This is a genomic window from Rahnella laticis, from assembly GCF_015644585.1.
Classification (GTDB): Bacteria; Pseudomonadota; Gammaproteobacteria; order Enterobacterales; family Enterobacteriaceae; genus Rahnella; species Rahnella laticis.
In genome coordinates this window covers 1-56,285 of the sequence record NZ_JADOBI010000016.1, presented here as the reverse complement: position 1 = coordinate 56,285, position 56,285 = coordinate 1, and the positions used below count along the sequence as shown (strand labels likewise).

The following is a 56,285-nucleotide window of genomic DNA, read 5'->3' as shown; positions in this document are numbered from 1 at the left end:
TCATGGCCTTAAACAAGGTCACTGCCCCTGTATCAGCGTTGAGGAATCAGGGCAGAGTGGTAGAATGTCAGCCACTTTTTGTTAATTGATAGCGACGTTATTCAGCGTTGCGTTATTAAGGTTGCACCCAGATGAAAATCAAAACCCGTTTTGCCCCAAGCCCGACCGGCTACCTGCACGTCGGTGGCGCCCGTACCGCGCTCTATTCCTGGCTCTTTGCCCGCAACCTTGGCGGTGAGTTTGTGCTGCGTATCGAAGACACCGATCTCGAACGTTCCACTCAGGAAGCGATCGACGCGATTATGGATGGCATGAACTGGCTGAATCTGGACTGGGATGAAGGCCCGTATTTCCAGACCAAACGCTTTGACCGTTATAACGCGGTGATTGATGAAATGCTGGAAAACGGCACGGCGTATAAATGCTATTGCTCTAAAGAGCGTCTGGAAGCGCTGCGTGAACATCAGATGGCCAATAATGAGAAGCCGCGTTATGACGGTCGTTGCCGCGACAGTCACGAACATCACGCCGCTGATGAGCCTTGCGTGGTGCGTTTCCGTAACCCGCAGGAAGGTTCTGTTATTTTCGACGACCAGATCCGCGGCCCGATCGAGTTCAGCAACGACGAGCTTGATGATCTGATTATCCGCCGTACCGACGGTTCTCCGACTTACAACTTCTGCGTGGTGGTAGATGACTGGGATATGGAAATCACCCACGTAATCCGTGGCGAAGACCATATCAATAACACCCCGCGTCAGATCAACATCCTGAAAGCGCTGGGTGCACCGGTACCGGTTTACGCGCACGTTTCCATGATTCTGGGTGACGACGGCAAGAAACTGTCCAAACGTCATGGTGCGGTCGGCGTGATGCAATACCGCGATGACGGTTATCTGCCGGAAGCGCTGCTGAACTATCTGGTGCGTCTGGGCTGGTCCCATGGCGATCAGGAAATCTTCAGCCGCGACGAAATGAAAGCGCTGTTCTCTCTGGAAAACGTCAGCAAATCTGCGAGTGCGTTCAACACAGAGAAACTGCAATGGCTGAATCATCACTACATCAATACGATGGATCCGCATTACGTCGCGACGCATCTGCTGTGGCACGTTGAGCAGGCTGGTATCGAAACCCGTAACGGCCCGCAGCTGTTTGAAATCGTGACCTTGCTGGGCGAACGTTGCAAAACCCTGAAAGAAATGGCGGAGTCCTGCCGTTACTTCTATGAAGATTTCGCAGAATTCGATGCCGATGCGGCGAAGAAACACCTGCGTCCTGTGGCTCGTCAGCCGCTGGAAGTGGTTCGCGCGAAACTGGCTGCGATTACTGACTGGACGGCTGAAAATATTCACCATGCGATTCAGGGCACGGCGGATGAACTGGAAGTCGGGATGGGTAAAGTCGGGATGCCACTGCGCGTTGCTGTTACCGGTGCCGGTCAGTCTCCGGGCGTTGACGTCACGGTTCACGCTATCGGCCAGAGCCGCGTGCTGGCGCGTATCGATATGGCGTTAGCCTTTATCGCTGCGCGTGAAACCCAGCAGCAGTAAGTTTTCTATTGATTCACTCAGCAGGGTGATGAACTAAAAAAAGCCAGCGCGGGAAACCGGCTGGCTTTTTTAATGCGTAAAAAACGTCAGGGCGAATTAACGTTGTTCAGTCGCAGGTGCTGCAACGGTAGGGCGGTAGGCCAGGAAATACATCAGACCCACGAAGCCCGCGCCGCCGACCGCGTTGCCGAGGAATACGGCCGCGAAGTTCGGGAAGTACTGTGACCAGCTCAGCGCACCGGCAAAGATTGCCGCAGGCACGATGAACATGTTTGCAACGACGTGCTGGAAGCCGATAGCCACGAACGCCATCACCGGGAACCACATCCCGATCACTTTGCCGCCGACTTCTTTACTGGCGAAGGCCAGCCAGATTGCCAGACACACCAGCCAGTTGCAGCCGATACCGGAAATGAAGGCGTGCATAAAGTCTGCATTCACTTTTGCGGTGGCGGTGGCGACGGTTTTGCTCAGGAACGCGCCTTCGGTCAGACCGAGAACGTGACCGAAGAAATAGGCCACGGCCAGGCTGCCCAGCAGGTTAGCGAGGGTGACCCAGAACCAGTTGCGCAGAACGGCGTAAAGGCTGATCTGACGCGCAAACCAGGCGATCGGCAAGGTCATCATGTTACCGGTCAGCAGTTCTCCCCCTGCTAAAACGGTCAGAATGATACCCACCGGGAATACGGCAGCGCCCAGCAAGTTACTGAATGAACCCCAGGATGCAGGTAACGTCCCTATTACGTGCAGATCCAGCAGGAAACCGGTGGCAATGAAGGCGCCAGCCAGGAAGCCCAAAATTAACAAATTCAACACGGAGGCATGGCTTTTATTAACGCCCGCCGTGACAGCGATGGATGCGATTTCTTTAGGTGAATACAAGGACATGAGATAGCTCGAATGGTGTAAGTTATGATTATTGCGCGAGCAGTCTATTCTGAGATTTCTCTCAAAACAAGACGATTTTCATAGTCTGCTAACATTCCATTAATCATTCAGACATAGATGTTAAGAAAATGCTTATGCAGATCAAAAAGCTAGTCGGAATGCGGGCTGGCGGGCAAATTGTAAAACAATGCATCCTGCGGGAAATTTCCGTAAGAGCAGGGCTTTTTTCCCTGTGAAATGCGAGATTTGGCGGCTTTTTCAGCGCTTGATTCCAGAAACGGATTTAGCCGTTGACAGGCCAGACTGCGTTTCATATTATGCGCCCCGTTCACTCGTTTTTACGGGTCTGAATTGGGGGTATAGCTCAGCTGGGAGAGCGCTTGCATGGCATGCAAGAGGTCAGCGGTTCGATCCCGCTTATCTCCACCAACTTTCTTACCAGAGTCAGTTGGTTTGTTCCTCAAAAGGGAACACAAGAAGTACAATGTGGACGACCTCGTGTGGGGGTATAGCTCAGCTGGGAGAGCGCTTGCATGGCATGCAAGAGGTCAGCGGTTCGATCCCGCTTATCTCCACCAAATATTAAAGAAACCCGCTTCGGCGGGTTTTTTGCTTTCTGTTCTATCCCTTTCGGTTCTATCCCTTTCGGTCCTGCCCCTTTTTGTTCCCTGAATTGCAGACATAAAAAAAGGCGCCGGAGCGCCTTTCTTTGTCGTTCTGTTGCTGCTTGCTTACGCCAGTACCAGACCCGCGATAGAAGCTGACAACACGCTGACCAGCGTTGAGCCGTACAGCAGTTTCAGGCCGAAGCGTGAAACCACGTTGCCCTGGTGTTCGTTCAGGCCTTTGATAGCACCGGCAACGATACCGATAGACGAGAAGTTCGCGAAAGACACCAGGAACACGGACAAGATGCCCACGCCGCGTGGTGACAGTTCGGTCGCGACTTTTTGCAGATCCAGCATCGCAACGAATTCATTGGAAACCAGTTTGGTTGCCATGATGCTGCCGACCTGCAAGGCTTCGTGGCTTGGCACGCCCATCATCCATGCGAATGGATAGAAGACATAACCCAGCACGCCCTGGAAGGTGATACCGAACACCACGTCGAACAGCGCATTCAGGCAGGAAATCAGTGCGATGAAACCAATCAACATGGCTGCAACGATGATCGCAACTTTGAAACCGGCCAGGATGTATTCACCCAGCATTTCAAAGAAGCTCTGACCCTGATGCGTGTTACCGATTTGCAGGTCTTCTTCTGAATCAACTTTATAAGGATTGATTAACGACAGCACGATGAAGGTACTGAACATGTTGAGTACCAGCGCAGCAACAACGAAGCGTGGTTCCAGCATGGTCATGTACGCACCCACAATCGACATAGAAACGGTCGACATAGCTGTGGCTGCCATGGTGTACATACGTTTTTCAGACATTTTGCTCAGAATATCTTTATACGCGATAAAGTTTTCTGACTGACCCAAAATCAGGGAGCTGATGGCGTTGAAAGATTCCAGTTTTCCCATGCCATTAATTTTCGACAAGACCGTACCGATGATACGGATGACGAAAGGCAGTACGCGAATGTGTTGTAAAATACCGATCAATGCGGAAATAAACACGATCGGACACAAGACTTTCAAGAAGAAGAACGCTAATCCTTTATCGCTCATGCCTCCAAATACGAAGCCGGTCCCTTCCGCAGCGAATCCTAATAATTTCTCAAACAAGTCTGAGAAGCCTTTCACAAAACCTAAACCGATAGAAGAGTTCAGGAAGAAATAGGCTAATAAGACTTCGATGACCAACAGCTGAACAATGAAACGTAAACGGATATTCTTCCGGTCACGGCTCACCAGTAAAGCGAGTGCAGCGACAACGGCCAACGCTAATACAAAGTGCAATATTCGGGACATGGGTGCTCCAAATTAGAGGCAGGCTATATTTCGACGGACATTCTATGTAACGCGTACATTTAAAACGTGAAGTCGCTTGCAAATATAGAAATTACAGACACGAATTGCAACAAATCGAGGCCTATCACACAAAAAATCAAGATGTTAATAAAACTAAGCACAGTTAGCATTCTTGTGCTAGTTTTATCATGTGCCGTAATGCGTTCTGAATCTGGCCAGTAAATGTCTGTTTTAGGAAAAAGCGTTCTGTAAGTCTTTCTGAAAGCTCACAGAATGATTAACCACTCAGTTCACACTTTGCCGCTTACGCTACTGCCTATCAGAGTAATTACTCAGATCATTCTAAATGCACTTGATAATCATTATCAATTAGCTATGATTTATGTAAGCGTAACAAACGTAAGGGTTAACTGACTATGCTGAACAGCCGGGCCGAATCTTCAGGCCGCGCAGCCAGAAAGATGAAGCTTTCACTGATGGGACCGGCGTTTATTGCCGCCATCGGTTACATCGATCCGGGCAACTTTGCGACTAACATTCAGGCCGGTGCCTCGTATGGTTACCAGTTGCTGTGGGTGGTGGTCTGGGCCAACGTCATGGCGATGTTGATCCAGCTCTTGTCTGCCAAACTGGGTATCGCCACCGGAAAAAACCTCGCCGAACACATCCGTGACCGTTTCCCGCGTCCTGCCGTCTGGGCTTACTGGGTGCAGGCAGAAATCATCGCGATGGCGACCGATCTCGCCGAATTTATCGGTGCGGCGATCGGCTTCAAATTACTTCTCGGGGTTACGCTGCTTCAGGGCGCCGTGCTCACCGGGATTGCCACCTTTATTATCCTCGGGCTGCAAAAACGCGGGCAAAAACCGCTGGAGCTGGTTATCGCCGGTTTGCTGCTGTTCGTGGCCGCCGCCTATATCGTTGAGCTGTTCTTCTCGCAGCCAAGCATGGTGGCGCTGGGCAAAGGCATGCTGATCCCTGCGCTGCCCACCAGCGATTCCGTCTATCTGGCCGCCGGTGTGCTGGGCGCAACCATCATGCCGCACGTCATTTATCTTCACTCTTCGCTGACTCAGCGCGGCGGTAAGGCATCGAAAGAACAGCGCTATTCCGCGACAAAACTCGATGTCGGTATCGCAATGACTATCGCCGGTTTTGTTAATCTGGCGATGATGGCGACCGCCGCCGCCGCGTTCCATTTCAGCGGACACAGCGGGATCAGTGAACTCGATGAAGCTTATCTGACGCTGCAACCGCTGCTCGGCCACGCCGCCGCGACGACATTTGGCCTGAGCCTGGTCGCCGCCGGTTTATCTTCCACCGTGGTCGGTACACTGGCTGGTCAGGTGGTGATGCAGGGCTTTGTGAAATTCTACATTCCGCTGTGGGTGCGCCGTACAGTCACCATGATGCCGTCTTTTATCGTGATTCTGATGGGGCTGGATGCCACACGAATTCTGGTCATGAGCCAGGTGCTGCTGAGCTTCGGGATTGCGCTGGCGCTGTTGCCGCTGCTGGCGTTTACCGGTAACCGCAGCCTGATGGGCGAAATGGTGAATACCAAAACCGTGCAGTGGGCGGGGCGCATCATTGTGCTGATTGTCGTCAGCCTCAACCTTTATCTGCTGGTCGGTATGCTGAAATAATTTCCGGCTGAAAGATTCAGGCTATAAAAAACGGGACAGTTTGCGCTGTCCCGTTTTTGTTTCTGCTATTCGCTGAATCAGTGATGATGGCCGTCATGCCCGCGATCGTGCCCGTGTCCGCGGTCATGGCCGCGACCTCTGTCCGGACCCCGCCCGTGGTCATAATGCGGACGTCCGTGGTCGCCATGGTAATAACGCGGCGGCGGCATCGGACGACGTGGCGGATGGCGATGATTCCACCAGCCCTGATCGCGCCAGCGGTAGCCGTCCCAGTAATCCCCGCGCGGGCCACGATGACCGTAATTATGGCCACGGTAACTGTTCCACCAGCTCGGGTTGCGCCAGTCGTACCCATCCCAGTAATAACCGCGACGGTCACGGTCGCCAATGCTGATGGAAAGACCGGGTGTATTGAGGCTGAAGTTGCTGGCCTGTACAGCAGGCGCGGCGGCAGGCAGCAAAGCGAACAGCAATGTTCCGAGAAGTATTGGCTTAATCATAGACGGCCCCAGATTCCTTATAATTTATGCTGACAGTTATAGGGGGAAGAGGGAGCGGGTTCTATTGCTTACAATCCTGTTTTGATTGATTTACGCGCCTTAACGGAAACCTTACGGATCCTCCATAAAGGCGCGTTTATTAAGCTGATGGGTAACCGTTTACACTAGAATTGCTTCGATGGCTGCCAGTTCTTCCGGGCTGAAATGACGGTTAGCAATCATGCCAACCGCATCATCAATTTGCCCGGTTTTGCTGGCGCCAATCAGCACGGACGTCACGCGGTCGCCGCGCAGCACCCAGGCCAGCGCCATCTGGGAAAGTTTCTGCCCGCGCGCCTGCGCAATGTCATTCAGCTTACGCACTTTCGCCAGTTTCTCTTCCGTCAGCTGGTCGGCGGTCAGGAATTTACTGTCGCTGGCCGCGCGGGAATCTTCAGGAATGCCCGCCAGATAACGGTCCGTCAGCACGCCGCCCGCCAGTGGCGAGAAGGCAATCGAACCCACGCCGTTATCCGCCAGCGTATCGAGCAAATCGGCTTCCACCCAGCGTTCGAACATTGAGTATTTTGGCTGATGGATCAGGCACGGCGTACCGAGCTGTTTGAGGATATCAAACGCTTCTTTGGCGCGGTCTGCCGGATAATTGGATAAGCCGACGTACAGTGCTTTGCCCTGACGCACGATCAAATCCAGCGCCGCCATGGTTTCTTCCAGCGGCGTGTCCGGATCCGGGCGGTGATGATAGAAGATATCCACGTAATCCAGCCCCATACGCCTCAGGCTTTGATTCAGGCTGGCAACCAGATATTTTTTCGAACCCCAGTCGCCGTAAGGGCCGTCCCACATTGTGTAACCGGCTTTGGAAGAGATGATCAGCTCGTCGCGATACGGCAGCAAATCTTCCTGCAAAATACGGCCAAAATGCTGTTCGGCAGAACCCGGAGGCGGGCCGTAGTTATTGGCAAGGTCAAAGTGGGTGATCCCGTGGTCGAAAGCATGGCGGATAAGCTTCCGGCCATTCTCAAAATGGGCGTTATCCCCGAAATTGTGCCAGAGGCCAAGGGAAACGACAGGGAGTCTTAGCCCGCTCTGGCCACAGCGGCGGTATTCCATTTTCTCGTAACGGTTGGGACTCGCTAAATACGGCATAGAGACCTTTCTTTTAAATTGTATGAATCATGTAAGAATGAGGTAAAAAGCCCTTTTAGTGTATGCGCTTTCACAAGCATTTCCAGATATTCAGATCACATCCGGAACAATCCTTATTTCCTGTTTACGTAGCGCTTGTTTGCATGAATAAAGGCGCAGCGGCGTAATTCCCGAATTTTTTATCTATTACCGTAACTGCTGAACAAAGACGCCTGCGTGATCTCAGTGCAATGCTGTAACTCTGCGTTTCCACATCCTATTTCGAATAATAAATATCCTATTCCCCTGTTTGGAGTAATACTTAGTCTAGTGGGATTAACTGTTTACTCTATTTTTAACAGAGGATCGTCATGGATAATATCTATACCGTAGGTGACTATCTCTTAGACCGCTTATCATTTAGCGGGATCTCCGAACTGTTTGGCGTGCCGGGGGATTACAACCTGAAATTCCTCGACAGCGTGATTAATCATCAGCAAATCACCTGGGTCGGCTGTACTAATGAACTTAACGCCGCGTATGGCGCAGACGGATATGCGCGTACCAAGGGTATCGGCGCGCTGCTGACGACTTTTGGCGTGGGCGAACTGAGCGCACTCAATGGCGTTGCGGGCAGTTTTGCCGAATATGTTCCGGTGATCCACATTGTCGGGTCACCGGCGCTGGCCTCGCAGCGCAAAGGCGAACTGATGCACCACACGCTGGGCGACGGCAATTTCGGCCACTTCATGCGGATGTCGCAACCGGTGAGCGTCGCGCAAGCCGCGCTGACGCCGGAAAATGCGCTGTCTGAAATCGACCGCGTGATTGAAGAAGTGATCTACCACTCGCGTCCGGGCTATATTTTGCTGCCCAGCGACGTCGCTGCGTTGCCGGTCAGCACCAGAGCCCACGCGCTCCCGGCGCGTCAGCCGCCATTTTCGCCATCTTCCCTGGAAGCTTTTGTTGCCGCCGCTGAAACTCAGTTGCGCGATGCAAGACGCGTTTCGCTGCTCGCGGATTTCCTTGCCGACCGCTTTGACGTCAAAGCCGCGCTGGAAGAGTGGATGGAAGAAGTGCCGCTGCCGCACGCCACCTTGCTGATGGGCAAAGGACTGTTTAACGAGCAGCAAACGAATTTCGCCGGAACCTATTCCGGCGCAGGCAGCGCGGCGTCAACCCGCGAGGCCATTGAAGGCGCGGATGTGGTGATTAACGTCGGGGTGAAATTTACCGACACGATCACCGCCGGATTTACCCAGCAACTCCCCGACGGCAAATGCATTGATCTCCAGCCATTTTCTGCCCGCGTGGGCGATCAGATTTTCCACCAGTTACCGATAGCTAAAACCGTCAGCGTCCTGCATCGTCTGACCGCGGAACTGGCTTCCGGCTGGCAACCCTACCCGGTGAAACGCACGGCGCTGCCTGCCTCGCACGAAGGACATTTCGGGCAATACGAATTCTGGCAGCAGATTCAGGATTTTCTGCAACCGGGCGATATTCTGGTCGCCGAGCAGGGCACCGCATGTTTCGGCGCGGCGGCGCTGAACCTGCCGGAAGATTGCCAGTTTGTGGTCCAGCCGTTGTGGGGCTCGATTGGTTTCACGCTGCCCGCCGCGTTTGGCGTACAGATTGCGGCTCCCGCGCGCCGCGTGGTGTTGCTCATCGGCGACGGTTCTGCACAACTGACCCTGCAGGGGCTGGGCGCGGCGATCCGCTATGGTTTGCCGCCGGTGATTTTCGTCATTAATAATGACGGCTACACGGTTGAGCGGGCGATCCACGGCGAAACGCAGCGCTACAACGACATCGCGCAGTGGAACTGGACGCAGTTCCCGTCGGCATTTGGCGGCAAAGATGTTTTCACCGCGCGGGCCGATTCTCCGCAGGCGCTGAAAGAGGCGATAGAGAAAGCCGGTGCGCATCGCCAGATGGCCTGGATTGAAGTGGTTCTGCCGAAAATGGACATCCCCGAACTGTTAAGTTCGGTGACAAAATCGCTGGCGAAACGTAACTCAGGGCAATAAATCGTCGTCCGTTTCCGGCGGGTCAATCAGCTGGTCGATGAACCAGCTTCCCGCCGGGCCGGGCTGATTATTTTTACTCCACACCGCATCCACGGAAATCTTCTTCGGCCAGCCGCGCAACGGCAGTGTCACCAGTTTGTCATGCCCGAACTGTTTCACCAGCCAGTGCGGCAGCGTCGCCCAGCCAAATCCCTGTTCCGCCATTTCCAAAAGCATCAGATAACTGGGCGCTGACCACACCTGACCCTGCGCGCGCGGCATTTCGCGACGGCTGTATGGCTGCAAACACAGCTCGCGAAACGTGTGTAACTGCTCGGGTTGCAGGCTCTCCATTTTCGCCAGCGGGTGTTCACGGCTGCAAAAAATCGACATATCCGTCTGCTCGGGCAGACGCGCCGCGCCGATATCCGGCGGATAACTCGCCTGCGCTTCCACCATGCCGATATGCGCGCGACCTGACTGCAACAGCTCAATGACGTCCTGATCTTCGGCAATCTGACATTCAAATTCGATATCCGGATAACGCTGCTCAAACCGGCGCAGCAGCGCTTCGTGATGGGTCGGCTGATAGGTATCGGAAAGCACAAACGTCAGGCGGGTTTCCGGCTGCGTGGATAACCGCACGGCCAGCTCATCAAGGCGCTCGCTGGCGGCCAGAATGGCCTGAACGTGGCTCAGAACGCGCTGTCCGGCGGGCGTCAGCACCGGATGGCGGCTCTGCCGGTCGAACAGCGTCACGCCTAAATCCACTTCCAGATTGGCAATCGCCGTGCTGACCGTCGACTGGCTTTTGCGCAATTTGCGCGCGGCGGCGGAGAAAGATCCGGCGTCAGCCGCCTCCACAAACGCCGTCAGGGCTTCCGGTGAATAGCGCATAAGCAACTCTCCTGTGATTTTAATCCATCTATTTTATCGATACTTACTATCTTTTATCCATCTCATTTAGTGATGATAATGCCCGCCTGTGACAACCGTCACCCATTAATTATCAGGAATCAGGCAGGTTTTTATGTCTAAGCAAACACGCAATTCATCTCAGAAAACATTGGGCGAGCGCATCTTTCATGCCGTCGGCTTCGAGACGCTGGCCGTCCTGATCTCCGCCCCGGTCGCCGCATGGGCGCTGAATAAACCGATCTGGGAAATGGGCGCGCTGGCTATCATGTTGTCGACGACGGCGATGGTGTGGAACATTATTTACAACACCTTCTTCGACAAATTCTGGCCGGTGACCCGCGTGGTGCGAACGCTGAAAATCCGTATTGCTCACGCGCTGGGTTTCGAGGGCGGGTTCATTCTGATTGGCCTGCCGATTGCCGCGCTGTGGCTGGGTATCGGCCTGCTCGACGCGTTTATGCTGGAAATCGGGTTCTTCCTGTTCTTCCTGCCGTACACCGTGGCGTATAACTGGCTGTACGACACGCTGCGCCAGCGCTGGATGCAGCGCCGCGAAATGGTTCAGGATTGCCCGACCAGGCATTAATTCCCGCTGGCCTTCGCCCGAAAAAAGCCCGCAGACATTTTCTTTGTTTGCGGGCTTTTTGTCGGTTATGGTTTTGTCACGCAGACAAAAGGGAAGAAGAAATGAAAACGTTAGGGCTGATTGGCGGCATGAGTTGGGAATCCACCGTGCCGTATTACCGGATGATTAACGAACACGTGAAACAACAGCTAGGTGGATTACACTCGGCCAAACTGTTTCTCTACAGCGTCGATTTCTACGAAATTGAAAAGCTGCAAATGGCAGGTGACTGGCAGCAGGCGGGCGAACTTCTTGGCAACGCGGCCCACTCGCTGGCGCGCGCCGGGGCTGATGTCATTGTGGTCTGCACGAATACGATGCACAAAGTGGCCGGGGATATTGAGCGGATTGGCGGCCTGCCGTTGCTGCACATTGCTGATGCCACCGCCGGAAAAATCAAAGCGCAGGGGCTGAAGAAAATTGGCCTGCTGGGCACGCGTTTCACCATGGAACAGGATTTTTACCGCGGGCGCTTACAGGAACAGCATCAGATTGATGTCGTGACGCCGGACGCCGGTGACCGCGAAATCATCCATCGGATTATCTACGAAGAGCTCTGTCTGGGGATTATCCGGGACGAATCACGCGGGGAATACCGGCGGATTATTGCCAGCCTCGAACAGCAGGGCGTCGAAGGTATTATTTTCGGTTGCACCGAAATCACCCTGCTGGTCGGCGCTGAAGACGCGGGCGTTCCCGTTTTCGACACCACCGCCATTCACGCGCTGGCAGCGGCCGAGTTCGCCCTGAAAGACCATTAATCAGCGTCTGAATCTTGACGGCGTAATGACTGTTTCGCCACCAGCATCAGTGGCTTACCGGCCAGCATCAGCCAGGCCGGTAACATCACGATACACAGCAGCGGCAGCAATTTAAGCCCCGGTACCACGGCGGCAGCCATAAACAGGCTGAGCCAGCCATCGCGCGTGACCACCAAAACCATGCCCATCACGGCGCAGGAAACTGTGACCGCCGCCGGCACATCCGGGGCGTACTGATGCAACATCAGGCCCAGTGAAACCCCGACGAACACTGCCGGGAAAATACGCCCGCCACGAAAACCACAGGCCGCAGCGACCACTAACGCCGCCAGCTTGGTAAGCGTGATCGCCAGCAGCGGCCCCATCTCAAACAGCTGATTTGAATGCGCCAGCTCCTTCATCTCATCGAGCCCTTTGAACAGCGTGATTTCTCCGCCAATCAGCGCCAGCAGCCCGAGCACAAACCCGCCGAGACCCAGCCGCAGCACAGGATTCTGAATACTGTTAAACAACCGGTGCATATGCGGGAAAAGCCAGACGGCGAGCATCCCCAGCGCAATCGCAATTAACACCACCACCGAACCGCTGAAAATATCAATCAGCCGCGAGCTGTCATAAGGCGGAATGGTCAGCGAGAAGTCAGGCTGGAAAAACTGATCGGTGGTAATCGCCCCCGCACCCGCGGCGAGCAGCGGCGCGAAAAGCCGGTCCCACAGCGGCACATCTTTATTGGTGCCCAGCGTTTGCGAGAAAATCAGCGCGGCGGCGATCGGCGTACCAAACAACGCACCGATGGTGCCGGCGGCAGCCAGAATCACCCAGTCGGTGGTCGGTACTTTCGGCATAAACCGCGCGCCAAACGCGGCGGCCAGCGCAATGTTAATCACGGTAATCGGATATTCAGGGCCGAGACTGACGCCCCCGGCCAGCCCCAGCATTAAGGCTAACGCCAGACCGGTCAGTGAACTGACTGCAACCGGCGCGCCAATCAGCGATTCGGTCGCCGGATCTGGCCCCGCGTGGCCCGGCATATATTTAATTAATGCGCCCACGCCGATCCCGGTCAGCGTCAGCATAAACAGCGTCCAGCTGGCGGACTGAGTATTCACATTTAAAACCGCGGGAATGTTTTGCCAAAGCAAAGTTTGTAACGCACCGGCAAGCATCATAATGGCGACCAGAATCAGGCTCGACAGCACGCCGATAATGATCGCAGGCAACGCAAAGGCCAGCATGAGTCTGGCGCGGGGATGAAACATGCAAGTATTTCCTTATTTTATAGTTTTGTTTGCCCTAATAGCTTAGATGAAACTCAGCAAGGTCTGTTTACCGGCGGTCGACATTATTTTGTGTGACATGCCGCATAAATGTGCGTTGGTTCAAAACTGCGTTGCAGCGTATAGCAATTACCGCTATTTTGCCCACACGAATCTGTAAGCTTTGCCCCGCTGGCAGGCTTTCGCCGGTCGTTAAGTGATGTGCAGCTTACATCAGCGCGGCCGGCAGCGTACTCTTTAGCACAGCAGCTTTTGCGCGGGTGCGCAGCATAACGAATTTACTTTTGTGGAGAATAACATGACCAAATACTCCCTGGTGGGCGATGTCGGGGGCACCAACTGCCGCCTGGCGCTTTGCGCTTTGGACAGCGGTGAGATTTCTCAGTCGAAGACCTTCTCCGGGCTGGAATATGACAGCCTCGAAGCCACGGTTCGTGAGTATCTTTCGCAGCAGCAACAGGAAGTTGAGGATGCATGTATCGCGATTGCCTGCCCGATTACCGGAGACTGGGTTGCGATGACAAACCACACCTGGGCCTTCTCCATTGCGGAAATGAAGAAAAGCCTCGGGTTGAAACATCTGGAAGTGATTAACGATTTCACCGCCGTTTCCATGGCGATCCCAATGCTCAAAGAAGCGGATTTGCTACAGTTTGGCGGCAAAAAAGCGCAGGACGGAAAACCGGCGGTGATTTACGGCGCGGGCACTGGTCTGGGGGTTGCGCATCTGATCCACGCCAACAAACAGTGGATGAGTTTGCCGGGCGAGGGCGGTCATGTTGATTTCGCACCAAACAGCGAAGAAGAAGACATTATTCTGGAACAGCTGCGCACCGAAATGGGCCACGTTTCTGCGGAACGCATTTTGTCAGGGCCGGGGCTGGTGAATCTGTACCGCGCCATTGTGAAATCCGATAACCGCGTGCCGGAAAACTTCAAACCTAAAGATGTCACCGAGCTGGCGCTGTCAGACGAAAACGTCGACTGCCGCCGCGCGCTGTCATTATTCTGCGTCATCATGGGCCGTTTTGGCGGCAATCTGGCGCTGAACATGGGGACGTTTGGCGGGGTATATATCGCGGGCGGGATTGTGCCGCGCTTCCTGGAGTTCTTCAAAGCCTCTGGTTTCCGTGCGGCGTTTGAAGATAAAGGGCGTTTCAAAGATTATCTGATGGATATTCCGGTGTTTCTGATCACCCACGATCAGCCGGGATTACTGGGCGCAGGTGCCTATCTGCGTCAGTCGATTGGTTTGACGATTTAATGCTATCCAGGCTCTCCCTTGTGAAGGGAGAGCCTGGATAATCGTTATTTCTTTTCTGTTATTAATTCCCGCGATAAGTCGAGAAACCGTAAGGACTGACAAGCAGAGGAATGTGATAGTGAGGCACTGAGCCATCCGCTTTAAAAATAACAGGGATCTCCGGGAAAAAAGAAGCGGTATGATGCTTTTCAAACCATTCTCCGGTTTTAAACGTCACCCTATAATTGCCTTTTTCCATCACATTTTCATTGGGATACAGTGCAGGAATTCTTCCCTGTTCATTAGTTACCCCGCTGCTTAGCTGCACCCATTTGTTACCTTCCTGCTTCTCGAGCGATACGCTTACGCCTTCAGATGGCAGGCCGTTTTGCAGGTTTAAAACATGGACGCTGAGAGGATTTGCTGCTAAAGCAGATGTCAGACACAGGGCATTGATAATACCGGCGAGTAATAATTTCTTTTTAAACATATGTTCGTCCTTTTGAACTCAAGGTTATTTGTTAATAACGCAGAATATTTTGCAGAGTTATATTTTTTGTTTTCCTCATCACAGACATGAGAAAGTACAAAATATCCTCTGCCTTGACGAAACAAAGTCTACTTTTTACTGACTAACCCCAAGATGACGGGTTGATGACATTTTTGTAATAATTCAGATTCAGAGAGTGACAGAGCACTTCCTCCGCCTCAAAAATGCCCTGTCCTGCATCAGAACCGCATTAACTGCCTGAATTCCTTCACCTTGCTCCGGCTGACCGGCACTTCGAAATCCAGATCGCTTAACCGCAAAATGTAGGTGTTGTTAAACCACGGCACAATCTCGCGGATTTTCGACAAATTCACGCAATACGAACGGTGGCAGCGGAAAAAATGCTCCTCCGGCAGGCGGTTGCACAGTTCCGTGATATTCATCGGCATGGTGAATTCTTCTTTGCGGGTATACACCTGCGTCACCTTTTCCTGCGCGGCTGCGTAATAAATATCGTTAATGTCCGTCACGATAATGCGCTCATCTTTGATGAGATTAATGCTGTGGCTGACGCGCGGCGCGTTACTCGGCGCGGGCGCGGAAGCTTCCTGCTTATCCTGGCTGTCGCGCTGGAAATGCGATTCGAGTTTTTGCAGCATCGTGACGATGCGGGATTCGTGATAAGGCTTGAGAATGTAGTCAAACGCTTCGATTTCAAAGGCTTCCGCGGCGTGTTCTTTGTAGGCTGTGATAAACACAATGTAAGGTTTATGCGCAAACTTACTGATATTTTGCGCCAGCAAAACACCGTCGAGCGAAGGAATGCTGATATCGAGGAAAATCGCATCGACTTCATGGGTTTGCAGATATTTCAGCACATCCAGCCCGTCATCGAATATCGCTTCAATTTTGATGTTGCTGTGCGTGTTAATCAGATAACTCAGTTCTTCCTGAGCCGGTATTTCATCTTCGACGATAATGGCTTTCATGGAATATTCCCCGATGCATTCGCCCGAAACGCGGGCGGCAGGTTAAATGCTTCAAAAAAATGATAATTAGCGAACAGTGACTGCACGGTTCTTCCGCTTCAGGCTATTTTGCTCTCAGGGGCATTTGCCACAGGGGAAGAGGCCCTGGTAATTAAAAATGAAATATCTGTCCCCGGTTCAAGGCGGCGGATTGTCAGCCCCTGACCGTACAACAACGAAACGCGGTGATGCACATTCAGCAGGCCGATTTTATTGCCCGGCATTTCGTTGCGCTCAACGCGGTCAATGGTTTCCTGATTGATGCCGTGGCCGGTGTCTTTCACTGAAACCTTCACGCCGTCGGGCTGATGTTTTACTGAAATCACCACCACACCTTTCCCGCTGCACTTCTGGATCCCGTGGACGATAGCATTCTCCACCAGCGGCTGGATCAGCAGGCTGGGGATTTTCACCGAAATATCGTCGTCAATGTCATAAATCACCGTCAGCTTGCTGCCAAACCGCGCCTGCTCGATGGCGATGTAATCCTGCACCTGATGCAGTTCCTTGCGCAGATCAATCAGCTCATCATTCAGTTCCAGGTTATAACGCAAATAGCGGGAAAGATTGATGATCAGCTGCCGCGCGACGTCAGGGCGGGCGCGTATTGAAGACGAAATGGCATTCAGCGCATTAAACAGAAAGTGCGGGTTAATTTTACTTTGCAGGGCGCGCATTTCAGCTTTATTCGCCATTTCACGCAGCTGCTCGGTGCGCGAAACTTCCATCTGCGTCGACATAATTTGCGACAGCCCGATCGCCATGACTTTCAGCGAATAGGTTATGCGGTGCGGATCGCAATAATAGATTTTCAGGGAACCGGTCACTTCGCCTTTTTCCCACAGCGGGATAATAATCAGCGAGTGAATTTGTGGCGTGCGGTGCATCTCATCGTTATTTTTGACGGTAATCTGGCCGCTTTCCAGCGTGGCCTTGGTCATCTCGCTGAGCGCTTCGTGGCCGATATTGTATTCTTCCGCGCCCGTGCCGACGTAGGCAAGAATATTTCTGGTATCGGTAATGGCGACGGCATCGGCGTCGATATCATCGCGGATAATCCGGCAGATGCTGTCTAACGATTCAGCATTGATATTCCTGAAGTAGGGCAGCGTTTTATTGGCAATATCCAGCGCCAGCCGCGCCTGCCGGGCGGCAATCACCTCTTTTTCATCCTCGACGCTTTGCACCAAAATCACGATAAGACCAATCGAGCTGGCACCAAGGATCAGCGGCGCGGCGATATTCATCACGATATCCAGCCCGAGTGAAAACGGGCGGGCCATCAGCAAAATCAGGATCATCGTCAGCGTTTCGCACAGCATGCCGGCCAGAATACCGACTTTCCAGTGCAGCGCTTTTTTGACTTTTTTATTGATATAGCCAGAAAGAAAACCGGCGGTAATACTGGTGATCAGACACGGAATGGACGTCGGCCCGTGAATGTCGATAAGAAAACGGTGAGTACCCGAAATCACGCCGGTAATAATACCGACCCACGGGCCGAACAGAATGCCGCCGGACATGATGGCGATGGTCCGCACGTTAATCAGCGAGCCTTCAACGTTAATCCCCGAAAGTGTGCCGAAAATCGCAAACAGCGAGAAAATCGCGGTCACCGCCGCCAGTTCCAGCGCCGTATGGTTATCATTTTCTTTGTGCAGCAATTTACGGAACAGCGGGGTACGCGTGAGGAAGAACAGACAGATGAGCATCAGCGCCGCACGGTCAAAGACCGCCAGCAGCATATCAAACATGTGAGGCATGGTGATTTCTCTGCACAGTAATACATATCTGTGCCAAATGGATTCAACCGTTATTATAAATAAAAGGTCAGAGATTCACCACCAAAGGACGGAATGCGGTCCGGTTCAGGTCCAGAATGCTAACTAAAAATGGAGAACAGCCAGAAATGATCTCGTTATCAACGCCGCGGCTTATCATGCAGCCAATCCAGACTGACGACTGGGCGTTCTTTTTGCGGTTGTACCAGACGCCGGAAGTCATGCGTTTTATCGGCGATATCGAAACGCCCGCGCAGGTTCACAGCCGTTTTGAGCAGCGTCTTGGCAACTGGGATCGCTACTGCGATTTCTGGCTCTGCCTGCTGATCCGCGAAAAAGAAACCGGCGCGGCGGTGGGGCTGACCGGATTTTTCCCCGACTGGCGTCCGTATCAGCAGGCGGAAGTGGGCTTTATTCTGGCACCGGAACATCAGCGCAAAGGCTATGCGGTCGAGTCATTACGCGAAGTATTAAATTTTGCTTTCGACCAGTGCGGATTCCACCGTTTGCAGGCCAACGTGCTGGAAGGTAACGACGCATCGCGACGGGTGCTGGAGAAATGCGGTTTTCAGTATGAAGGCAGGCTGCGTGACAGCTACCGCATTGGCGACGACTGGAAAAACGACTGGCTGCTGGGGCTGCTTGCCAGCGATACGCGCGCTGAGTGATAAATCCCCGTAGTTAAAAAAATGTTGCTCAATCTCTCGACAGATTTTTTCCTCTGCGATATGTTCGTTGAAGGCCGCAACGCGGCCAGCGTCGCTCGGACGGTCCGGGCGCTTACGTATCCCAGAGGAAATTATGGCTGATTCCAGTTCACCCCGTCGTTTTTCACGTATTGATCGTCTTCCCCCTTATGTTTTCAACATTACTGCTGAGCTGAAAATGGCCGCACGCCATCGTGGCGAGGACATCATCGATTTCAGTATGGGGAATCCTGACGGCCCGACACCGCCACACATCGTGGAAAAACTGGTGCAGGTTGCGCAGCGTGAAGACACGCACGGTTACTCGACATCCCGCGGCATTCCGCGTCTTCGCCGGGCGATTTCCCGCTGGTATGCCGACCGCTATCAGGTTGAAATCGATCCGGAAAGCGAAGCTATCGTTACCATCGGGTCGAAAGAAGGGCTGGCGCATCTGATGCTGGCAACGCTCGATCACGGTGATACCGTTCTGGTGCCAAACCCAAGTTATCCGATCCACATCTACGGTGCAGTGATTGCCGGTGCGCAGGTGCGCTCCGTGCCGCTGGCGGAAGGTGTGGATTTCTTTGCCGAGCTGGAAAAAGCCATTCGCGAAACCATTCCGCGTCCGAAAATGATGATCCTTGGTTTCCCGTCGAACCCGACGGCGCAATGCGTGGAACTTGATTTCTTCGAGCGCGTGGTGGCGCTGGCAAAACAGTACAACGTACTGGTGATCCACGATCTGGCGTATGCCGATATCGTGTATGACGGCTGGAAAGCGCCGTCGATCATGCAGGTGCCGGGCGCAAAAGATATCGCGGTGGAATTCTTCACGCTGTCCAAAAGCTACAACATGGCGGGTTGGCGTATCGGCTTTATGGTCGGCAATCCTGAGCTGGTCAGCGCGCTGGCGCGAATCAAGAGTTATCACGATTACGGCACATTTACCCCGTTGCAGGTGGCGGCGATTGCGGCGCTGGAAGGCGATCAGCAGTGCGTGAAAGACATTGCCGAACAATATCGTCAGCGCCGAAACGTGCTGGTGCGCGGGCTGCACGAGGCGGGTTGGATGGTGGAAAATCCGAAAGCGTCGATGTACGTCTGGGCGAAAATCCCGCCTGTGTATGCCCATCTAGGCTCGCTGGAATTCGCCAAACGCCTGCTGGCGGATGCGAAAGTCTGCGTGTCGCCGGGCATTGGTTTCGGTGATTACGGCGATACCCATGTGCGTTTCGCCTTAATCGAAAATCAGGATCGCATCCGTCAGGCGGTGCGCGGCATTAAAGCGATGTTCCGCGCCGATGGCCTGCTGACACCGAAAAAAGCCGGTAACGAACCGGCCGCTGAATCGGAATAGTTTTTAAAAGTACTGAAAACCAAAAGCATAAAAGCCAGTCATCTGAGGTGACTGGCTTTTTTTATTCACGGGTTTTTATTCACGACTCTTTGTTTAACGGATGTCAGCAGGTGAACAGCCAAACCGCTCGCGAAAACGCAGGGAAAACCGCGAACTGGCGCGATAGCCGCACGCATCGGCGATTTGTGACAGGCTCCAGCGCGTGGTTTGCAGCAGGGTCATGGCGTGATGCATGCGGATATCCTGCAACAATGTCCGGAAGCTGATTTGCTCTTCCACCAGCCGCCGCCGCAGCGTGGCTTCACTCATAGCCAGTTGCTGGCTGGCGCTGGCGGCGGTCCAGGCAAATTCCGGCGCGGAAGCCAGCAGCGTGGTCAGCCGGGTGCCCAGCGGTTCACCGGCGCGCGGCATGAATAAAATTCCGCGCTCCGCCAGCGCGATCAGTACGCCGGTCAGACGGTTTTGCTGCACCGCCGTGCTGGCCGGATTTTTCAGACCGTGCAGACAATAATCCAGCGTTTCCTGTAATTCATCGTCCGGCGGTACGATCTGAAAGCCGTTAAGCGGCGTAAGCGGCGCCAGAAGCGGGGCATTATCGCGGTAAAACCCGGCGATCAGCGCAGGCGAAAATCCGAGAAACAGCGACGAGAAAATCCCGCTTTCCGCACTGACGGTTTTGCTGACGTGCGCCTGCGTATGTTGCGAAATCACCATCAGATGCGGCGTGTTCCCCAGCTTCACCGGCGCGTCGTGCTCATGACTCAGCGTCAGTTGCCCGGAATTCACCCGCAGCAGCGATGGCTCGAAAAACCGGAAACTGGACACCTGATGCGGCTGTTGCAGATAAGGCAGCGCCAGCGAAAAAAGCCGGTCGTGGATGACCGGCAGTTGGTTTGGCAGAAGATTCCCTGCATTGCTGCGACCTTCAGAGGGCATAGTATCTCCTGCCGCCGGGCTTTACTTCACGTCCGGATTTAAGGTGTAAGTACCGGTCAGGCTGGCCTGCGCCAGAACGTGGCCTTCAATGGCGGCCAGCACATCCGGGCCGTAGAATTTATCCTGCAATTCCAGTGAAGGAATATCCAGCGCATACAGCGTAAACACGTAGTCGTGCGCAATTTCATCATTCCACGGCGGGCAGGCACCGTCGTAACCGTAATAATCGCCGCCCATATTTTCGTCGTCGCCAAACCACGCGGTATAACCGTTGATGCCATGACGGATTCCGGCTTCAGCGGGCAACGCCGGTTTACCTTTTGGCGTTACGCTGTCGCTGTGGCTGCCTTCGGCAATCTCACGGGTATCAGCAGGAATATTCACCAGCAGCCAGTGGAACAGATCGATACGCGGCAATGATGCGGAAACCACTTTGCCTTCCTGATTCACGTCGTCCGGACGGCTCGGCACATGCGGATCCACACAAACCAGCGCAAACGAACGGGTGTTTTCCGGTACGTCGCTCCAGGCTAAATGCGGGTTACGGTTGGAGGAAAGCGCCAGGTGGTTTTGTGCATCCTGAACGGCAAATGCCAGTTCGCCCGGCATCGGTGCGCCGTTCTCAAAATTCTGACTGATCAATTTCATTGGAAAATCCTCTGCATGTCATTGGACTGGGGTATGGAGAGATTCTATCGCGATGTGCTTCCGGCAGAATGACATATCCCGTCAGATTATTCACTTTTCCCGTCATAATGACCGGAAGGGTGAGTCCTGCGGTCTTCATAAAGTCTGCGTATTTATTTCCTATACTCATTTTTCGTGCTGATGGTTCCCTGATACTTATCTCCGGACAGGAAACGATTTATGAAAACCCGTTACTCGCTTTCCCAGATAAGCCTGCACTGGGCGACGTTACTGATGATTATTCTGACCTACGCCGCCATGCTGACCCGTGATTATTTCCCTGAGGATAATCAGCCGCTGGTGCGATTGCTGCATTTCAACTTCGGGATTTGTGTCTGGCTTCTCATGTGGGTGCGCATTTTTCTGCGCACGCGAAATACCACACCGGCCATCACGCCGCCGCTGCCGCGATGGCAGATTGCGACGTCCCACGCCGTTCACGGTGTTTTGTATCTGCTGTTTCTTTCGCTGCCGGTACTCGGCGTGCTGACGCTGGAATTTGGCGGGCGCGACTGGGTTTTATTTGGCTGGCAGGTGCCGCAGTTTATCTCGCCGGATCCTTCCGCGCGCCGCACGGTGCGCACGGCCCATGAATTCCTGGCGAACTGCGGGTATTACCTGATTGGCTTACACGCGGTGGCGGCGATTTATCATCACTATTTTCGTAAAGACGATACCTTTACACGGATGTTGCCGGGGAAATAGTCCGGGGGAATTCAGAGGCGGGAAGCTTCTCCGGCAGGGCGTCTGCCGGAGAAGAAATCAATCAGTCGTTATCGCTGTTGTAGTGGATCACCCGACGCTTGCCGTCGATCTGCACGTCTGCCCATTTCCGTTGTACAGGCCTGACCTCACCGTTGCGCAGCGCCTGAATCAGGGTGTCTTTATCCTTCCCTTCATACAGATAAAGCTCTCCGGTTTGTGCCCATTTGCCGGCCTGACGGGCGAAAATCCGGCAGTTGATGGACGGCGCATCAAACGTATTACAGAAGAAAATTTCTTTCTGCTTATCGTTGTTCAGATCCAGCGTATTGATGATGCACGCGCCTTCCAGGCTCAGACAATCGCGCAGCGTACTGCGGTAATTCTCCAGCTCTGGCAGGCTTTTCCACCAGGAGTCATCCGGCTGCGATGCGCCTTTGGCCAGCAGGATCTGTTTTTTCGCGTCTTCAATGCGGTAGTTTTTCGCGGCGTTCTCAGCCTCTTTAACGCTGTAAGCCCCCCAGCGGGAAGTTTGCGCCAGCATGTTTTTCAATGACGCCTGTAAACGCGGATCGCTGGTGAACGCCGGATTCTCCCGGAGCTTCTCCAGCGCCTCATTCCCCCGGCGACCAGTGTCGAAACGCAGCAGATTCAGCGAGAGATCTTTAGCCTGCGTTTTCCCGCTGTCCAGCCGCGCAATCTGGTTATTCACGCTGATGCGGTAAGGATCCAGCAGCGGACTGTTACAGGCAATCACCAGCAAAACCACCAGCAGCGACAGCGGTTTGTTGAACTGCGTAATGCGCGGCAGCCAGTCCGGGCGCTTATCGATAACGGAAAAACTGTAGCAAACCGACGCAATCAGCGTGACGACAATAATCTGCATCGCCCAGATCCGCGACGGCGTCCAGCCGTACTGCGAGACGCGCAGACCGGTGGCATACAGCGCCAGCGCGGCATACACCGGCAGCAGCAAAATCGCGGCGTTGACCATCAGGCGGATGGCGCGCGGATACGGCTTCACCGGACTGTCCGTTTCCCGCACCACATTCACCAGGATCAGCACGCTCAGCGCCATGGTGGTCAGCAGACTTGCTGCCGACCACGCCTGAGACAGCGCGTTCAGGCCGGTAAACGGCAGCGCAAACAGGAAAATCAGCGCGATAAACGCCACCAGCGGCAACAGACCTTTCAGGATAAAACGGATGATGTTGCGCGTCGTGTTCATCAGCGAAGGCTGGGTGCGGCAGGTGACAATACTGATGCCCAGCAGCACGCCGTAAAGCAGCCAGCCGACCAGCGGCGTATCGTAAAACAGCTGGTGGAAGTACTCGATGCCAATCAGCCGGAACAGCGCCGCCCACAGCGCGACCACCGCAACGGCCAGCAGCATCAGCAGCACGGTTAGCATCACGCACAGGATATTCTGGCTGTAACAGACCGCCATATGGATGTAGCGGTAGCGCGTCTCCGGCGGGAAAGCCTGAACCTGAAGCCACGGCAAAATAAAGAACGTCAGCAACCCCAGTGACAGCTGGAACGGAACAAGAATGCTGTCCGTCATATTTCCAAAAATATTACTTTTTGCCCACGCCGCCAGCCCGGCCAGCAGCAGGGTGAAGACGACAATACTTGCCCAGAACCGGCCGTCTTTCAGCCGCGTGACCGACAGCGAAATCAGTACCGGTAATACCAGTGCCATAGTTTGCCCGTAGATATTATGCGTAAGGCGAATTAGCGCAGGTGTTTCCGGGGCAGAGAAAAAGAAATACAGCAGCAGGCCCTGCAACAGGCATATCGCCATGATAAAAGCACGTGCGGGCGAAGGAACAGGGGGCATTGCGCTGCCTGCCCGGTTGAACTGAGGCATCCGTGACTCTCCAAAGTGTAAGAGGACATGATCAGAAAATTCTTGCCAGTGTAGAGAATTCCGCGGCTGAGTGCAGAAAACTCTTCTCCGGACGGTGCCGGCAATTTTGTGAGCTTCACCGCATAACTGGCAAAATCAGCGGCAGTCACTAGGCTTAAATATTGGATGGAGAATTTCGAGGTGAAAATGGCTGAACACGAACTGAAAGAAAAACGCATTGAAATCGTTAAGAATTTCTACGCCAAACTGGATCAGGCTGATGCTTCATTGTTAGATCTCTTTGCCGAAGACGTCGTGCTGTTCTTCCCGAAATTTGGTACCGCCCAGGGTAAATCGTCATTGGGAGAACTGGGTAAACGCTTTGCGCTGGAGATAGACAAAATTCAGCATATTCAGGATGCTTTCGCCTTTCTGAGTGATGGCGACACGATTGTGCTGGAAGGACAGATGCGCGGCGTGATGCAAAACGGCGACCGCTGGCCGACGTCCGAAGCGGGGCGCCATCATTTCTGCACGGTGTTTGTGTTCGAGGATTTGCTGATAAAACGGGTCAGTATTTATCTGGATCCGGATTTTAATCTTGAGGACAAAAAGCGCGTCAGCAATTACCGGCAGACAGTGAAAGCTGAAGCATCTTAAAAAAAGAAGGGAAGTGGCTTCAACCAACCACTTCCCTTCGCCAACCACCGACATCAGGAATCGGTAGGGACAACGCTGTTTTTGTAGCGTTGCAGGATCGGAGAATTGATATCCGAAGGATTCTGCAACTGCCACAGATTGCGGTCGATACCGTCATTCACCAGATAAATCACACCCGACTCAATGGCCGACATCAGGCACAGCATCACCGGTTCGTTGGTGGTGTAACCGAGTTCGCCTTCCAGCAGGCGCTGGTAATCGATAAAGCGGAACACCCCGGCCTGCACTTCATACGACAGAATCGTTTTGCTGGTATTTACCGATGACAACACTTCCCCGGTATTGACGTCGACCGCACGCAGGTTCACCGCAATCTGATCCAGCTGATATTGCGTGCTGGCGCCGATACCGAAATAACGTGCCCCGATCCCGCCTGATTTCACATTGCTTTCATAGCCAATGATCGAGCCTTCAATCAGGATATTCGCGGCCACCAGAGAGGACAGCGGGCGCTGGTTATTGATAGCGACGCTGCCGTTATCCTGTGCAGCACGGATAATTTTGCGTTCATTGAGCAGGTTTTGCAGGCCCTGACGTTCCAGAGGAATAAACCATTTCGAATCTTTCAATGCGGAAACCAGCATCGCCGTGGCGCTCTGCGGCACCGCCGTCGAGAAGTTACTCGCGGGATATGGTTTGAACTGGCCCGTTTCATCCTGAATATTGTAAACCGAGACAAAAATTCGCCCTTGTGGTGACGGGAGATGTGTCAGATCCGTATAACTTTGTGCTCTCGGCAATAACGTGGGTTTGGCGGCTTCTTTCGGTGCTGCTGTGAGGCACCCGCTCAGCACAAAAACTGCGATGAGTAATAAATAGCTGCGCATGATGTTGTTCCTGTTTTTATTGGTCATCGGAATCAGTTAGTCGTTGCAGACAAACCCTGAACCTGAATAGTGGAAATTTTGCCGGTTTTGCGGTCGGTGACATTCATCACCAGCTGCCCGTCGGTATTCTGGATATCCACAATAAAGTCCTGTGTCACCAGCCGCCCCGGTTTCCCCTGATTCACGTTACCCATCAGACTGCCCAGTAATTGCGACTGGATAGATGCGGTAAAGTTATCCAGCGCTGAAGTACTGGACGTGCCGAAATCATACGCATCGGGGTCTTTATACGAGTTTTGCGCCTGCGCCTCATTGAGCAGAAACGCGCCATTATTCGGGTTGCCGCCGAAATTCGGGTTGATGAACTGGAAAACCATATTGCCGCCCCAGGACAACGGGGACGCTGTCAGCAATGCCAGCAGCATCACCGAACGCGGGACAGAGACTGGAATATTCACGATGCTCTCCTTAAAAGAGGCTGTGCATTAAAATTCGTCATGGGCAAGATCCCCGGTACCAAGTAGTGCTTTGTCTAGCTGCCGCCGTGATAAGGCTTCCGTGACCCCGGCAATGGCGGTATCGATGTCCTTATTAAAATTGCGACGGTTCGGAAACAGCAGAGTCTGATACAAGGTGTCCTGACCTATTTTTATGGTGATCCAACTGCCCCAGCGGGCGCTGGGTCTTTCTGAAATAGTGATCGTTTCCGGGTAGTTCTGATCCCAGCGGTCGGTAAAACCACGGTAAAAATCGTGGCCCACCGACGTCACCGTGCGGTCGGTAATCAACCCCGGATCCCGTACATCAGCGGCCTGGACATGCACGCAGGTAGCACAAAGCAGCGCCAGCCAGAGCCAGAACGATTTCATACAAGGAGTCATGATGTCAGCGCTTGAGATTGTCGTTAGCCCAGGAAGCCGCCTGAGTACGGTTCTTGACGGAAATTTTCCTAAATAAATTATAAAGATGCGTTTTGACGGTGTTCTCGCTGATAAACAGCAGACGTGCGATTTCCGTGTTCGACGCGCCGACACGTAACTTATTCAGGATCTCTTTTTCACGGTGGGTCAGGCCGGTGTCTTCACTGTGAAGATGGCGGAAAGCGCCGGACTGATTGATCAGATAGCTGGCGAACCCCTGAGAGAAATAGCATTCCCCGCGGATCACGCTTCTGATACCTTCCACCAGATGCTCTTCATCGGTCGAAAGATAAAAAACGGCGCTGATCCGTGGCCAGGTTTCGATTTCACGGAAATGATAATTATCGGGCGTATTCAGCAGCAGTAACTTCACGCTGCTGTGATACCGGTTAATGGCGGACTGCCAGGATTCAATGGTCCGGCGGTCCGCCTCCATCATATCGAAGAGAATTAACGTCTCCTGAAGATACTGATCCTCCAGAGACTTATGAATATTGTGCAACCGGGTATTAACGTAAAGTTGTTGTTTTAATTGCTGCAATAAAGCACTGGCTTGTAATGATGGTTTGGTCACTAATAAAAGAATATTATTATTGATTGCTGCTTCATTACTCATAATGAAACCCTGCCCTGATTTATTATCGCCACAGCCGGCCAATACCTGATAATTAAAACAGGCAGGAAATAGACTGTGATTTTATTTTGCTAAATCTATAGCTGTATGTTTGCTGTGTATATCTGAAAACTGCAAATATACGCAACCTGAGGCACATAATATTTCAGGTCGTTTTATGTGCGGTACAGACTCAATTTAGCTTTTGGTTTCCCTTACGCAAGGCTTATTTATGTTTCAAAATGTAACTCGAAATGTATAAAATTTTCCTAATGTATTGCGTTAATTTACCCGCGCCCAGCTTAAAGGGAATTTAAGTAAGGCGCTTACATAATCTTAACGTTCACCCTTGTTAAGACTGCGAATTTAAGGATTACTTAACGCAAATATCCTTCCGGAAACAGCAATGGTCTGCATGATTCATCGTAAATAAAGCCAACATCAGCCTCTCATACATTCGATTTAGCTTAGGTGAGGCTTCACTAAAGCCCTTTTACAGGCAGAGAAAACGGTATGACGCACGGTGAGAAGGGGCAGGCCGGCAATGTTAAGGGGTGGAAATGTGCGAAAGATCTCCTTTATGGCCGAATGCGTGTCAGTATTTTATTAAGAATAGTTGCATTTGTGTGATTATTTGAACGGCTATTTTTTAGCACTTTAGGATTAATGCTATGGGGTAGATTAGCCACGCTGACCTTTTACTGAAATATTCTGGTCAATCCGCATGAGAAGTGCATCCTCATACTTTTTGATGAAGCTGATAATTAAAATACGACGTGCGGGTGAGTTTCTTATTCGGATGAAACTCCATAATCAATTCGTCAGCAGCAATAAAACCGGCGAGCTAATTATCCGGCGTCGGGTTTAAAAAGGTGACGAAATGAAGAAGACATTACTGACCCTGGCGTTACTTTCCATATCCTGGGTCGTTCACGCACAACAATCTGACATGGGTTACTCAGATTTAAATTCTGACAGTCCGGATCAGTATTTTGCTGGCGCGAGAAATTCATCAGGGAATTCATCAACGATTTACCAGAACGGTAACAGTAATGCGGCCTATACGAATCAGACGGGTTCCGGCAGTTCAAGCGTTATTCGTCAGATAGGTACAGAAAATACCGCAGTGGTAAATCAGAGAGGTAATGGGAATAACGCTGATATTTCCCAAAGCGGCAGCGATAATTTTGCCTACATATCGCAAAGCGGCGGCGGGGATGCATCCATTACGCAACAAAATTTTGGCAATACGGCTTACATTCTGCAAAAAGGCCGGAGTGTGACGGAAATTCGCCAGAATGGTACGAACCAGAGCAGCGGTGTCGTACAAAACTCGTCAGGAATGGCGATTAGAGTGACACAGCATTAACAAACATACGTTCTTATGACATGACATCCGATATTAAACCAATGGGGTAGCATCATGAAACTTTGGAAAATTGTGGCAGTCTCCGCTTTAGTCGTCAGTGGCAGTGCATTTGCAGGTAATAGCCACGGTGGTGGTAATGATCATGGCAATCCACCTCCGTCAAATCCACCGTCAACGGTGCCGACATTCACGGCCACCCAGTGGAATTCTGAAATTCAGATTTACCAACAGGGGACGTCTAACCTGGCAAATGCCACTCAGGCTGGTGCGCAAAAATCTCTGACCAGTATTGACCAGAATGGTTACAGAAATACTGCCAGCACCAATCAGACCGGCGACGGTAGCCTGCTCAGCGTCGTGCAGAAAGGTGATTACAACACCACCAATGCATCTCAGAGCGCTAACGCCAGTAAAATTCTGGTTTCCCAGAATGGTTCAGGCAACTACGCTCAGGCTTCACAAGGTGCTAACGGCACTTTGACCAGCATTACCCAGGTCGGTACGGGTAACCTGGCTTACGCCAACCAGAACTGATCGTCTCCTCTCTCTTTCACGGGGGAGGTGCTATAAAAACAGGGCACGAGCCCTGTTTTTTTTTCGACTGGATCCAGAGGATAAATGTCATGCACTTACTTCTGATTGCCGCCGTGATGTCCAACCAGCTCTGGTTCGACACCCATAATGACGCCCAAACCTACACCGTAACGCCGATGGTCAGCCTCACTAAAGCCTGCGCCTGTCAGGTGGCTGTGTCCGTTTCGCAGGAAAGCACCGCCGGAACCAGCACCAGCCGCCAGAGCCAGAACATGAATCTCTCCGCCAGCCAGGCGCAGCCGCTCGGGCAAATGCGTTTTGCCGTCAGACCCGGCGGGAAAACGCAAATCATGATTACGGTTACGGATGGCGATAAACTGCGGCTGGAAAAACAGCTGACGCTGCCCAATGACGCATAGCCGTTAACGTATAAAGCAGACGGTGTTTAAACGGGTCAGACCGCCAGACTGTCGTAGCCTTTGCGGCGATAATTGAGGGCGGAAATGCCCCAGAACACCACAAAAATTGCCACGGCGGCATACCCGACGCTGCCCATATTGTCATTGAGTTCTCCGACAACGCGCCAGAATGCGCCGTGCAAATCCAGCTTGTCCGCCATCAGCCCGAGCGCTTCCAGGCCGCCGATAAACAGGGCGATAAATACGCTGGTGGCCGTAATGGTCATATTGTAATAGAGCTTGCGAACCGGTTTATCAAACGCCCAGCCGTACGCGCCCACCATGACAAAATTGTCGAGCGAGTCGATGAGCGCCATGCCGCTGGCGAACAGTGCCGGAAAAATCAAAATACTCCAGACGGACATGCCGGAAGACGCGCCCGCCACGGAAATGCCCAGCAGACCGATTTCCGTGGCGGTATCAAACCCCAGCCCGAACAAAAATCCGACCAGATACATCTGCCAGCTTTTATTCACCAGATTAAACGCGAAACTGAAAATCCGGCTCATGATGCCGCCCTGAACCTGATTCAGCTCTTCTTTATCCGTGAAAGTCTGCCCCTGTTTTACTTTCTGAAAACGGCGATATACGTCCCGCAGAATCAGCGCATTCAGCAGCGCCATCATCAGTAAAAACAGTGCAGAAACCAGCGTGCCGATGGTGCTGCCATAATCATGCAGCCAGCCGATTTTATTGCCGAAAACCAGTGATGTGGCGGCGATCGCCACGCAGGCCAGCACCACAATGCTGGAATGCCCGAGTGAGAAAAATGCCCCGACCGCCACCGGCCGCTGACCCTGCTGCATCAGCTTGCGGGTCACGTTATCGATAGCCGCGATGTGATCCGCATCGACCGCGTGCCGCAGGCCATAGCCGTAAGCCAGCAACGCCGCCGCCATCAGTGCCGCATGATGGCGAAACACCAGAAATGCCCAGGCCCAGGCCAGTAAATTAATAGCCACCAGACCGGTTAAAAGCCAGGAAGCGCGGCGATGTGTGTGGAAAATGTCACGGCTAATCATGGGGATCCTTATTGTTTTGATAAAGAAGTTGCAACAGAAGCTGAAACAGAAGCAGAAATAAAAGAAGAGAACTGAAGGCGCGCACAGGCGACCACGGCCTGACCCAGCGCCAGCCCGCCGTCACCGGCCGGAATGTTTTGCGGCATCAGCACCCGCAAGGGCGACAGATGATGGTGCAAACGCTGGCGCAGCAGGCGGTTATGCAAAACACCGCCGCCGAGCGCGACGGTACGGATACCGGTGCGGGCACAATGAAAACGGGCGAGGGCGGCAAAACCCTGCGCCAGTGCGTCATGAAAAGCGAAAGCCCGTGCGGCAGGCGGAGCCTGCCATCCGAGCCACTGCCGCCAGAAAGTGGCTAAATCCAGAAAAACGCCACCGGATGTATGGCACAGCGGGAGCGTAACCGGATGCGAAATGCCTTCCGCGCGGTGAGCCAGCGCTTCAAGCCGGCAGGCGGCTTCGCCTTCCCAGCTCAGTTGCGCCGGTGCGCAGCCGAGGGCGGCTGCGACGGCATCAAACAGTCGCCCGCAGGAAGACGCCAGCGGCGAATTCACTCCGGCGGCGATGGCTTTCGACAGCGGCAGCCACGGATGTTCATCCAGCACGCGCGCTTCGGGCAGCGGCTGCCAGCCGGGCACGAAAGCCTGCCATTGCGCCAGCAAATTGCGCCAAGGTTCACGCGCCGCGCGGTCGCCGCCGGGCAGCGCTACGGCGGGTAACCCCCCTAAATGTTCGCAATGCAGATAATCCACCTGCAAACATTCACCGCCCCACAGCGCGCCGGTTTTGCCTGCCGGAATGCCGTAACCCAACCCGTCCAGCGCCAGCCCGATGACTTTGCCACCGTCCAGCGGCCAGCCGTTTTCTGCCAGACACGCCGCGAGATGCGCGTGATGGTGAAATACGTCAACGACCCGTAATCCGTGGCTTTCGGCCTGAACGTGGCTGACATATGCAGGATGCGCATCGCGGGCAATCGCCACCGGCGTGCATTCATAAAGCTGCTGGAAATGCTCAATGGCCTGCTGTTGCTGGCGGGCAATATCGCCGTCAGCCAGCGATCCGAAATGCGCGCTGAGAATGGCCTGATTGCCGCGTACCAGACAAAACGTATTTTTGAGGTCGCCGCCCAGCGCCAGCACCGGCGGCTGGGTGTTGAAACCGGCGGGCAGCGGCAGCGCGTCCGGCACAAAGCCCCGCGCACGGCGCAGAACTTCGGTGCCCTGCGGTGTCAGGCGAACCAGCGAATCGTCGGCGCGCTGAACGATGTCGCGGTTATGCAACAGAAAGACGTCGGCAATTTTGCCGAGCTGACGAAGTGCATCGTCATTATTTAAAACCGGCGCTCGCCCCGCCGCATTCCCCGACGTCATCACCAGCGGCGTGCCGCAGGCCTGCATCAGCAAATGATGCAACGGCGTAAACGGCAGCATCAGCCCGACTTCATCCAGCTCCGGTGCAACCGCTGCGCACAAAGGCGACGTGGCGCTTTTTGCCGTCAGCACAATCGGCGCGGCAGGCGAACTCAGCAGTTCGCGCAACGCAAACTGCGGGCTGTCGTCACCGCATTGCGTCAGCCAGCTCATATCCGGCAGCATTACCGCCAGCGGTTTTGACGGGCGGTTTTTGCGTTCCCGCAGCCGCATAACTGCATTCTGTTGTGTGGCATCGCATGCCAGATGGAAACCGCCCAGCCCTTTGATCGCAACAATTTCACCTGCCTGCAACGCGGCCACGGCGTAGCTGAGCGCCGCATTTCCCTGCGCCAGCGTTTTGCCGTTTTGCCGCGTGGCGCGCACTTGTGGCCCGCAGTCCGGGCAGGCGACCGGTTGTGCGTGAAAGCGCCGGTCGGCCGGGTTTTGATATTCCTGCAAACATGCCGGGCACAGCATGAATTCCGCCATGCTGGTGGAAGGGCGGTCATAAGGCATGGCGCGGATAATGGTGAACCTCGGGCCGCAATGCGTACAGTTGGTAAAGGCATAGTCGAAACGGCGGTCGCCGCGACAGGTGATTTCCTTCAGACATTCCGGACAGGTCGCCGCGTCGGGGACCACCTGGGTACTCATCTGCTGGCGTCGGCTGTTTGTGATGGAGAAATTGGGCGGGGGAGTTTGCCAGTCGAAACGACCCACGCTGACGCTGTCAATGCGCGCCAGTGGCGGACATTCGCGTTTTACCTGAGCGATAAACGCGTCGATATCTACCGGCTGAAAAAGTCTGATTTCCACGCCCGCGCTGTCATTACACACTTCGCCGCGAAGCTGCATCCGGTCCGCCAGTTGCCAGATAAAAGGCCGGAAACCGACGCCCTGAACCTTGCCGCAGATACGGATCACGTGAGAATCAAACATACAGCCTCATGAAATTTTGGGTGATTTGGGTGTGCTCCTCCCCCTTCGAAGGGGGAGGAGCAAAAAAACTAAACTTCCACCACCGGGATTACATCCTCAACGGCACTGCGCAGGCGCGCCTTCATGTCGCTGTAGGTTTGCTGTGCGTAGTTTTCCGCCCAGCGCTGGTCGGCAATCTGCTGAACGTTAACGGCGCAATACTTGGTTTCCGGCGTTTTGGAGACCGGATCCAGATTATCCTGCGTCAGTTCGTTACAGGCACCAATCCACCACTGATAGGTCATGTACACCGCGCCGATATTGATACGTTCATTGAAGTTGGCGCGTGAAATGACTTTGCCACGGCGCGAGGCGACCCAGACCAGTTGCTGGTCGCGGATGCCGAGCGCTTCGGCGTCCTGCGGGTGCATCTGCACAAAGCCCGGTTCGTCGGCCAGCGTTTGCAGCGCGGCGCAGTTGCCGGTCATTGAGCGGCAGGAATAGTGGCCGACTTCGCGGACGGTACACAGCACCAGCGGATAACTGTCATCCGGCACTTCTGCCGGTGCGCGCCACGGTGCGGCAAACAGCTGGCCTTTGCCGGTTGGTGTATCAAAGCGATTATCGGCGTAAAGGTACTGCGTCCCCGGGCTTTCGAGGGTGGTACAAGGCCACTGAACGTGCCCGAGTTCGCCCATTTTTTCGTAAGTTGCGCCATAGAACAGCGGGCACAGCTCACGCATTTCGTCCCAGATTTCCTGGTTATCGTTGTAATGCATCGGATAACCGAGTTCTGTCGCCAGCAGGCTGATGATTTCCCAGTCGCGTTTAACGTTGTACTTCGGTTCGATGGCTTTCTCAAAACGCTGGAAGCCGCGGTCGGCACAAGAGAACACGCCGCCGTGTTCACCCCATGACGTGGCAGGCAGAATCACGTCGGCCTGTTCCGCCGTTTTGGTCATGAAGATGTCCTGCACAACGACAAATTCCAGCGCCTCGAAGCCTTTGCGCACCAGACCCAAATCGGCCTCAGTCTGCAACGGATCTTCGCCCATGATGTAGTAGGCTTTCACGTGGCCTTCAATCGCCAGATGCGGGATTTCGGTGATGCGGTGGCCGACTTCAGCGTCCATCTGGTTAACGTCAATGCCCCACGCATCGGCGAATTTCGCACGAACTTTTGCGTCGCTGACGGCCTGATAGCCGGGGAATTCATTCGGCAGAACGCCCATATCGCAGGCACCTTGCACATTATTCTGTCCGCGAACCGGCCCGACACCGACGTTGGCGCGGCCCAGATTACCGGTCAGCAGCGCCAGTCCGGCCAGCCCTTTCACCACGTCTACGGCCTGACCAAACTGAGTGACGCCCATGCCCCACATGATGGTGGCAGAAGGGGCGGCGGCGTAAGTGCGCATCGCCTGACGGATTTGCTGTGCAGAAACGCCGGTCTGTTCGGCGACCGCTTCCGGTGAATAATCGGCAACGTTTTTGCGGTATTCCTCGAAGCCTTCGGTGTATTTCGCCACGTAGTCGTGGTCATACAGGTTTTCTTCGATCAGCACATGGGCGAATGCATTCACCAGCGCCATGTTGCAGCCATTTTTGATTTGCAGATGCTGATCGGCAATGCGCGCGGTTTCGATGCGGCGCGGGTCACAGACAATAATCTGTGCGCCTTTTTCTTTGGCTTTGATCACGCGACGCGCGACGATCGGGTGCGAGTCCGCGCAGTTATAGCCGATCACCAGCAGGCATTTTGAATTCTCGATATCGCCGATGGAGTTACTCATCGCGCCGTTACCGAGCGTCGCCTGCAAACCGGCGACGGACGGACCGTGACACACGCGGGCGCAGCAGTCGACGTTGTTGGTGCCGATGACCGCACGGGCAAATTTCTGCATCACATAGTTGGTTTCGTTGCCGGTACCGCGGGAAGAACCGGTGTGCATGATGGCGCGCGGGCCATGTTTTTGTTTGATTTCTTGCAGGCGCTGCGCGGTATAGCGAATGGCTTCATCCCAGCTGACGGCTTCAAATTTTCCGCCTTTCTGACGGCGGATCATTGGCTGCGTCAGGCGCGGGGTCAGCAGTTTGGTATCGTTCAGGAAATCCCAGCCGTAATAGCCTTTCAGACAGAGTTCGCCCTGGTTGGTGACGCCGTTGGCGGCTTCGGCGCGAATGATTTTTCCGTTATCCACAACCAGATTCAATTTACAGCCAGCCCCGCAATACGGGCAGACAGTGGTGACTTTTTTCATGTGATTACTTCCTCTATCCGGAGTTAAAACAGCAGGGGAGATGTGCTGTCGAGCGCAGCGCGGCGGCGTTTTTCTGCGTTCATTTCCTGTAAGTGATTACGGTCGATGGCGTAAAGCGCCTTGGTCGGGCAGATTTCCATGCAGGCCGGGCCTTCTGCGCGGGAGTGGCACAGGTCGCATTTATGCGCTTCGGCTTTGTCCGACGTGGCGACCATTGCGGCACCGTTCTGGCGGAAAATCGGTTTGGTGACCACTTCCATCGCGCCATACGGGCAGGCGACGACGCAGGTTTTGCAGCCGATGCAGCGTTCCTGCATCACCTGAACGTGGTCGCCGGTGCGCAGGATTGCGCCATTCGGGCAGACGTTGGCGCAGGGCGCGTCTTCGCACTGGCGGCACATCACCGGCGTACTGAGGTTCACGCCTTTAATGACGTGCAGGCGCGGGGCAAAAGTGGCGGCATTGAGAAGCGAGATATCCTGAGAATCACTGTGCGCCATGACGCAGGCAATTTCGCAGGTACGGCAGCCGATGCATTTTTTAGGATCGGCGATGATGAACCGGTTCATGTATGACTCTCCAAATCCCCGTCGTCCCTGACACCGCAGGTGCGTTGGCTGCGTTCACTCGCCCGAATCACTGACGTATATCAGCTCATCGCGACTCCTTCGCTTGCCGTCTTCCTGCAATGCCAATGCCACAGGGGATTTCTATGGGCCTGTAATTTAAGGGAGGTAAATTTTTTTCATCTACTGCTATACATAAACCATGCCATCTTTGTGGTTTTTATATTTTTATGCAGTAAATCATGAAGTTAATTTTCAACGTTTTTTCCGATGACGAAACGTGTCACTGACGTCATGTCCGCGTCGTCACCACATCGACAGTTATGTCGACAGCAAGGTCAGGCGGTTTCGGCCTGAAAAGGCGCGATGCCCATGCCCTGTTCCAGCGCCGGTAACAGCTGATGCAAACGGATGACGGCCTGTTCCACGGCGTCGCTCATCGGGTAATAAAACGCGACGACGTCCGGCTGAATGCCGACAAACGTGATTTGCGGGATATCCTCACGCAGCTGCTGCATGAGAAACGTCAGCGGCAAATTGTGGGTGGTCATCATGAACATTTCGCCGATGTCGCTTTCTTCGAGAATGCGCATCTCACCGGGCATCAGCCCCATGTCGGTGGCGTCCACGATCACCAGATGCGCCGGGCGCAGCTCGCGTAAATAGCCGATGTCGTTTTCGGGCCCGGCACCGCCGTCAACGACCGTCCAGCCGCTGAGCGGTTTTTCTGCACACAGTTCTGCCAGCCGGGGCCCGGCGCCGTCATCGCCCATCATGCTGTTGCCCACGCACAGCAGCGCGTAGCGGGAAGTGGAATCAGGCATCGTATCTCCTGACCATCAGGTACATCGCGGGGTCACTTTCGATTTGTCCGAGCAGGGCGATGAGCTGGTCGCTCCAGCCCTGCTGTTCTTCATTCATTTGCGGGCGGGCATCGCGCAGCGCAAGCGCCAGTAAATGGGTGTGGCTGCTGTCGATATTGATTTCGCCAAAACGCTGTACGCCCGCCAGTTTTCGGTAAGCTTCGCCCTGTTCTGGCAGGCAGCTGACCCATTGCTGGTAACCGGTAAGCGGGCATTCGAGGCGGGATTTCAGACAGTCGATCACCCCGAGGTGGTGGCCGATCGCCAGGCTGTAATACACCACTTCTTGCACTTTCTGCGAGCTGCGTTTTTGCGCACTTTTCTCGTCGACAAATTTGCTGCTCAGAGAGTAAAAAATCACTTTGTTCCTTTCCGCCTGATGACCGGAAAAAGGCTGATGCTGCGCGTAGCGCTGGTCGTTTCCTGACGTCATCACAGATGCACCTCCCCGCGCAGAACCTGCTGATAAATCTGTTGCAGGTTGCCGACAATTTCACTGAGACGCAGGTCGCCGCGTTCGCTGAGGTAGGTTGAAACGCGTTGCTCCACCGGTTGCAGGCCGGGCGCGGCCACGATATTCATAAACTCATCGGCAATCTGACGGCCATAACGGTAACCGGCCATGCGGCGCGCTTCACGGTCGAGTAACACGCGCAACGGCTGCGGCAGTTCCGGATGCAGTAATTCAGCCGGAGTCGCTGCGGCCTCGTCGTGCTGCTGGCCTTTGATTTTCTGATCCAGCAAACCGAGCGCCATCGCGAAGCCGTAAATGGTGGCCGCCGGTGTCGGCGGGCAGCCCGGAATATACACGTCGACCGGCACGATTTTGTCGGTGCCGCCCCAGACGCAGTACAGGTCGTGGAAAATGCCGCCGCTGTTGCCACAAGCCCCGTAAGAAATGCAGATTTTCGGATCCGGTGCGGAATCCCATGCGCGCAGTGCGGGCATACGCATGGCGCGGGTGACCGCGCCGGTGAACAGCAGAATGTCGGCGTGGCGCGGCGACGGGACGACTTTGATACCAAAGCGTTCGGCGTCGAACAGCGGTGAAATCGCCGCGAAAATCTCAATCTCGCAGCCGTTACAGCCGCCGCAGTCCACGCGGTAAACGTAGGCGGAACGGCGGATGCTGTGCAGCAGGGTGGATTTCAGTTTTGCGATGCTTTCGTCAAGCGTGACGGGCACCGGCAGGCCATTTTCGTCGCGCGGTGCAATCGGGTTATGACTCATGAACGGGCCTCCGTGGTCATATGGCGGCCGATATCAATACGGTCGGTGGAAGAAAGACTGTGCATCTTTTTGCATGACGGACAGGTTTCGTACTGCACGCGGCGATCGCTGATTTGCCGGTCACTCAGCGCGGCGCTTTCCTGCAACAGGCTGAGCGCGAAGTCGATTTCCTTTTGCACGGCGTAAGGTTTTCCGCATTCACGGCAATGGCAGACGGGGAAATCCGCCGTTTCGTACAAATCTTCTTTGCGCCATACCGCCAGTTCAAATTCCTGCGACAGTTTGATGGCCGCCGTCGGGCAGACTTCCTCGCAGCGGGCGCAGAAAATGCAGCGGCCTAAAAACAGCTGCCAGCGCAGGGTTTCGCCGTCTTCCGCCGTGGTCATGGTCAGCGCGTTAGACGGACAGGCGTTGGCGCAGGCCCCGCAGGCAATACATTGCTGCGCGGTGTACTGCGGCTTGCCGCGAAAATTCGGCGCCAGATCCAGCGGCGTGAACGGATAACCCACGGTGGCTGTGCCCGTTTTCAGCACTTTTTTAATCAGTTTCAGCATGATTTAAGTGATTCCTTAAAGCGGCGAATTTTTGCGTTCGATGCCGTAACGTTCGATCTCTTTGTAAGGCACGACGATAGTCGTTTTCTTACGCACATCGACCACGGTCATGCGGTCGGTGCAGGAATAACAAGGATCGAGACTGCCGATGATCAGCGGTGCGTCGGACACCGTATTGCCGCGCAGCATGTAACGCAGCGTTGGCCAGTTGGCGTACGTCGCCGCACGGCAGCGCCAGCGGAACAGCTTCTGGTTGTCGCCGGTCATGCTCCAGTGGATGTCATCGCCGCGCGGGGCTTCGGCAAAACCGAGGGCAAAGCGGTGCGGAATATAGGTAAACCCTTCCACTGCCAGCGGGCCGCCCGGCAGGCTTTGCAGGCCAAACTCAATCATATTCAGGGCGTTATAAACTTCGTGGATGCGGACTTTAAGACGGGAATAGACGTCGTTGCCGGTTTCGCTGCAAATCTCAAACGGCAGTTTGGCGTAACCGGCGTAAGGGTGATCCTGACGCATATCGCGGCGGTGGCCGCTGCCGCGCACCATCGGGCCGACGTTACTGAAATCACGCGCGACCTGCGGATCCAGAATGCCGACGCCGACGCTGCGCTGTTCGGTATTCGGCGTGCTGAGCAGAATATCCACCAGCTCACCGAGGTCACGACGCATGCTGCCCGCCAGCGCAATGGTCTGGATCATGTCGTCTTTTAAGATGTCGCGGCGGATCCCGCCGATCAGGTTCATGCCGTAGGTTTTACGTGCGCCGGTCAGGATTTCGGCCATCTTCATCGACTGCTCGCGGATGCGGAAAAACTGCATAAAGCCGGAGTCGAAACCGACGAAATGGCAGGCCAGCCCGAGGTTGAGTAAATGGCTGTGCAGACGTTCCACTTCCAGCAGTATTGAGCGGATCATCTGGGCGCGTTCCGGCACCACAATCCCCATCGCATTTTCCACCGATGAGGTATACGCCACGCTGTGGGTAAAGCCGCAGATGCCGCACACGCGGTCAGAAAGGAACGTGACTTCGTTATAGCCCATGCGGGTTTCGGCCAGTTTTTCCATGCCGCGGTGGACGTAAAACAGACGGTAATCCGCGTCGATAATGTCTTCGCCATCGACAAACAGACGAAAATGTCCGGGTTCGTCAGAAGTGACGTGCAGCGGGCCAATCGGCACAATTTTGCTGCCTTCTTTGGCTTGCGAAATAAACGGATAGGTTTCATCGTCGGTGGTCGGAGCCGGGCGCTGACGGTAATCCATTGAATCTTTGCGCAGCGGATACAGATCATCCGGCCAGTCGTCCGGCAGCACCAGACGACGCTCGTCCGGCAATCCGACCGGGCGCAAACCGTACATATCGCGGACTTCGCGTTCACCCCACACTGCTGCGGGCACGCGCGGCGTCACGGACGGGAACTCCAGTGAAACCGGATCTACTTCGGCGCGCACGGTGATCCAGCACTTCACGCCTTTTTCCATCGACAGCACGTAATACAGCGCATAGTTGCCGCACAGCGTGCGTTCGTCATTGCCGAACAACACGGAAAGCCAGCCGCCTTGCTGGTAATACAACCACTCGACCACTTCCGGCAGCGCGTTCAGCTTAATGGTCACCGTCGCCTGCGTATCGGTCTGCCATTCGCTGCCTAAAATGGCCGCCGGGAACTGCTTCGCCAGCGCAGCAAGATAATGTTTGCCGACCGGGTTTTGATTTAATGCGGTATTGAACTCACTCATTGCAAAGCCTCTTCCCGCCGTGGCGGGATAAGAAAAATGTCAGGTCAGCCTGCGACCAGCCAGGAAACCAGCGCCAGAAATGCCAGCCCGAAGCCCGCCCATGTGGTGCGGGAGGTTTTGAGAAAACGCAGACGGGCGACGCTGTTTTCGATAAGCGCCACCAGAAAAACGGCGATCAGCAGTTTCACCAGGCTCAGCACCACGGCAGTCAGCAATGCCACCGGCGTGATGTGATCCACCTGCCCGAACGGGAAGAACAGGCCAAGAAACAGCTGCAACACCACCAGTTGTTTCAGGCTGATGCCGATTTTCAGCACGCCCAGCGCGGCACCGGAATATTCGGTCAGCGGGCCTTCCTGTAATTCCTGCTCGGCTTCGGCCATATCAAACGGCAATTTGCCCATTTCGATATACGTGGCAAACGCACAGGCCAGACCGGCCAGAATGAGCGTCAGGGAAGACGACACCGGCCAGTGCAGCACGAGGGCAGCAATCGCGCCCAGCGAGGTGGAACCGGCCACCAGCGCGGCGATCCACAGGCCGAGCAACAGGATCGGTTCCACCAGCACGCCCAAAACCGCTTCACGGCTGGCGCCGATGCCGGTGAACGTGCTGCCGGTATCCAGCCCGGCGATGGCAAACACAAAGCGCACCACGGCAAACAGATAAATCACGGTAATCAGGTCGCCCGCTGCGCCCATCGGCGAAGCCAGCGTGACCACCGGCAGGGCGGTGGCGATAACCAGCAACCCGCCGGTGAGCAGATACGGCATGCTGCGAAACGCCGGGCCGGACGCCGCCGGTGCCACACTCTGGCGTTTGAGTAATTTGGCGATATCACGGTATTCCTGTAATACCCCCGGCCCGCGGCGGTTGTGCATCCGGGCGCGCATGACGCGGCTGAATCCGGCGAACAACGGAGCCACCGCCAGCAGCGCGATGGCCTGGATAAGCGCCAGCGGCCACAGAGAACTGTTCAGCAAAAAGGGAAAATTCATAGTCAGTTCCTCAGGCAAAAGCCACGACCAGCAACACGGCCAGTTCGATGAAAGCCAGACGACGGCAGAAAGCCCCGAGCCAGCCCTGATGCAGCGTGCTCACCAGTTTTGCGGGCATGACGTGCTGGCGCAGGCGGTACAGCGGGCCAAACATCACGCGCAGGGGCTGGGTAAAACCGGTCGCGGTGACCACCATGTCAGCGGAATGCCCGTAGCCACAGGCCCAGGCGTCGCCGCGCAGACGGTTTGGCATGCGGGCACCGCGCAGAACGGCGGCAATAATCCACGGCAATAACGGCATCCCCAAAAGCAGGATCGCCACCATCGGGGCGGAAACGGCGGAGGTCGGGGAGAACACCGCGCCGTGCTGCGCGGTTTGCAAAACAGGCGCGTTCAGAATGGAAGCGGCAACGGCGGCGAAGTGCGGAATAATCCACGGTGAGGCGACACCGAAAATGACGCACAGCAGCGCCAGCAAAACGCTGCTCAGCGTCATAGCCAGCGGGGCAGGCGTCGCATCTTCTGCCGCCTTACTGCGCGGCGCGCCAAGAAACGTCACGCCGAAAACTTTCGCCACGCACATCAGCGCCAGCGCGCCGGTGAGTGCCAGCCCGACGGCCAGCAGCGGGCCGAGCAGACGTGCGATAAACAGCGGCGCGGCGCTCAGCTGGAACAGTGACTGATACAGCAGCCATTCGCTGGCAAAGCCGTTAAGCGGCGGCAACGCGGCCATCGACATCAGCGCGACAAGCATCGCCACGGCGGTCCACGGCATCAGACGGGCGATACCGCCGAGTTTTTCCATATCCTTTATGCCGGTCTGCATTTCAATTTCACCGGCACCGAGGAACAGCGCGGTTTTAAACAGACCGTGGTTGAACAGATGGAACAATCCGGCCAGCAGCGCCAGCGCCGCCAGTTCCGGCATATTCAGCGCCACACCGGTCATCGCACCGCCGACGCCAAGCAGAATAATCCCGACGTTTTCCAGCGTGTGATAGGCCAGCAGACGGCGAATATCGTGTTCCATCAGCGCGTACAGCCCGCCGATAAACGCGGTCAGGATTGCCAGCAACAACACCAGCAGGCCCCACCAGAGTGGCGGTGCGCCGAGCAAATCCAGACCGACTTTTACGATGCCAATAATGCCGATTTTCATCAGCACGGAAGAGAACAGCGCTGCGGCATGCGCCGGTGCGCTGGAATGCGACTGCGGCACCCAGGCGTGCAGCGGAATAATCCCGGCGTAAAGCCCGAAGCCCGCCAGCGCCAGCAGGAAGGCCAGCGATTTTGTGCCCGCCGGGAAGGCGGTGTGGCGCAGAACGTCAAAATCCAGACTACCGCTGACCTGATGTAAAACGGTGAACGCCAGAATCAGGCAAACGGTGCCGAGGCGGCCTGATAAAAACTGATTCAGACCCGCACGGCGGCTTTTCACATCGTCGGTTTGTACGATCAGGAAGTAGGCGCACAGCGCGGCCAGTTCCATCATCACCAGCAGTTCAATGGCGTTATTTGCGACCGCCGCCGCTGTCAGCGCCGCCATCAGGACGTTGCACAACAAGCCGGTGCGGGCGCGTTTACGTGACGTCGTTCCCGCCAGCCACGCCCAGGCGTACAGGCTGCAAAACAGCGCCGTGACTGACATTGCCAGCAATAACAATCCGTTCAGCGGGCTGAGTTCAGCGGTGAAAGGCAGCGCGGGCAGCGCCACTGTCTGCACTGCGCCGCCGCGGTGAACGGTCTCAAAAGCCGCGACGATGACCGCCGCAGAGGCCAGCATGCCGCCCAGCCCGGAAATCAGGCTGCTGAGCCGTGCGGCGGCAGAAAATACCCAGCCCGCCACGCCGCTCACCAGCCAGATAAGCAGCGCCAGCGCCAGCAAAGAGGCGGGTTCTAAAGCAAACAAAGCCGTCATTATTTGGCCCCCGCGTCAGGCGTGGTGAAGGTGGAATAACCGGCAGGGAAGGCGTTCATCGCATTCAGGCGTTTTTGCTGGCTGCTGTGTTCGGCCAGACTGGCGGTAACCAGCGTAATGGCCTGCGTCGGGCAGGTTTTGATGCACGCCGGTCCGTCCGGGCTAAAACTGCATAAATCGCATTTCACCGCCACGGCGCGCAATCCGGGTACGCAATCCAGGAACGGGCTGACGGCGCGCGGTGCTTGCGGGGCGGGCAGCGCTTTTGAGGTATTACAGTTGCGCGGAATATCCAGCGGCGAACTGCCGGAAAAGGTGATCGCGCCAAACGGGCAGGCAATTCCGCACAGTTTGCAGCTCACGCACAGGCTTTCGTTGAGGTGAATGGCCTCGTCCTGACGGGTGATGGCATTGACCGGGCAGACCTGCGCGCACGGGGCATCTTCACACTGGTGGCACATGACCGGTGCGGAATCCAGCCGGTTGCGCATCACCTGCAAACGGGGCGCAGACTGCAAGCCGTGCAGCTGATGTTCCTGCGAACAGCTGGCCATACAGGTGTTGCAGCCGATACACAGTTTCGGATCGGCTATCACATATTGATTCATGGCGGCGACGCGACTCATGAAGTCTCCTTTTCATTTCGTCAAAGGTGACGAAATCGGCACTTAAATTGACATTTCGACATTTATGTCGGAATTAATCCCCGTAAAAACCGGTAATCAAATGACGCGGGAAAATATTTCCGTCAGACCGGCGTAATAATGTATTTCTGAATATGAATCAGGCGTGGCTAAGTAATTTTTCTAATTGCGCCGCAATAGGCTGATTGCTGTGCAGGGAGTCGTAAATACACTGATAAATCGCGGAAATCTTATTGAGATAATGTTCCAGAACGGCGTTTTTATCGTGGATATCCACGGTGCCGTCGATCTTACCTTCTTCGCTCAGCGCGGCGTGGGCAAAGGTTTTGAAATCAGGCTCTTCACCGTTGTGCGCCATGTTCAGGCTGTACACGATGTCCTGACTGTAGAAGTCATCGCTCAGGTGAATGCTGACGGTGAAATAGTTGAATAGCGTGAAGCGAATGTCCTGATCTTCGCCACAGGAGAACTCGTGATTAATCTTCTTATTTGAATGGGTTACCGCCTGAATCAGGCTGTTTTGGTAAGTGCGCCACTGTGATTTCAGATGGCTGTTTTTGCTGGCGATATAATCGGCCTTCGTGGTCAGTTCGCTGAGAGTGCTCATGTCATACCCTGTTATTGTGTTGTGCGTGAGTGTCATTTTCATCGCCCCGTGACGACAAAAAAATGGCGCATAATCCTCTAAGGGCATAAAACGTGCCAGTTTCGATATTTATTTTATTAATGATTTTAAATCATTGGGTTAGGTGTTTTTTTTCGTTCGTGGTTCAACTCGGACGAATAAATGGCGTGTCGATGACACCTTATTTCGACAGTTATGACGCATTAATTTCGTCACCGGGAAAGTCCGGCCTTTTAATAAGCGTGATGAACTCTGGCATTAATATTGCAAAAGTCCCTTTTTCTGACTCTATCGGGAGAGGGAAATATGCACGAAATAACGCTGTGCCAGAATGCCGTGGAAATAATTCAGGAATTTGGCCAGCAAAATAATGCGCGGAGAATAACTGCGGTATGGATGGAAATTGGCGCGTTTTCCTGCGTCGAGCCGGAAGCGTTGCAATTTTGTTTTGAGCTGGCGTGTCGGGAAACAGTCGCCGAAGGCTGCGTATTGCATCTCGATACGCCCGCGGCGCAAAGCTGGTGTCACGATTGCCAGAAAGATATCCGTCTGCTCCGCCCCGACGTGCTGCTTTGCCCGGAATGCGGCGGCCGCCATGTGCGGGTGATCGCTGACGACGGCATGAAAATCAAACGTATTGAAATCGAATAACGGGTATCCGTAAACCCGGGGAGAAAACTATGTGCAGTACCTGCGGTTGTGCCAGCGGCGAGCTTCGGATTGAAGGCGTCAGCAGCGAACATTCTCACAATGAACATTCTCATCGTGAGCATTCTCATCATGAGCATTCGCATGGCCACGAACACGGCCATTCGCACGGTTTGCCGTTTGCGCCGCGTCGGCTGGTGGATATCGAAATGGATGTGCTGGCTAAGAACAATCATATTGCCGCGCATAACCGCGAGCATTTTGCGCAGGCCGCCATTCTGGCGCTGAATCTGGTGTCCAGCCCCGGTTCCGGCAAAACGACGCTGCTGACCAGCACGCTGACCCGTCTCGCGCCATATTTCGACTGCGCGGTGGTGGAAGGCGATCAGCAAACTACCAACGATGCTGACCGTATCCGCGCGACCGGCGTTCCGGCGATTCAGGTGAATACCGGCAAAGGTTGCCATCTGGATGCGCAAATGGTGCATGACGCGGTACATCAGCTGTCGCCGAACAATAACAGCCTGCTGTTTATCGAAAATGTCGGCAATCTGGTGTGTCCGGCCAGTTTTGATCTCGGCGAACGGCATAAAGTGGCGGTGCTTTCCGTCACTGAAGGCGAAGACAAACCGCTGAAATATCCGCATATGTTTGCGGCCTCGCGCCTGATGATCCTCAATAAAATCGACCTGCTGCCGTACGTCAGTTTTGACGTCGAAACCTGCATCGCCAATGCGCGGCAGGTGAACCCGGAAATTGAAGTGATCCGCCTTTCCGCCACCACCGGCGAAGGCATGGACGAGTGGCTGGCGTGGCTGGAGCAGCAGCGATGTGCATAGGCATTCCGGGGCAAATCGTTGCGCTGCATGAGCAACAGCCCGATCACGCGTGGGCAGAAGTTTGCGGCTTGCGGCGTGAGGTGAATATCGCGCTGGTCTGTGAAGGCATCAGTGAACGCGAACAGCTGATTGGCGGCTGGGTGTTAATTCACGTCGGTTTTGCGCTGAGCCGTCTCGATGAACACGAAGCGCAGGAAACGCTGGCGGCGCTGCACGCCATGGAAGAAGTGGAAGCCGATGTCGCGCTGTTTCTCGGCGCGGGGGAGGCCAGATAATGCGTTTTGTCGATGAATTCCGCGACCCGAAGCTGGCGAAAACGCTGATTGAACGCCTGCATAAACGGGCGGCACAACTGCCGTATACCGCTGAAAAGCCGATGCAAATTATGGAAGTCTGCGGCGGTCATACGCACGCTATTTTCAAATTTGGTCTGGATAAACTGCTGCCCCCGCAGCTGGAATTTATCCACGGCCCTGGCTGCCCGGTGTGCGTGTTGCCGATGGGGCGGATTGACGCCTGCTGCGAAATTGTGGCCCACCCGGACGTGATTTTCTGCACCTTTGGCGATGCGCTGCGGGTGCCGGGAAAACAGGGTTCGCTGCTGAATGCGCGCGAACGCGGCGCGGATGTGCGGGTGGTCTATTCGCCGCTCGATGCCCTGAAACTGGCGCGGGAAAACCCGCAGCGGCAGGTGGTATTTTTCGCGCTCGGTTTTGAAACCACGCTGCCGGTGACGGCGGTCACGCTGCAACAGGCGCGGCGCGAAGGGCTGACCAATTTCAGCGTTTTTTGCCAGCACATCAGCCTGATCCCGACGTTACGCAGTTTGCTGCAACAAGACGATGTCCGTATCGACGCTTTTCTCGCGCCCGGCCACGTCAGCATGGTGATCGGCACTGCGCCGTACCATTTCATCAATACGCAATTCGGTAAACCGCTGGTGGTCAGCGGGTTTGAGCCGCTGGATATGCTGCAAAGCGTTTTAATGCTGGTGGAACAAGTTTGCGAGGCATCGTGTAAAACCGAAAACCAATACCGGCGCATCGTACCCGAAGAGGGTAATGTGCTGGCACAAAACGCGATCCGCGAAGTCTTTCAGCTTTCCGGTAGCAGCGAATGGCGCGGGCTGGGGCTTATCGAAGCGTCAGGGATTTCCCTGACGGAAACCTATTCGGCCTTCGACGCCGAACGCCGTTTCAGCCCGCAGGTTCAATCGGTGGCCGATGACCCGCGTTCGCGCTGCGGCGACGTGCTGACAGGACGCTGCAAGCCGCATGAATGCCCGTTGTTTGGCACCGGCTGCACGCCGCATAACGCCTTTGGCGCGCTGATGGTCTCCTCCGAAGGATCCTGCGCCGCCTGGTATCAGTACCGGTATCAGGAAAATGAACCCGCACAAGAACAGCAAGAGATGAAACAGAAGGTGGCAGGATGAGCGAGCGCAATGACGTAGTGACGATGGCGCACGGCAGCGGTGGCCGCGCGATGCAGCAGATGATTGAACGAATGTTTCTCAGCGCATTTGATAACCCGTGGCTCAACGAACGCGAAGACGGCGCGCGGTTATCGCTGGCCGCGCTGAGCCAGCAGGGCGATCGTCTGGCTTTCACCACCGACAGCTATGTCGTTGATCCGATTTTCTTTCCCGGCGGCAATATCGGCAAACTGGCGGTGTGCGGCACGGCAAACGATTTGTCCGTCAGCGGCGCAACACCGGCGTATCTCTCCTGCGGATTCATTCTGGAAGAGGGTTTGCCGATGGAGGATTTGCAGAAAATTGTCAGCCTGATGGCGCAAACCGCGCGCGAGGCGGGGATCGCCATTGTCACCGGCGACACCAAAGTCGTGCAGCGCGGCGCAGCTGACAAGATTTTCATTAACACCGCCGGGATCGGCGTGATCCCAGGCGATGTGGCGTGGGGCGCAGGGCAGATTCAGTGCGGAGACAAAGTGATCGTCAGCGGTACGCTGGGAGATCACGGCGCCACCATTCTCAATCTCCGCGAGCAGCTGGGAATGGATCTCGGTATCCAGAGCGACTGCGCCGTGCTGGCGCCAATGGTTGCGCCGCTGCGCGCCGTTTCCGGCGTCCACGCCCTGCGCGATGCGACACGCGGCGGGGTGAACGCGATTTTGCATGAGTTCAGCGAAGCCAGCGGTTTCGGTATTTCCATTGATGAAAATGCGCTACCGGTCAAACCTGCGGTACGGGGAATTTGCGAACTGCTGGGGCTGGAACCGCTGAATTTTGCCAATGAAGGCAAGCTGGTGGCGGTGGTTTCTGCGCAGGCGGAAGAAAGGGTACTGAATTTATTGCGAAAGCATCCGCTGGGCGCGGACGCCGCGACGATCGGCGAGGTCACCGAAAATCCGCAGGTCTGTCTGCGCGGCGCGCTGGGCGTTTCCCGACAGCTGATGCTGCCACATACCGAACCTTTACCCCGCATTTGTTGATCTCATCAGGGGGGCTGAGTCCCACGAAAGGGGTAGACTTTTCCGTATTGCCCTTTTTTCAGAAACTACGTTATCCAGAGCTAACGCTATATGCAGAGTGCAACCATGAGCACGACAAAACACAAAGGATTGCTGGAACTGACGCGCACACTGCTGCTGCAACAGACCATGACCTCGCTGCTGGAAACCCTGACCCAGGTGGTGCAGAGTGCCGGTATCGCAGAATCGGTGACGCTGGTGCTGTTTGACAGCAGCAGCGAACGCGTCAGTTTTTACGGCATCGATCCGCATCATCAGCCGGTAAGTTACGAAGACGAAACCCTGCTCGCCACCGGGCCGGTGCATGCATTGCTCAGCAATCCGAAAACGCAGGTCTGGCGCAGCGATGCGCTGCATTTGCGCTACCCGCAGCTGGCCGCGCTCAACCTGTATCCGGCGTTTACCGATTACTGTCTGGTGCCGCTGCTGGCGGCTTCCGGCCTGCTGGGCGGTTGTGAATTTACCCGTCAGCACGCGGCACCGTTCAGCGAAGAAGATAAAAACGGGCTGCACGAACTTTGCATGCTGGCGGCGATTGCGGTTGAACAGATTAAACTGCGCGAAAACGCGCTGCTTCAGCAATCGCTGCTGCGCCACGAACGTGACGATTTCCGTATTCTGGTGGACATCACCAATGCGGTGCTTTCCAAGCTTGATCTCGACGAACTGACCGGCGAAATCGCCAAAACCATTCATCACTTTTTCCACATCAACGCCATCAGCATCGTGCTGTGCGATGCCGACAAAGACAGCGAACAGGCCAGCGTTTACGCCACACATTATGTGCAAACGCATGTCGCAGAGCGCGAACAAACGCGCATGACGCTGGCGGGATCGCTGGAACAGCAGGTGATGAAAAACGGCGAAATGTTGCTGACCAACGTGCGGCCTTCCGACGAACCGGAGGACGACGAAAGCACGCTGTTCCAGCTGTTGTGGCGCGATCAGACCAAAACGTTGTGCATTCTGCCGCTGCGTTTCGGGCATAAAACGCTGGGTGTTCTCAAACTGGCGCAGTGCCAGCCGGATAATTTCAATTCCGCCAACCTCCGGGTTTTACAGCAAATCGCCGAGCGTATTGCCATTGCGGTGGACAACGCGCTGGCCTATCAGGAAATCAAAAGCCTGAAGGAAAAACTGCAACACGAAAACCTGTATCTGACTGAGCAGATAAACAGCAATAACCCGGATTTCAGCGACATCGTCGGGCGCAGTCCGGGCATGTCGGCGGTGCTTAAACAGGTTGAGATCGTGGCGAAAAGCGACTGTTCCGTGCTGATCCTTGGTGAAACGGGCACCGGCAAAGAACTGATCGCCAGAGCGATACATAACCTCGGGGATCGCCGCGATCAGCGGATGGTCAAAATGAACTGCGCGGCAATGCCCGCCGGGCTGATGGAAAGTGACCTGTTTGGTCATGAAAAAGGCTCGTTCACCGGCGCGACCGCCCAGCGTATGGGGCGTTTTGAGCTGGCCGATCAGGGCACGCTGTTCCTCGATGAAGTCGGGGAAATCCCGCTTGAGCTGCAACCTAAATTGCTGCGTATTTTGCAGGAGCGTGAATTTGAAAGGGTAGGCGGCAACAAGCTGATCTCGGTGAACGTGCGCATGATTGCCGCGACCAACCGCGACCTGCGGCAAATGGTGGCCGACAAAGAATTCCGCAGTGACCTGTATTACCGGCTGAACGTTTTCCCGATTGTGATCCCGCCGCTGCGCGAACGGCCGGAAGATATTCCGCAACTGGTGAAATTCCTGACCTACAAAATCGCCAAGCGAATGAAGCGTACCATCGACAGCATTCCGGCGGAAACATTGCGTCTGCTGAGCCGCATGCCGTGGCCGGGGAATGTCCGTGAGCTGGAAAACGTCATCGAACGTGCCGTGCTTCTGACGCGCGGAACGGTGCTGGACCTGCAACTTCCCGAGCTGAATTATCCGCTGCCGGTGGCTCCGGTTGCCGCGCCAGCATTCTCTGAACCTGCGCCGCAGTTGAACGAAGATGACGAGCGCGAGCGTATTATTGCCGTCCTGAAAGAAACCAACGGTGTGGTCGCCGGGCCGCGCGGAGCCGCGCAGCGTCTGGGGTTAAAGCGCACCACCTTACTGTCACGCATGAAAAAGTTAGGCATCGCGGCACACTGATCCTTTCTGAATGACGTAAAGTCATTGAGTGAAATAAAGAACAAAGCCCTGAGACAGATTCAGGGCTTTTTTATTTCTGCAAATAACCTCAGTCACTTATCTGTCTGTTACGTGAAAGACATCACCGTGGCTGAATGACCAGTCTTCCGGCTGGGTGAAATTCACCACAATCATGATATCCGTCGGATCGATGCCGATTTCCGTGTGCAATCTTTCATTCAGATAACGGTACAGCGCGCTTTTCTGTTCGGTATTTCGGGGCTTCCCGGCCGTGATGTGGAACAGCAGGAAATCGTCTGAACGACGGCTGTCCGGGCCTGCCAGATACGTGGGGTTGATTACCCGCTGGCCGTGGCTTGCCGGTTCAAACAGCTGGAAACAGTCGTCTTTGGGAACGGAAAACGTAGTGACCAGCGCGTCCTGCAAAACAGTAGAAATCGTGTTTTGCCAGCTTTCAAGGCGGTGTTCAGGGATTGAAATTCGAGTAAACGGCATGATGATTTTCCTCTGTTATTGCGGGTCGAGCGCTGCGAAACGGGTCAGCGCGGAAGCGGCGGCGGGCCATCCGGCATAAAACGCCAGATGCGTGATCACTTCGCTCAGCTCGCTGTGCGTCACACCATTTTTAACCGCCAGATCCAGATGAAACGGCAGCTGTTCGGTGCGGTTCAGCGCAATCAGCGCGGCGACGGTAATCAGGCTGCGGTCACGCGCAGGCAGCTCGCTTCGTTGCCACAGGTCACCAAATAAAACCTGTTCAGTTACCTGCGCGAGTTTTGGCGTCAGGCGCGTCATGGTTTCAGGCGGCAGCATCGGGGAGGAGGTCTTGGTGCTCATTTCAGGTTCCTTTTCGCAGGTGTGAAAAAGGAGCATAAGGCGTTATGATTATCCTTAATATCGAAAATATCAGCAGTATTAATCCATAAAAACGGGATGATTAAACGTGGCAAAACGACCGGTAACTTTTGATGCAGAAGCGCTGCGCAGTTTTGTCACCGGCATCGAACTGGGAAGTTTTGTGCTGGCGGCAGATCGCCTCGGGCGCTCGACATCGGCGGTCAGCGCACAGCTGAAAAAGCTGGAACAGCAGGCAGGTACGGAGCTGGTGCAAAAAGCCGGAAGGCATCTGATTCTGACTGCGCAGGGCGAAGTCATGCTCAGTTATGCGCGGCGGATTTTGAGCCTCAACGACGAAGCCAGCGCGGCGTTATCGGCCAGCACGCTGAGTGGCAGCATTCATCTCGGTATGCAGGAAGATTTCGGCGAGGCGCTGTTACCGTCCATTCTCGGCACGTTTACCCGCGCGCATCCGCAGGTGCAGCTCTCCGCCAGCATCACGCGCAATCAGCAATTGCTCGACGGGATCCGGCATAACGAATTCGATCTGGCGGTGTGCTGGCAGGCGGATGACGTCCCGCTTTTCCCGACCAGCCGGGCGCTGGGCCGCATTCCGCTGCGCTGGATTGGTCCGCAAAATTTCTCACTGGCGCATTATCTGGAAACCGGTGAACCGCTGCCTTTACTGGTTTTTGAAGCGCCGTGTCTGATGCGAAGTGCCGCAACGGCGGCGCTGGATAAAGCGGGGATCCCGTGGCGGATTGCGTTTACCAGCCGCAGTCTGGGCGGGATTTGGGCGGCGTTGTCCGCCGGTTTGGGAATTACTTTACGGACGGACTTTGGCAGACCGGCAGCCCTGAAGGTTCTGGAGGATTTACCCGCGCCGGGCGAAATCGGTATCACTCTGCATCAGAGCCAGATACAGCCGGGCGAACCGGCGAGGTATCTGACTGATGCCATCACCGGTTTTTTCGCCACCGGGCAGTAACGGATTTTACTTTTTAGCGGGCTGGCTGCGGTAGTGTTCCAGACGCTCGCGAAAGTATTCACGCAGATGTTCCGGCTGTTCCATCTCAACTTCTTGTGCGTTGACGGGAAGGTTATTGCGCTCGCGCACGGCGACGGTTCCGGCCGCCAGCCCTGCGCTCACTTTTTCCATTTCTTCCTGAGTAAGACCTGCGAGATTGTTGTTCATAGTCTCTCCTTTATTATATGGGATTTATTTTAGCGCATTTCCCAGCAGAGTTTTTAACATTCCATCGGCACAATATTTTTTCAGCAAGTTTATATCAATGTCGGGAACAGGGCATGCGATAAAATCAGGCATCTGAGCGGGATGATCTTCTCCCCAAATAAAAATTCTGTCAGGGTGATAGAAATCGTGATTCTTTATAGACGCATTGTTGGTAATGAGTTTTTTATTGAAAGCCATCGCTTCAAGAGCGCGCAATGTTAACCCCGTTTGACCCGGTTTATTTATTTCCAAAATGATATTTGAATGTTTTATTTTCTCAATATTTTTTTTGTAAGTCAGCTTTTCATTAATACATAGAGAAGGATAATCATAGGTTTCCTGTTTATCTGTAACAAGATAAAACTCAGGATGGCAATTATTGGTTTGCAATAGTGGCGTAAGTTGTCTGATAAGGCTGGCACGATATTCATCGTAACCGCCAACATAGAAGCAGGATAAGTGAGTTTTTTCAACGTCTTGTTTTTCAGTTTGTAACCGGATCTCATTGTGAGTAAAAGGTAAAAATTGATCCACAGGAGACAAACCATATTTCAGGCAATCAGCGGGGTCGAAACTGTATATGACATCAAAGACGGAATTCACTCTGCTTAAATAGTTTTCATCATCAGACAGTAATTTCAGGCGGCGCCGTTTTGACGTCAGCGCCTCAACTGAGTCTCGCAAGACGAGTATTTTTTTACAATGTAGGGAGGTTAACAGGTCAAGTAAAAGAAAAGCACTGTAGCCATTGCAAATAATAATGTCGTTTTTCTTAACGTGACGAAATTTGATCACATTTTTTATTTTTCTGTGCCACAGTTTTAGGTGTTTTCCCGGCAATAACCGCTGAATAGACTTGAAATGTTGTTTAACCCGATAAATCTCAAAGACCGGAAAGTCTTTGCTGAGAGAGGAAGTCATCATTCTTTCGTATTCTGAGTTCCATTCAATGAAGTGAATTTTCACGGTTTCCTTAAGTTTACGACTCATTTTCCACTCCCATTTTTTAAACTGTAGTTTACCACTTTCCCAAGCCAAAAGCCGGTTGCGCGGCGATGGATTGAAATCCAATTTCACAATCAGTTTACAAAATAGTCAAAATCAGACCATTATTTAGTCTTAAATTTTCCGGAAAGGAGCCTGATGATGACGCGAATGACAGCTAAAGATTTTCCGCCAGAACTGCTCGAATACTTTGATTTTTATGTTCACGGCAAAATGACCAAACGCGAGTTTCTCGATCTCTCGGCAAAATTTGTGGCGGGTGGCCTGTCGCTGGCCGCGCTCTCCACGCTGATGACGCCCAACTATGCCTACGCTGAACAGGTGCAATTTACCGACCCCGATATTGTGGCGGAATATATTCAGTATCCGTCTCCGCAGGGGCACGGCAGCGTAAAAGCCTATCTTGTGCGTCCGGCCAAAGCCACGGGGAAAGTGCCGGGTGTGGTGGTGGTGCATGAAAACCGGGGCCTGAATCCGTACATCGAAGATGTTGCGCGCCGCGTGGCGAAAGCCGGATTTGTGGCACTGGCACCGGACGGCCTGAGTTCTGTCGGCGGTTATCCGGGGAATGATGAGAAAGGCCGCGAGCTTCAGCAGAAAGTGGATCCGGCTAAGCTGATGAATGACTTTTTTGCCGCCGTGGAATTTCTGATGCACCACGAAACGGGCACCGGAAAAGTGGGTATTACCGGTTTCTGTTATGGCGGTGGCGTGGCGAATGCGGCTGCGGTGGCATACCCGGAGCTGGCGGCGGCGGTGCCGTTTTACGGACGTCAGCCAAAAGCCGAAGACGTGCCGCGCATCAAAGCGCCGTTATTGCTGCACTACGCCGAGCTGGATAAGCCGATTACCGACGGCTGGCCAGCTTATGAGGCTGCGCTCAAGGCGAACGATAAAGTGTATGAAGGGTATGTGTATCCCGGCGTAAACCACGGATTCCACAATGATTCGACCCCGCGCTATGACAAAGCGGCAGCCGATCTCGCGTGGGAACGCACCATCGCCTGGTTTAAAAAGTACCTCGACCCGCAGACTGAAACGGCATAAATGAGAAGGGCAGGATTGGATCCTGCCCTTTTTGCATTCTGACTCAACCGCTATGGATCAGGATTTCAGTTTATCATCAAAATCTGATGCGTCATGGCGTTCTGCCAGTTGCTGATCCGGCTCGCCCCAGGTGCGGTTAACGATACGGCCGCGTTTGACTGCCGGACGATCTGCCACTTCCGCCGCCCAGCGCTGGAAGTTTTTGTAGGACTGGATATCCAGGAACTCAGCGGATTCGTACAGGCCGCCCTGCGCGAGGCTGCCGTACCAGGTGAAAATGGCGATATCGGCAATCGTGTATTCTTCACCGGCAATAAAGCGGTGATCGGCCAGTTGTCTGTCCAGCACGTCGAGCTGACGCTTGGCTTCCATCGTAAAACGGTTGATTGCGTATTCGATTTTGACCGGCGCGTAATGATAAAAGTGGCCGAAACCGCCGCCGAGATACGGCGCGGAGCCTTGTAGCCAGAACAGCCAGTTCAGGGTTTCAGTACGTCCCGCGAGATCTTTCGGCAGGAACTGACCGAACTTCTCCGCCAGATACAGCAGGATATTGCCGGATTCAAATACGCGGATGGGCGGTTTAGCCGAGTTGTCCAGCAGTGCGGGGATCTTCGAATTCGGGTTCACATCGACAAAGCCGCTGGAGAACTGATCGCCTTCATTAATGCGGATCAAATGCGCATCGTACTCCGCACCGCTTTCGCCCAGCGCCAGCAACTCTTCCAGAAGGATCGTCACTTTCTGGCCGTTCGGTGTACCCAGAGAATACAGCTGCAACGGGTGTTTGCCGACCGGCAGCGTTTCCTCGTGAGTCGGGCCTGCAATCGGGCGGTTGATGTTTGAGAACTTGCTGACTTCGTCTTTATTCCAGGTCCAGACTTTAGGCGGTTGGTATTGTTCTGACATGAGGATGCTCCGTCTGCATTTAAGGGTGTTTAAGACTCAAAAGTCTAGCAGGAGAAAATGCAGCGTGACGCTGAGAATGTGCCCTGGAGGAGTTAAGGCGATGCCTTTGGGGTGAGACCTTGGGCTTGCAGTCCAAAGCGGCCTTCAGGTCAAAATCAAGACCTTGGGTTGCCACCCAAACTGGCCTTCAGGTCAAAATCAAGACCTTGGGTTGCCACCCAAACTGGCCTCAAGGAGCGCCTGTCGCCGCGCCCCTTGAGAATCCCGGGCTCTTTCACTGCGCGCTGCCGCTGGCTGGCACTGTTTCAGCCACTCCGGCTATTGCCGCAAAATCCCGCCGCTGCGCGGTTCCCTTCCGTCGGGTTACAAACCGCGCGAAAAGATACGCGGTTTTCCACCTCTCCATACGGCGCGATTTTTGAAAGCGGCCACTGGCTTTTTAGTTCGCAACCTTGCCATGCCATTTATTATTTTGAAAAACGAAGAAGCATCAGAATCGATTCTTTTGAATGGTGAGATGGCGCGCTCAAAATCCAGCTGAACGGAGCGGCTTCGAGACCTAAGCGGCCACTGGCATTTTAGTTCGCAACCTTGCCATGCCATTCATTATTTAGAAAAACGAAGAAGCATCAGAATCGAATCTTTTGAATGGTGAGATGGCGCGCTCAAAATCCAGCTGAACCGAGCGGCTTCGAGACCTAAGCGGCCACTGGCTTTTTAGTTCACAACCTTGCCATGCCATTCATTATTTTGAAAAACGAAGAAGCATCAGAATCGATTCTTTTGAATGGTGAGATGGCGCGCTCAGAAATTTTGCTGACCGAGGGTTCGAGACCGCAAGTTACCGTCTTGAATGTCAACAACTCAACGCGTAGTTTTCATCATAAGGCAGCCCCGTTTTCAACACGCCGTAGCATAGGTGAACCAGCTTTCGCATCGCAGCACCC

57 protein-coding genes and 2 tRNA genes are annotated in these 56,285 nt (G+C 54.5%); 25 read left to right on the top strand and 34 right to left on the bottom strand.

The annotated features are described in order from the left end of the window. Positions 1-131: 131 nt before the first annotated feature. Complete coding sequence (gltX, locus tag IV433_RS23855; protein ID WP_195816222.1) at positions 132-1,550, top strand: glutamate--tRNA ligase; 1,419 nt, start codon at positions 132-134, stop codon at positions 1,548-1,550. A gap of 96 nt (positions 1,551-1,646) precedes the next feature. On the opposite strand, the gene IV433_RS23850 is transcribed toward gltX, so the two are convergent. Further along, positions 1,647-2,438: a formate/nitrite transporter family protein gene (locus IV433_RS23850; RefSeq protein WP_165058420.1), complete on the bottom strand. Its 792-nt coding sequence runs from the start codon at positions 2,436-2,438 to the stop codon at positions 1,647-1,649. Between the two features lie 353 nt (positions 2,439-2,791). On the opposite strand from IV433_RS23850, the gene IV433_RS23845 reads away from it, so the two are divergent. Then, positions 2,792-2,867, top strand: a tRNA-Ala gene (locus IV433_RS23845). A gap of 73 nt (positions 2,868-2,940) precedes the next feature. Further along, positions 2,941-3,016, top strand: a tRNA-Ala gene (locus IV433_RS23840). Positions 3,017-3,169: 153 nt separating this feature from the next. Here the strand turns inward: IV433_RS23840 and IV433_RS23835 are convergent. Then, positions 3,170-4,357: a NupC/NupG family nucleoside CNT transporter gene (locus IV433_RS23835; protein ID WP_195816223.1), complete on the bottom strand. Its 1,188-nt coding sequence runs from the start codon at positions 4,355-4,357 to the stop codon at positions 3,170-3,172. Positions 4,358-4,773: 416 nt separating this feature from the next. Here IV433_RS23835 and IV433_RS23830 point away from each other — a divergent pair, with 416 nt between their 5' ends. Further along, positions 4,774-6,003 (top strand): Nramp family divalent metal transporter, encoded by a 1,230-nt coding sequence (locus IV433_RS23830; protein WP_195816224.1) that lies wholly within the window; start codon positions 4,774-4,776, stop codon positions 6,001-6,003. Positions 6,004-6,080: 77 nt separating this feature from the next. Here the strand turns inward: IV433_RS23830 and IV433_RS23825 are convergent, their stop codons facing one another. Further along, a complete protein-coding gene (locus IV433_RS23825; RefSeq protein WP_195816225.1) occupies positions 6,081-6,503 on the bottom strand; it encodes a DUF2502 domain-containing protein in 423 nt (140 codons plus the stop codon). 159 nt (positions 6,504-6,662) lie between these two features. Continuing rightward, positions 6,663-7,652: an L-glyceraldehyde 3-phosphate reductase gene (mgrA, locus tag IV433_RS23820; protein WP_195816226.1), complete on the bottom strand. Its 990-nt coding sequence runs from the start codon at positions 7,650-7,652 to the stop codon at positions 6,663-6,665. A gap of 350 nt (positions 7,653-8,002) precedes the next feature. On the opposite strand from mgrA, the gene IV433_RS23815 reads away from it, so the two are divergent. Continuing rightward, positions 8,003-9,661 (top strand): alpha-keto acid decarboxylase family protein, encoded by a 1,659-nt coding sequence (locus IV433_RS23815; protein WP_195816227.1) that lies wholly within the window; start codon positions 8,003-8,005, stop codon positions 9,659-9,661. Here IV433_RS23815 and IV433_RS23810 read toward each other — a convergent pair. Then, positions 9,650-10,537 (bottom strand): LysR family transcriptional regulator, encoded by an 888-nt coding sequence (locus IV433_RS23810; protein ID WP_195816228.1) that lies wholly within the window; start codon positions 10,535-10,537, stop codon positions 9,650-9,652. The genes IV433_RS23815 and IV433_RS23810 overlap by 12 nt on opposite strands. A gap of 133 nt (positions 10,538-10,670) precedes the next feature. Between IV433_RS23810 and IV433_RS23805 the strand changes: the two genes are divergently transcribed. Continuing rightward, positions 10,671-11,144, top strand: coding sequence for a multidrug/biocide efflux PACE transporter (locus IV433_RS23805; protein WP_195816229.1), 474 nt, complete (start codon positions 10,671-10,673; stop codon positions 11,142-11,144). Between the two features lie 101 nt (positions 11,145-11,245). Then, positions 11,246-11,944 carry an aspartate/glutamate racemase family protein gene (locus IV433_RS23800; RefSeq protein ID WP_195816230.1) on the top strand — a complete coding sequence of 233 codons (699 nt, stop codon included), beginning with the start codon at positions 11,246-11,248 and terminating at the stop codon, positions 11,942-11,944. On the opposite strand, the gene IV433_RS23795 is transcribed toward IV433_RS23800, so the two are convergent. After that, positions 11,941-13,203, bottom strand: coding sequence for an ion channel protein (locus IV433_RS23795; protein WP_195816231.1), 1,263 nt, complete (start codon positions 13,201-13,203; stop codon positions 11,941-11,943). The genes IV433_RS23800 and IV433_RS23795 overlap by 4 nt on opposite strands. 316 nt (positions 13,204-13,519) lie before the next feature. Between IV433_RS23795 and glk the strand changes: the two genes are divergently transcribed. Next, positions 13,520-14,485: a glucokinase gene (gene glk, locus IV433_RS23790; RefSeq protein ID WP_152324491.1), complete on the top strand. Its 966-nt coding sequence runs from the start codon at positions 13,520-13,522 to the stop codon at positions 14,483-14,485. A gap of 61 nt (positions 14,486-14,546) precedes the next feature. Here the strand turns inward: glk and uraH are convergent, their stop codons facing one another. From uraH to IV433_RS23775, 3 genes are all read right to left on the bottom strand, one after another. After that, positions 14,547-14,954, bottom strand: a complete 408-nt coding sequence (gene uraH, locus IV433_RS23785; protein ID WP_195816232.1) for a hydroxyisourate hydrolase — start codon at positions 14,952-14,954, stop codon at positions 14,547-14,549. Between the two features lie 239 nt (positions 14,955-15,193). Further along, positions 15,194-15,943, bottom strand: a complete 750-nt coding sequence (locus IV433_RS23780) for a LytR/AlgR family response regulator transcription factor (protein WP_195816233.1) — start codon at positions 15,941-15,943, stop codon at positions 15,194-15,196. Between the two features lie 98 nt (positions 15,944-16,041). Beyond that, positions 16,042-17,745 (bottom strand): sensor histidine kinase, encoded by a 1,704-nt coding sequence (locus IV433_RS23775; protein ID WP_195816234.1) that lies wholly within the window; start codon positions 17,743-17,745, stop codon positions 16,042-16,044. A 146-nt stretch (positions 17,746-17,891) separates the two neighbouring features. Here IV433_RS23775 and IV433_RS23770 point away from each other — a divergent pair, with 146 nt between their 5' ends. Both IV433_RS23770 and alaC read left to right on the top strand, forming a co-directional pair. After that, positions 17,892-18,431, top strand: coding sequence for a GNAT family N-acetyltransferase (locus IV433_RS23770; RefSeq protein ID WP_195816235.1), 540 nt, complete (start codon positions 17,892-17,894; stop codon positions 18,429-18,431). A gap of 133 nt (positions 18,432-18,564) precedes the next feature. Then, positions 18,565-19,809: an alanine transaminase gene (gene alaC, locus IV433_RS23765; protein ID WP_195816236.1), complete on the top strand. Its 1,245-nt coding sequence runs from the start codon at positions 18,565-18,567 to the stop codon at positions 19,807-19,809. Between the two features lie 93 nt (positions 19,810-19,902). Here alaC and IV433_RS23760 read toward each other — a convergent pair whose 3' ends face one another. Continuing rightward, entirely contained in the window at positions 19,903-20,745 is an 843-nt protein-coding gene (locus IV433_RS23760) for a helix-turn-helix transcriptional regulator (RefSeq protein WP_195816237.1), read from the bottom strand. A 21-nt stretch (positions 20,746-20,766) separates the two neighbouring features. Next, the gene (locus IV433_RS23755) at positions 20,767-21,393 is read right to left on the bottom strand and encodes a YbhB/YbcL family Raf kinase inhibitor-like protein (RefSeq protein WP_195816238.1); all 627 of its coding nucleotides are present in this window, start codon (positions 21,391-21,393) and stop codon (positions 20,767-20,769) included. Between the two features lie 219 nt (positions 21,394-21,612). On the opposite strand from IV433_RS23755, the gene IV433_RS23750 reads away from it, so the two are divergent. Beyond that, positions 21,613-22,137: a cytochrome b gene (locus IV433_RS23750; protein WP_195816239.1), complete on the top strand. Its 525-nt coding sequence runs from the start codon at positions 21,613-21,615 to the stop codon at positions 22,135-22,137. Positions 22,138-22,198: 61 nt separating this feature from the next. Here IV433_RS23750 and IV433_RS23745 read toward each other — a convergent pair whose 3' ends face one another. After that, entirely contained in the window at positions 22,199-23,974 is a 1,776-nt protein-coding gene (locus IV433_RS23745) for a DUF4153 domain-containing protein (protein ID WP_229893690.1), read from the bottom strand. 216 nt (positions 23,975-24,190) lie between these two features. Here IV433_RS23745 and IV433_RS23740 point away from each other — a divergent pair, with 216 nt between their 5' ends. Next, positions 24,191-24,643, top strand: coding sequence for a nuclear transport factor 2 family protein (locus tag IV433_RS23740; protein ID WP_195816241.1), 453 nt, complete (start codon positions 24,191-24,193; stop codon positions 24,641-24,643). Positions 24,644-24,696: 53 nt separating this feature from the next. On the opposite strand, the gene csgG is transcribed toward IV433_RS23740, so the two are convergent. From csgG to csgD, 4 genes are read right to left on the bottom strand one after another with little or no spacing between them, the layout of a single operon-like run. Further along, positions 24,697-25,530 (bottom strand): curli production assembly/transport protein CsgG, encoded by an 834-nt coding sequence (csgG, locus tag IV433_RS23735; RefSeq protein ID WP_152324481.1) that lies wholly within the window; start codon positions 25,528-25,530, stop codon positions 24,697-24,699. 32 nt (positions 25,531-25,562) lie between these two features. After that, the gene (gene csgF, locus IV433_RS23730; RefSeq protein ID WP_152324726.1) at positions 25,563-25,955 is read right to left on the bottom strand and encodes a curli production assembly/transport protein CsgF; all 393 of its coding nucleotides are present in this window, start codon (positions 25,953-25,955) and stop codon (positions 25,563-25,565) included. Positions 25,956-26,015: 60 nt separating this feature from the next. After that, positions 26,016-26,399, bottom strand: coding sequence for a curli production assembly/transport protein CsgE (gene csgE / locus IV433_RS23725; protein ID WP_152324480.1), 384 nt, complete (start codon positions 26,397-26,399; stop codon positions 26,016-26,018). Between the two features lie 16 nt (positions 26,400-26,415). After that, positions 26,416-27,066, bottom strand: coding sequence for a biofilm master transcriptional regulator CsgD (gene csgD / locus IV433_RS23720; RefSeq protein ID WP_195816242.1), 651 nt, complete (start codon positions 27,064-27,066; stop codon positions 26,416-26,418). An 877-nt stretch (positions 27,067-27,943) separates the two neighbouring features. On the opposite strand from csgD, the gene IV433_RS23715 reads away from it, so the two are divergent. The 3 genes from IV433_RS23715 to csgC all read left to right on the top strand — a co-directional run bounded on the left by IV433_RS23715 (position 27,944) and on the right by csgC (position 29,385). Then, a complete protein-coding gene (locus IV433_RS23715; protein ID WP_195816243.1) occupies positions 27,944-28,432 on the top strand; it encodes a curlin in 489 nt (162 codons plus the stop codon). A 54-nt stretch (positions 28,433-28,486) separates the two neighbouring features. Continuing rightward, positions 28,487-28,966, top strand: coding sequence for a curli major subunit CsgA (csgA, locus tag IV433_RS23710; protein WP_195816244.1), 480 nt, complete (start codon positions 28,487-28,489; stop codon positions 28,964-28,966). 89 nt (positions 28,967-29,055) lie between these two features. Then, on the top strand, positions 29,056-29,385 hold the full coding sequence (csgC, locus tag IV433_RS23705; RefSeq protein ID WP_165058397.1) for a curli assembly chaperone CsgC: 330 nt from the start codon (positions 29,056-29,058) through the stop codon (positions 29,383-29,385). Positions 29,386-29,420: 35 nt separating this feature from the next. Here the strand turns inward: csgC and IV433_RS23700 are convergent, their stop codons facing one another. The 13 genes from IV433_RS23700 to hycA all read right to left on the bottom strand — a co-directional run bounded on the left by IV433_RS23700 (position 29,421) and on the right by hycA (position 44,163). Next, positions 29,421-30,446, bottom strand: a complete 1,026-nt coding sequence (locus IV433_RS23700) for a HoxN/HupN/NixA family nickel/cobalt transporter (protein ID WP_195816245.1) — start codon at positions 30,444-30,446, stop codon at positions 29,421-29,423. An 8-nt stretch (positions 30,447-30,454) separates the two neighbouring features. Continuing rightward, positions 30,455-32,803 (bottom strand): carbamoyltransferase HypF, encoded by a 2,349-nt coding sequence (gene hypF / locus IV433_RS23695; protein WP_195816246.1) that lies wholly within the window; start codon positions 32,801-32,803, stop codon positions 30,455-30,457. 68 nt (positions 32,804-32,871) lie between these two features. After that, positions 32,872-35,043: a formate dehydrogenase subunit alpha gene (gene fdhF / locus IV433_RS23690; protein ID WP_195816247.1), complete on the bottom strand. Its 2,172-nt coding sequence runs from the start codon at positions 35,041-35,043 to the stop codon at positions 32,872-32,874. A gap of 23 nt (positions 35,044-35,066) precedes the next feature. Beyond that, entirely contained in the window at positions 35,067-35,612 is a 546-nt protein-coding gene (gene hydN, locus IV433_RS23685) for an electron transport protein HydN (protein WP_195816248.1), read from the bottom strand. Positions 35,613-35,947: 335 nt separating this feature from the next. Beyond that, positions 35,948-36,433 (bottom strand): hydrogenase maturation peptidase HycI, encoded by a 486-nt coding sequence (hycI, locus tag IV433_RS23680; protein ID WP_195816249.1) that lies wholly within the window; start codon positions 36,431-36,433, stop codon positions 35,948-35,950. Further along, entirely contained in the window at positions 36,426-36,905 is a 480-nt protein-coding gene (locus tag IV433_RS23675) for a formate hydrogenlyase maturation HycH family protein (protein ID WP_195816270.1), read from the bottom strand. The genes hycI and IV433_RS23675 overlap by 8 nt, the downstream gene beginning before the upstream one ends. Further along, positions 36,905-37,702 (bottom strand): NADH-quinone oxidoreductase subunit B family protein, encoded by a 798-nt coding sequence (locus IV433_RS23670; RefSeq protein ID WP_195816250.1) that lies wholly within the window; start codon positions 37,700-37,702, stop codon positions 36,905-36,907. Before IV433_RS23670 ends, IV433_RS23675 begins: the two co-directional genes overlap by 1 nt. Beyond that, positions 37,699-38,256 carry a formate hydrogenlyase complex iron-sulfur subunit gene (locus IV433_RS23665; protein WP_195816251.1) on the bottom strand — a complete coding sequence of 186 codons (558 nt, stop codon included), beginning with the start codon at positions 38,254-38,256 and terminating at the stop codon, positions 37,699-37,701. The genes IV433_RS23670 and IV433_RS23665 overlap by 4 nt, the downstream gene beginning before the upstream one ends. Positions 38,257-38,271: 15 nt before the next feature. Continuing rightward, complete coding sequence (locus tag IV433_RS23660; protein ID WP_195816252.1) at positions 38,272-39,996, bottom strand: hydrogenase large subunit; 1,725 nt, start codon at positions 39,994-39,996, stop codon at positions 38,272-38,274. 44 nt (positions 39,997-40,040) lie between these two features. Continuing rightward, positions 40,041-40,994 carry a respiratory chain complex I subunit 1 family protein gene (locus tag IV433_RS23655; protein ID WP_195816253.1) on the bottom strand — a complete coding sequence of 318 codons (954 nt, stop codon included), beginning with the start codon at positions 40,992-40,994 and terminating at the stop codon, positions 40,041-40,043. Positions 40,995-41,004: 10 nt separating this feature from the next. Continuing rightward, positions 41,005-42,912: a proton-conducting transporter transmembrane domain-containing protein gene (locus IV433_RS23650; protein WP_195816254.1), complete on the bottom strand. Its 1,908-nt coding sequence runs from the start codon at positions 42,910-42,912 to the stop codon at positions 41,005-41,007. Next, positions 42,912-43,520: a 4Fe-4S dicluster domain-containing protein gene (locus tag IV433_RS23645; protein ID WP_195816271.1), complete on the bottom strand. Its 609-nt coding sequence runs from the start codon at positions 43,518-43,520 to the stop codon at positions 42,912-42,914. The genes IV433_RS23650 and IV433_RS23645 overlap by 1 nt, the downstream gene beginning before the upstream one ends. Positions 43,521-43,695: 175 nt before the next feature. Continuing rightward, positions 43,696-44,163: a formate hydrogenlyase regulator HycA gene (gene hycA, locus IV433_RS23640; RefSeq protein ID WP_195816255.1), complete on the bottom strand. Its 468-nt coding sequence runs from the start codon at positions 44,161-44,163 to the stop codon at positions 43,696-43,698. Between the two features lie 324 nt (positions 44,164-44,487). Between hycA and hypA the strand changes: the two genes are divergently transcribed. From hypA to flhA, 6 genes are all read left to right on the top strand, one after another. Further along, positions 44,488-44,832, top strand: coding sequence for a hydrogenase maturation nickel metallochaperone HypA (gene hypA, locus IV433_RS23635; protein ID WP_195816256.1), 345 nt, complete (start codon positions 44,488-44,490; stop codon positions 44,830-44,832). 29 nt (positions 44,833-44,861) lie between these two features. After that, entirely contained in the window at positions 44,862-45,668 is an 807-nt protein-coding gene (gene hypB / locus IV433_RS23630; RefSeq protein WP_195816257.1) for a hydrogenase nickel incorporation protein HypB, read from the top strand. Continuing rightward, positions 45,659-45,943, top strand: a complete 285-nt coding sequence (locus IV433_RS23625; RefSeq protein ID WP_104921178.1) for a HypC/HybG/HupF family hydrogenase formation chaperone — start codon at positions 45,659-45,661, stop codon at positions 45,941-45,943. Before hypB ends, IV433_RS23625 begins: the two co-directional genes overlap by 10 nt. Continuing rightward, positions 45,943-47,103, top strand: coding sequence for a hydrogenase formation protein HypD (hypD, locus tag IV433_RS23620; RefSeq protein ID WP_195816258.1), 1,161 nt, complete (start codon positions 45,943-45,945; stop codon positions 47,101-47,103). The genes IV433_RS23625 and hypD overlap by 1 nt, the downstream gene beginning before the upstream one ends. Continuing rightward, positions 47,100-48,122, top strand: a complete 1,023-nt coding sequence (hypE, locus tag IV433_RS23615; protein WP_195816259.1) for a hydrogenase expression/formation protein HypE — start codon at positions 47,100-47,102, stop codon at positions 48,120-48,122. Before hypD ends, hypE begins: the two co-directional genes overlap by 4 nt. A gap of 105 nt (positions 48,123-48,227) precedes the next feature. Further along, entirely contained in the window at positions 48,228-50,306 is a 2,079-nt protein-coding gene (gene flhA, locus IV433_RS23610) for a formate hydrogenlyase transcriptional activator FlhA (protein WP_370530279.1), read from the top strand. A gap of 96 nt (positions 50,307-50,402) precedes the next feature. Here the strand turns inward: flhA and IV433_RS23605 are convergent, their stop codons facing one another. After that, positions 50,403-50,801, bottom strand: coding sequence for a tautomerase family protein (locus tag IV433_RS23605; RefSeq protein WP_195816261.1), 399 nt, complete (start codon positions 50,799-50,801; stop codon positions 50,403-50,405). A 15-nt stretch (positions 50,802-50,816) separates the two neighbouring features. Continuing rightward, positions 50,817-51,143, bottom strand: coding sequence for a carboxymuconolactone decarboxylase family protein (locus IV433_RS23600; protein WP_195816262.1), 327 nt, complete (start codon positions 51,141-51,143; stop codon positions 50,817-50,819). A 106-nt stretch (positions 51,144-51,249) separates the two neighbouring features. On the opposite strand from IV433_RS23600, the gene IV433_RS23595 reads away from it, so the two are divergent. Continuing rightward, positions 51,250-52,131 carry a LysR substrate-binding domain-containing protein gene (locus IV433_RS23595; RefSeq protein ID WP_195816263.1) on the top strand — a complete coding sequence of 294 codons (882 nt, stop codon included), beginning with the start codon at positions 51,250-51,252 and terminating at the stop codon, positions 52,129-52,131. Positions 52,132-52,137: 6 nt separating this feature from the next. Here the strand turns inward: IV433_RS23595 and IV433_RS23590 are convergent, their stop codons facing one another. Both IV433_RS23590 and IV433_RS23585 read right to left on the bottom strand, forming a co-directional pair. Then, the gene (locus tag IV433_RS23590) at positions 52,138-52,338 is read right to left on the bottom strand and encodes a DNA polymerase III subunit theta (protein WP_195816264.1); all 201 of its coding nucleotides are present in this window, start codon (positions 52,336-52,338) and stop codon (positions 52,138-52,140) included. A 24-nt stretch (positions 52,339-52,362) separates the two neighbouring features. Then, positions 52,363-53,367 carry a hypothetical protein gene (locus tag IV433_RS23585; protein ID WP_195816265.1) on the bottom strand — a complete coding sequence of 335 codons (1,005 nt, stop codon included), beginning with the start codon at positions 53,365-53,367 and terminating at the stop codon, positions 52,363-52,365. Positions 53,368-53,523: 156 nt separating this feature from the next. Between IV433_RS23585 and yghX the strand changes: the two genes are divergently transcribed. Next, a complete protein-coding gene (gene yghX / locus IV433_RS23580; RefSeq protein ID WP_195816272.1) occupies positions 53,524-54,429 on the top strand; it encodes a YghX family hydrolase in 906 nt (301 codons plus the stop codon). Between the two features lie 57 nt (positions 54,430-54,486). Here the strand turns inward: yghX and yghU are convergent, their stop codons facing one another. Then, entirely contained in the window at positions 54,487-55,338 is an 852-nt protein-coding gene (yghU, locus tag IV433_RS23575) for a glutathione-dependent disulfide-bond oxidoreductase (RefSeq protein ID WP_195816266.1), read from the bottom strand. 418 nt (positions 55,339-55,756) lie between these two features. Between yghU and IV433_RS26325 the strand changes: the two genes are divergently transcribed. Both IV433_RS26325 and IV433_RS26245 read left to right on the top strand, forming a co-directional pair. Beyond that, a complete protein-coding gene (locus tag IV433_RS26325; protein ID WP_255414164.1) occupies positions 55,757-55,879 on the top strand; it encodes a hypothetical protein in 123 nt (40 codons plus the stop codon). 194 nt (positions 55,880-56,073) lie between these two features. Continuing rightward, a partial coding sequence (locus IV433_RS26245; RefSeq protein ID WP_229893695.1) for a hypothetical protein occupies positions 56,074-56,285 on the top strand: 212 nt, incomplete at its 3' end.

Coding starts and splice junctions, on each gene's coding strand:
- IV433_RS23810 (WP_195816228.1), bottom strand. CDS start 10,537: ATGCGCTATTCACCGGAAGCCCTGACGGCGTTTGTGGAGGCGGCTGAC.
- IV433_RS23665 (WP_195816251.1), bottom strand. CDS start 38,256: ATGCTGAAACTGATTAAAAAAGTGCTGAAAACGGGCACAGCCACCGTG.
- flhA (WP_370530279.1), top strand. CDS start 48,228: ATGAGCACGACAAAACACAAAGGATTGCTGGAACTGACGCGCACACTG.
- IV433_RS23670 (WP_195816250.1), bottom strand. CDS start 37,702: ATGAGTCATAACCCGATTGCACCGCGCGACGAAAATGGCCTGCCGGTG.
- IV433_RS23775 (WP_195816234.1), bottom strand. CDS start 17,745: ATGCCTCACATGTTTGATATGCTGCTGGCGGTCTTTGACCGTGCGGCG.
- csgD (WP_195816242.1), bottom strand. CDS start 27,066: ATGAGTAATGAAGCAGCAATCAATAATAATATTCTTTTATTAGTGACC.
- IV433_RS23645 (WP_195816271.1), bottom strand. CDS start 43,520: ATGAATCAATATGTGATAGCCGATCCGAAACTGTGTATCGGCTGCAAC.
- csgE (WP_152324480.1), bottom strand. CDS start 26,399: ATGAAATCGTTCTGGCTCTGGCTGGCGCTGCTTTGTGCTACCTGCGTG.
- IV433_RS23825 (WP_195816225.1), bottom strand. CDS start 6,503: ATGATTAAGCCAATACTTCTCGGAACATTGCTGTTCGCTTTGCTGCCT.
- IV433_RS23830 (WP_195816224.1), top strand. CDS start 4,774: ATGCTGAACAGCCGGGCCGAATCTTCAGGCCGCGCAGCCAGAAAGATG.
- fdhF (WP_195816247.1), bottom strand. CDS start 35,043: ATGAAAAAAGTCACCACTGTCTGCCCGTATTGCGGGGCTGGCTGTAAA.
- yghU (WP_195816266.1), bottom strand. CDS start 55,338: ATGTCAGAACAATACCAACCGCCTAAAGTCTGGACCTGGAATAAAGAC.
- IV433_RS23805 (WP_195816229.1), top strand. CDS start 10,671: ATGTCTAAGCAAACACGCAATTCATCTCAGAAAACATTGGGCGAGCGC.
- yghX (WP_195816272.1), top strand. CDS start 53,524: ATGACGCGAATGACAGCTAAAGATTTTCCGCCAGAACTGCTCGAATAC.
- hycA (WP_195816255.1), bottom strand. CDS start 44,163: ATGAGCACTCTCAGCGAACTGACCACGAAGGCCGATTATATCGCCAGC.
- glk (WP_152324491.1), top strand. CDS start 13,520: ATGACCAAATACTCCCTGGTGGGCGATGTCGGGGGCACCAACTGCCGC.
- IV433_RS23760 (WP_195816237.1), bottom strand. CDS start 20,745: ATGCCCTCTGAAGGTCGCAGCAATGCAGGGAATCTTCTGCCAAACCAA.
- IV433_RS23660 (WP_195816252.1), bottom strand. CDS start 39,996: ATGAGTGAGTTCAATACCGCATTAAATCAAAACCCGGTCGGCAAACAT.
- csgF (WP_152324726.1), bottom strand. CDS start 25,955: ATGCTGCTGGCATTGCTGACAGCGTCCCCGTTGTCCTGGGGCGGCAAT.
- IV433_RS23755 (WP_195816238.1), bottom strand. CDS start 21,393: ATGAAATTGATCAGTCAGAATTTTGAGAACGGCGCACCGATGCCGGGC.
- IV433_RS23770 (WP_195816235.1), top strand. CDS start 17,892: ATGATCTCGTTATCAACGCCGCGGCTTATCATGCAGCCAATCCAGACT.
- hypE (WP_195816259.1), top strand. CDS start 47,100: ATGAGCGAGCGCAATGACGTAGTGACGATGGCGCACGGCAGCGGTGGC.
- IV433_RS23625 (WP_104921178.1), top strand. CDS start 45,659: ATGTGCATAGGCATTCCGGGGCAAATCGTTGCGCTGCATGAGCAACAG.
- mgrA (WP_195816226.1), bottom strand. CDS start 7,652: ATGCCGTATTTAGCGAGTCCCAACCGTTACGAGAAAATGGAATACCGC.
- IV433_RS23655 (WP_195816253.1), bottom strand. CDS start 40,994: ATGAATTTTCCCTTTTTGCTGAACAGTTCTCTGTGGCCGCTGGCGCTT.
- gltX (WP_195816222.1), top strand. CDS start 132: ATGAAAATCAAAACCCGTTTTGCCCCAAGCCCGACCGGCTACCTGCAC.
- csgG (WP_152324481.1), bottom strand. CDS start 25,530: ATGCGCAGCTATTTATTACTCATCGCAGTTTTTGTGCTGAGCGGGTGC.
- hypD (WP_195816258.1), top strand. CDS start 45,943: ATGCGTTTTGTCGATGAATTCCGCGACCCGAAGCTGGCGAAAACGCTG.
- csgC (WP_165058397.1), top strand. CDS start 29,056: ATGCACTTACTTCTGATTGCCGCCGTGATGTCCAACCAGCTCTGGTTC.
- IV433_RS23585 (WP_195816265.1), bottom strand. CDS start 53,367: ATGAGTCGTAAACTTAAGGAAACCGTGAAAATTCACTTCATTGAATGG.
- hypF (WP_195816246.1), bottom strand. CDS start 32,803: ATGTTTGATTCTCACGTGATCCGTATCTGCGGCAAGGTTCAGGGCGTC.
- IV433_RS23800 (WP_195816230.1), top strand. CDS start 11,246: ATGAAAACGTTAGGGCTGATTGGCGGCATGAGTTGGGAATCCACCGTG.
- IV433_RS23850 (WP_165058420.1), bottom strand. CDS start 2,438: ATGTCCTTGTATTCACCTAAAGAAATCGCATCCATCGCTGTCACGGCG.
- hypB (WP_195816257.1), top strand. CDS start 44,862: ATGTGCAGTACCTGCGGTTGTGCCAGCGGCGAGCTTCGGATTGAAGGC.
- hypA (WP_195816256.1), top strand. CDS start 44,488: ATGCACGAAATAACGCTGTGCCAGAATGCCGTGGAAATAATTCAGGAA.
- IV433_RS23835 (WP_195816223.1), bottom strand. CDS start 4,357: ATGTCCCGAATATTGCACTTTGTATTAGCGTTGGCCGTTGTCGCTGCA.
- IV433_RS23750 (WP_195816239.1), top strand. CDS start 21,613: ATGAAAACCCGTTACTCGCTTTCCCAGATAAGCCTGCACTGGGCGACG.
- uraH (WP_195816232.1), bottom strand. CDS start 14,954: ATGTTTAAAAAGAAATTATTACTCGCCGGTATTATCAATGCCCTGTGT.
- IV433_RS23715 (WP_195816243.1), top strand. CDS start 27,944: ATGAAGAAGACATTACTGACCCTGGCGTTACTTTCCATATCCTGGGTC.
- IV433_RS23675 (WP_195816270.1), bottom strand. CDS start 36,905: ATGACGTCAGGAAACGACCAGCGCTACGCGCAGCATCAGCCTTTTTCC.
- IV433_RS23650 (WP_195816254.1), bottom strand. CDS start 42,912: ATGACGGCTTTGTTTGCTTTAGAACCCGCCTCTTTGCTGGCGCTGGCG.
- IV433_RS23780 (WP_195816233.1), bottom strand. CDS start 15,943: ATGAAAGCCATTATCGTCGAAGATGAAATACCGGCTCAGGAAGAACTG.
- csgA (WP_195816244.1), top strand. CDS start 28,487: ATGAAACTTTGGAAAATTGTGGCAGTCTCCGCTTTAGTCGTCAGTGGC.
- IV433_RS23590 (WP_195816264.1), bottom strand. CDS start 52,338: ATGAACAACAATCTCGCAGGTCTTACTCAGGAAGAAATGGAAAAAGTG.
- IV433_RS23605 (WP_195816261.1), bottom strand. CDS start 50,801: ATGCCGTTTACTCGAATTTCAATCCCTGAACACCGCCTTGAAAGCTGG.
- IV433_RS23795 (WP_195816231.1), bottom strand. CDS start 13,203: ATGTTTCATCCCCGCGCCAGACTCATGCTGGCCTTTGCGTTGCCTGCG.
- IV433_RS23745 (WP_229893690.1), bottom strand. CDS start 23,974: ATGCCCCCTGTTCCTTCGCCCGCACGTGCTTTTATCATGGCGATATGC.
- IV433_RS23600 (WP_195816262.1), bottom strand. CDS start 51,143: ATGAGCACCAAGACCTCCTCCCCGATGCTGCCGCCTGAAACCATGACG.
- alaC (WP_195816236.1), top strand. CDS start 18,565: ATGGCTGATTCCAGTTCACCCCGTCGTTTTTCACGTATTGATCGTCTT.
- hycI (WP_195816249.1), bottom strand. CDS start 36,433: ATGCCTGATTCCACTTCCCGCTACGCGCTGCTGTGCGTGGGCAACAGC.
- IV433_RS23700 (WP_195816245.1), bottom strand. CDS start 30,446: ATGATTAGCCGTGACATTTTCCACACACATCGCCGCGCTTCCTGGCTT.
- IV433_RS23815 (WP_195816227.1), top strand. CDS start 8,003: ATGGATAATATCTATACCGTAGGTGACTATCTCTTAGACCGCTTATCA.
- hydN (WP_195816248.1), bottom strand. CDS start 35,612: ATGAACCGGTTCATCATCGCCGATCCTAAAAAATGCATCGGCTGCCGT.
- IV433_RS23740 (WP_195816241.1), top strand. CDS start 24,191: ATGGCTGAACACGAACTGAAAGAAAAACGCATTGAAATCGTTAAGAAT.